This is a genomic window from Solidesulfovibrio carbinolicus (assembly GCF_004135975.1).
Classification (GTDB): domain Bacteria; phylum Desulfobacterota; class Desulfovibrionia; order Desulfovibrionales; family Desulfovibrionaceae; genus Solidesulfovibrio; species Solidesulfovibrio carbinolicus.
Genome location: NZ_CP026538.1, coordinates 285,054 through 342,724, shown reverse-complemented (window position 1 = coordinate 342,724; position 57,671 = coordinate 285,054). Strand labels below are relative to the sequence as shown.

45 protein-coding genes (1 of these 45 only partly in view) are annotated in these 57,671 nt (G+C 67.1%); 34 read left to right on the top strand and 11 right to left on the bottom strand.

Features of this window, described 5'->3' with window-relative positions; translation table 11 throughout:
* Positions 1 to 76 precede the first annotated feature (76 nt).
* The 5 genes from C3Y92_RS01460 (at position 77) to C3Y92_RS01440 (ending at position 8,790) form a co-directional block, all read left to right on the top strand.
* Positions 77 to 1,573, top strand: coding sequence for an outer membrane homotrimeric porin (locus C3Y92_RS01460; protein ID WP_129348809.1), 1,497 nt, complete (start codon positions 77 to 79; stop codon positions 1,571 to 1,573).
* Between the two features lie 310 nt (positions 1,574 to 1,883).
* Positions 1,884 to 3,503 (top strand): peptide chain release factor 3, encoded by a 1,620-nt coding sequence (locus tag C3Y92_RS01455; protein WP_129348807.1) that lies wholly within the window; start codon positions 1,884 to 1,886, stop codon positions 3,501 to 3,503.
* Positions 3,504 to 3,620: 117 nt separating this feature from the next.
* A complete protein-coding gene (gene amrB, locus C3Y92_RS01450; RefSeq protein WP_129348805.1) occupies positions 3,621 to 4,847 on the top strand; it encodes an AmmeMemoRadiSam system protein B in 1,227 nt (408 codons plus the stop codon).
* Positions 4,844 to 5,857 (top strand): SPASM domain-containing protein, encoded by a 1,014-nt coding sequence (locus C3Y92_RS01445; RefSeq protein WP_129348803.1) that lies wholly within the window; start codon positions 4,844 to 4,846, stop codon positions 5,855 to 5,857. The genes amrB and C3Y92_RS01445 overlap by 4 nt, the downstream gene beginning before the upstream one ends.
* 185 nt (positions 5,858 to 6,042) lie before the next feature.
* Complete coding sequence (locus C3Y92_RS01440; protein ID WP_235669571.1) at positions 6,043 to 8,790, top strand: CHASE4 domain-containing protein; 2,748 nt, start codon at positions 6,043 to 6,045, stop codon at positions 8,788 to 8,790.
* Between the two features lie 63 nt (positions 8,791 to 8,853).
* On the opposite strand, the gene C3Y92_RS01435 is transcribed toward C3Y92_RS01440, so the two are convergent.
* On the bottom strand, positions 8,854 to 9,234 hold the full coding sequence (locus tag C3Y92_RS01435; RefSeq protein ID WP_129348799.1) for a response regulator: 381 nt from the start codon (positions 9,232 to 9,234) through the stop codon (positions 8,854 to 8,856).
* 226 nt (positions 9,235 to 9,460) lie between these two features.
* Between C3Y92_RS01435 and C3Y92_RS01430 the strand changes: the two genes are divergently transcribed.
* The 9 genes from C3Y92_RS01430 (at position 9,461) to C3Y92_RS01390 (ending at position 17,962) form a co-directional block, all read left to right on the top strand.
* On the top strand, positions 9,461 to 9,718 hold the full coding sequence (locus C3Y92_RS01430; RefSeq protein ID WP_129348797.1) for an AbrB/MazE/SpoVT family DNA-binding domain-containing protein: 258 nt from the start codon (positions 9,461 to 9,463) through the stop codon (positions 9,716 to 9,718).
* Positions 9,718 to 10,050, top strand: a complete 333-nt coding sequence (locus C3Y92_RS01425) for a type II toxin-antitoxin system PemK/MazF family toxin (RefSeq protein ID WP_129348795.1) — start codon at positions 9,718 to 9,720, stop codon at positions 10,048 to 10,050. Before C3Y92_RS01430 ends, C3Y92_RS01425 begins: the two co-directional genes overlap by 1 nt.
* 127 nt (positions 10,051 to 10,177) lie before the next feature.
* Entirely contained in the window at positions 10,178 to 11,170 is a 993-nt protein-coding gene (locus tag C3Y92_RS01420) for a GTP pyrophosphokinase (RefSeq protein ID WP_129348793.1), read from the top strand.
* Positions 11,171 to 11,244: 74 nt separating this feature from the next.
* Entirely contained in the window at positions 11,245 to 12,177 is a 933-nt protein-coding gene (locus C3Y92_RS01415) for an ArsR/SmtB family transcription factor (RefSeq protein ID WP_129348791.1), read from the top strand.
* A 15-nt stretch (positions 12,178 to 12,192) separates the two neighbouring features.
* Positions 12,193 to 13,617: an adenosylhomocysteinase gene (ahcY, locus tag C3Y92_RS01410; RefSeq protein WP_129348789.1), complete on the top strand. Its 1,425-nt coding sequence runs from the start codon at positions 12,193 to 12,195 to the stop codon at positions 13,615 to 13,617.
* A 155-nt stretch (positions 13,618 to 13,772) separates the two neighbouring features.
* Positions 13,773 to 14,960, top strand: coding sequence for a GGDEF domain-containing protein (locus tag C3Y92_RS01405; RefSeq protein ID WP_129348787.1), 1,188 nt, complete (start codon positions 13,773 to 13,775; stop codon positions 14,958 to 14,960).
* 85 nt (positions 14,961 to 15,045) lie between these two features.
* Complete coding sequence (locus tag C3Y92_RS01400) at positions 15,046 to 15,744, top strand: GTP-binding protein (RefSeq protein ID WP_129348785.1); 699 nt, start codon at positions 15,046 to 15,048, stop codon at positions 15,742 to 15,744.
* The gene (locus tag C3Y92_RS01395; protein WP_129348783.1) at positions 15,741 to 16,739 is read left to right on the top strand and encodes an ATP-binding cassette domain-containing protein; all 999 of its coding nucleotides are present in this window, start codon (positions 15,741 to 15,743) and stop codon (positions 16,737 to 16,739) included. The genes C3Y92_RS01400 and C3Y92_RS01395 overlap by 4 nt, the downstream gene beginning before the upstream one ends.
* Before the next feature lie 2 nt (positions 16,740 to 16,741).
* Positions 16,742 to 17,962 (top strand): ABC transporter substrate-binding protein, encoded by a 1,221-nt coding sequence (locus C3Y92_RS01390; protein WP_129348781.1) that lies wholly within the window; start codon positions 16,742 to 16,744, stop codon positions 17,960 to 17,962.
* A 161-nt stretch (positions 17,963 to 18,123) separates the two neighbouring features.
* Here the strand turns inward: C3Y92_RS01390 and C3Y92_RS01385 are convergent, their stop codons facing one another.
* Genes C3Y92_RS01385 through C3Y92_RS01365 form a run of 5 tightly spaced genes read right to left on the bottom strand, consistent with a single transcriptional unit; the run spans position 18,124 to position 24,516 of the window.
* On the bottom strand, positions 18,124 to 18,645 hold the full coding sequence (locus C3Y92_RS01385) for a 4Fe-4S dicluster domain-containing protein (protein ID WP_129348779.1): 522 nt from the start codon (positions 18,643 to 18,645) through the stop codon (positions 18,124 to 18,126).
* Complete coding sequence (locus C3Y92_RS01380) at positions 18,645 to 20,060, bottom strand: [Fe-Fe] hydrogenase large subunit C-terminal domain-containing protein (RefSeq protein ID WP_129348777.1); 1,416 nt, start codon at positions 20,058 to 20,060, stop codon at positions 18,645 to 18,647. Before C3Y92_RS01380 ends, C3Y92_RS01385 begins: the two co-directional genes overlap by 1 nt.
* Entirely contained in the window at positions 20,057 to 20,626 is a 570-nt protein-coding gene (locus C3Y92_RS01375) for a 4Fe-4S dicluster domain-containing protein (RefSeq protein ID WP_235669570.1), read from the bottom strand. Before C3Y92_RS01375 ends, C3Y92_RS01380 begins: the two co-directional genes overlap by 4 nt.
* Before the next feature lie 19 nt (positions 20,627 to 20,645).
* The gene (gene fdhF / locus C3Y92_RS01370) at positions 20,646 to 22,763 is read right to left on the bottom strand and encodes a formate dehydrogenase subunit alpha (protein ID WP_129348773.1); all 2,118 of its coding nucleotides are present in this window, start codon (positions 22,761 to 22,763) and stop codon (positions 20,646 to 20,648) included.
* A gap of 40 nt (positions 22,764 to 22,803) precedes the next feature.
* Complete coding sequence (locus tag C3Y92_RS01365; RefSeq protein WP_129348771.1) at positions 22,804 to 24,516, bottom strand: hypothetical protein; 1,713 nt, start codon at positions 24,514 to 24,516, stop codon at positions 22,804 to 22,806.
* 375 nt (positions 24,517 to 24,891) lie between these two features.
* Between C3Y92_RS01365 and C3Y92_RS01360 the strand changes: the two genes are divergently transcribed.
* From C3Y92_RS01360 to C3Y92_RS01320, 9 genes are all read left to right on the top strand, one after another.
* A complete protein-coding gene (locus C3Y92_RS01360) occupies positions 24,892 to 27,285 on the top strand; it encodes a methyl-accepting chemotaxis protein (protein ID WP_129348769.1) in 2,394 nt (797 codons plus the stop codon).
* A 216-nt stretch (positions 27,286 to 27,501) separates the two neighbouring features.
* Complete coding sequence (locus C3Y92_RS01355; protein ID WP_129348767.1) at positions 27,502 to 28,668, top strand: glycosyltransferase; 1,167 nt, start codon at positions 27,502 to 27,504, stop codon at positions 28,666 to 28,668.
* 290 nt (positions 28,669 to 28,958) lie between these two features.
* On the top strand, positions 28,959 to 31,841 hold the full coding sequence (locus C3Y92_RS01350) for a hypothetical protein (RefSeq protein ID WP_129348765.1): 2,883 nt from the start codon (positions 28,959 to 28,961) through the stop codon (positions 31,839 to 31,841).
* Positions 31,834 to 34,179 carry a DUF2079 domain-containing protein gene (locus tag C3Y92_RS01345; RefSeq protein WP_129348763.1) on the top strand — a complete coding sequence of 782 codons (2,346 nt, stop codon included), beginning with the start codon at positions 31,834 to 31,836 and terminating at the stop codon, positions 34,177 to 34,179. The genes C3Y92_RS01350 and C3Y92_RS01345 overlap by 8 nt, the downstream gene beginning before the upstream one ends.
* A gap of 9 nt (positions 34,180 to 34,188) precedes the next feature.
* Complete coding sequence (locus C3Y92_RS01340) at positions 34,189 to 37,155, top strand: hypothetical protein (RefSeq protein ID WP_129348761.1); 2,967 nt, start codon at positions 34,189 to 34,191, stop codon at positions 37,153 to 37,155.
* Positions 37,152 to 38,405, top strand: coding sequence for an oligosaccharide flippase family protein (locus tag C3Y92_RS01335; RefSeq protein ID WP_129348759.1), 1,254 nt, complete (start codon positions 37,152 to 37,154; stop codon positions 38,403 to 38,405). The genes C3Y92_RS01340 and C3Y92_RS01335 overlap by 4 nt, the downstream gene beginning before the upstream one ends.
* Before the next feature lie 55 nt (positions 38,406 to 38,460).
* On the top strand, positions 38,461 to 39,534 hold the full coding sequence (gene aroC / locus C3Y92_RS01330) for a chorismate synthase (RefSeq protein WP_129348757.1): 1,074 nt from the start codon (positions 38,461 to 38,463) through the stop codon (positions 39,532 to 39,534).
* A gap of 512 nt (positions 39,535 to 40,046) precedes the next feature.
* Positions 40,047 to 40,346 (top strand): hypothetical protein, encoded by a 300-nt coding sequence (locus C3Y92_RS01325; protein ID WP_235669569.1) that lies wholly within the window; start codon positions 40,047 to 40,049, stop codon positions 40,344 to 40,346.
* A 9-nt stretch (positions 40,347 to 40,355) separates the two neighbouring features.
* Positions 40,356 to 41,357: a DUF6976 family protein gene (locus C3Y92_RS01320; RefSeq protein ID WP_129348755.1), complete on the top strand. Its 1,002-nt coding sequence runs from the start codon at positions 40,356 to 40,358 to the stop codon at positions 41,355 to 41,357.
* 368 nt (positions 41,358 to 41,725) lie between these two features.
* On the opposite strand, the gene C3Y92_RS01315 is transcribed toward C3Y92_RS01320, so the two are convergent.
* From C3Y92_RS01315 to C3Y92_RS01305, 3 genes are all read right to left on the bottom strand, one after another.
* Positions 41,726 to 42,163, bottom strand: coding sequence for a CGGC domain-containing protein (locus C3Y92_RS01315; RefSeq protein ID WP_129348753.1), 438 nt, complete (start codon positions 42,161 to 42,163; stop codon positions 41,726 to 41,728).
* 296 nt (positions 42,164 to 42,459) lie between these two features.
* Positions 42,460 to 43,068, bottom strand: coding sequence for a TetR/AcrR family transcriptional regulator (locus C3Y92_RS01310; RefSeq protein ID WP_129348751.1), 609 nt, complete (start codon positions 43,066 to 43,068; stop codon positions 42,460 to 42,462).
* A gap of 52 nt (positions 43,069 to 43,120) precedes the next feature.
* Positions 43,121 to 43,756: a MerR family transcriptional regulator gene (locus tag C3Y92_RS01305; protein WP_235669568.1), complete on the bottom strand. Its 636-nt coding sequence runs from the start codon at positions 43,754 to 43,756 to the stop codon at positions 43,121 to 43,123.
* A 181-nt stretch (positions 43,757 to 43,937) separates the two neighbouring features.
* Between C3Y92_RS01305 and C3Y92_RS01300 the strand changes: the two genes are divergently transcribed.
* A complete protein-coding gene (locus tag C3Y92_RS01300) occupies positions 43,938 to 45,797 on the top strand; it encodes a lysophospholipid acyltransferase family protein (protein ID WP_129348749.1) in 1,860 nt (619 codons plus the stop codon).
* 325 nt (positions 45,798 to 46,122) lie between these two features.
* On the opposite strand, the gene C3Y92_RS01295 is transcribed toward C3Y92_RS01300, so the two are convergent.
* A complete protein-coding gene (locus tag C3Y92_RS01295; protein ID WP_129348747.1) occupies positions 46,123 to 47,730 on the bottom strand; it encodes a bifunctional metallophosphatase/5'-nucleotidase in 1,608 nt (535 codons plus the stop codon).
* 109 nt (positions 47,731 to 47,839) lie between these two features.
* Between C3Y92_RS01295 and C3Y92_RS01290 the strand changes: the two genes are divergently transcribed.
* The 7 genes from C3Y92_RS01290 to C3Y92_RS01260 all read left to right on the top strand — a co-directional run bounded on the left by C3Y92_RS01290 (position 47,840) and on the right by C3Y92_RS01260 (position 53,513).
* On the top strand, positions 47,840 to 48,313 hold the full coding sequence (locus tag C3Y92_RS01290) for an Lrp/AsnC family transcriptional regulator (protein ID WP_006918829.1): 474 nt from the start codon (positions 47,840 to 47,842) through the stop codon (positions 48,311 to 48,313).
* Positions 48,313 to 51,327, top strand: coding sequence for a proline dehydrogenase family protein (locus tag C3Y92_RS01285; protein ID WP_129348745.1), 3,015 nt, complete (start codon positions 48,313 to 48,315; stop codon positions 51,325 to 51,327). The genes C3Y92_RS01290 and C3Y92_RS01285 overlap by 1 nt, the downstream gene beginning before the upstream one ends.
* A 126-nt stretch (positions 51,328 to 51,453) precedes the next feature.
* The gene (locus tag C3Y92_RS01280; RefSeq protein ID WP_235669567.1) at positions 51,454 to 51,756 is read left to right on the top strand and encodes a type II toxin-antitoxin system TacA family antitoxin; all 303 of its coding nucleotides are present in this window, start codon (positions 51,454 to 51,456) and stop codon (positions 51,754 to 51,756) included.
* Positions 51,753 to 52,238 carry a GNAT family N-acetyltransferase gene (locus C3Y92_RS01275; protein WP_129348743.1) on the top strand — a complete coding sequence of 162 codons (486 nt, stop codon included), beginning with the start codon at positions 51,753 to 51,755 and terminating at the stop codon, positions 52,236 to 52,238. Before C3Y92_RS01280 ends, C3Y92_RS01275 begins: the two co-directional genes overlap by 4 nt.
* A gap of 96 nt (positions 52,239 to 52,334) precedes the next feature.
* Positions 52,335 to 52,655: a hypothetical protein gene (locus tag C3Y92_RS01270; protein ID WP_129348741.1), complete on the top strand. Its 321-nt coding sequence runs from the start codon at positions 52,335 to 52,337 to the stop codon at positions 52,653 to 52,655.
* Positions 52,656 to 52,837: 182 nt separating this feature from the next.
* Positions 52,838 to 53,119, top strand: a complete 282-nt coding sequence (locus C3Y92_RS01265; RefSeq protein WP_129348739.1) for a BrnT family toxin — start codon at positions 52,838 to 52,840, stop codon at positions 53,117 to 53,119.
* Positions 53,094 to 53,513 carry a BrnA antitoxin family protein gene (locus C3Y92_RS01260; RefSeq protein ID WP_129348737.1) on the top strand — a complete coding sequence of 140 codons (420 nt, stop codon included), beginning with the start codon at positions 53,094 to 53,096 and terminating at the stop codon, positions 53,511 to 53,513. The genes C3Y92_RS01265 and C3Y92_RS01260 overlap by 26 nt, the downstream gene beginning before the upstream one ends.
* A 61-nt stretch (positions 53,514 to 53,574) precedes the next feature.
* Here the strand turns inward: C3Y92_RS01260 and C3Y92_RS01255 are convergent, their stop codons facing one another.
* Positions 53,575 to 54,450 carry a DMT family transporter gene (locus C3Y92_RS01255; protein ID WP_129348735.1) on the bottom strand — a complete coding sequence of 292 codons (876 nt, stop codon included), beginning with the start codon at positions 54,448 to 54,450 and terminating at the stop codon, positions 53,575 to 53,577.
* A 321-nt stretch (positions 54,451 to 54,771) separates the two neighbouring features.
* On the opposite strand from C3Y92_RS01255, the gene C3Y92_RS01250 reads away from it, so the two are divergent.
* From C3Y92_RS01250 to C3Y92_RS01240, 3 genes are all read left to right on the top strand, one after another.
* The gene (locus C3Y92_RS01250) at positions 54,772 to 56,262 is read left to right on the top strand and encodes a DEAD/DEAH box helicase (RefSeq protein WP_129348733.1); all 1,491 of its coding nucleotides are present in this window, start codon (positions 54,772 to 54,774) and stop codon (positions 56,260 to 56,262) included.
* Positions 56,263 to 56,396: 134 nt separating this feature from the next.
* Complete coding sequence (locus tag C3Y92_RS01245; RefSeq protein ID WP_129348731.1) at positions 56,397 to 57,086, top strand: hypothetical protein; 690 nt, start codon at positions 56,397 to 56,399, stop codon at positions 57,084 to 57,086.
* Between the two features lie 92 nt (positions 57,087 to 57,178).
* Positions 57,179 to 57,671: the 5' portion of an ABC transporter ATP-binding protein gene (locus tag C3Y92_RS01240; RefSeq protein ID WP_129348729.1), read on the top strand. It continues 431 nt past the right edge of the window; only the first 493 of its 924 coding nucleotides appear in the window; it begins with the start codon at positions 57,179 to 57,181; its stop codon lies beyond the right edge, outside the window.

Below are 57,671 nucleotides of genomic sequence, written 5' to 3'. Positions count from 1 at the left end.
ATCCGGGCCTGTCCGATATCGCGTCCGTCGGTTTCGGTTTTTGTTGTTTTTGTCACGACCTTTGGAGGAGGGAATCATGAAACGCTTACTGCTGACGATCCTGGCCGCCGTTCTGGTCACGACCGCCGCCGTCCGCGCCGAGGCAGCCACCGAAGTGCGGATGACCGGAGACGCCCTGGTCTACGGCAACTTTTTTGCCAACCGCAACTTCACCGGCTGGAACAGCGCCAAATGGATCAACGAGGCCGGCACCATCCAGCGCGCCGGCACCAGGACCGAGGACCGCTTCGAAATCTGGGAGCGCTTTCGCCTGCGCTCGGACTTCATCGCCAATGAAGCCGTCAAGTTCCGCCTGGGCATCAAGGTCGAGGACGTCTGGGGCCATGGCACCCTGACCGCCGCCAATCCCCAGGTGGCCCTTGAAGTCTATCAGGCCTATCTGTCGTTCAAATGGCCCGGCACCGACGTTGCCATCAGCGCCGGCCTGCAGCCCGCGTCCATTCCCCAAAGTTCCTTCTTCGCCGGCAGCATCATCTTCGACGAAGACGTGGCCTCGCTGATCATCAGCACGCCGCTGATTGAAGACCACCTGAGCATGATCCTGGCCTACGTGCGCACCATCGCCAGCGACCGCACCTACGCCCCCACCACCACCTCGATCTATTCCAACGAAGAAGGCTACATGCTGGCCCTGCCCATCACCGTCGAGGGCTTCAAGGCCACCCCGTGGGCCCTTTTTGGCGTCGGCGGCAAGGGCGGGCACTACCTCACCGAAGCCGGCTGGGCCGAAGGCCTCATTTCCGCCGGCCTGTTCGCCGTCTCCCCGGTGGGCTGGAAAAACAACTTCATCACCGCCCTGTGGGCCGGCACCACCCTGGAAGTCACGGCCCTTGATCCGCTGAAGTTCTACGCCGACGTCATCTGGGGCCAGCACGGCATGAACGAATACCAGAAAAACGTCCGCAACGGCTGGTTCATCGACGCCGCCGTGGAATACACTGGCCTGAACATGCTCACCCCCCAGGCCTTCGGCTTCTGGTCCACGGGCGAGGACAGCTCCACCAGAAACGGTTCCGAGCGCATGCCCAACTTCTTCCCCGGCTCCGGCCGCGGCGGCGAGCACAACGGCGGCACCCAGTCCTGGAACGCCGGCAACAGCTTCCTCTTCGACGGCGGCCAGGAACTGGTCAAAGGCTCCAACATGGGCATCTCCCCTGTGGGCGCCTGGGGCTTTGGCGCGTCGCTCAATAACGTGAGCTTCATTGAAAAGCTCACCCAGCGCCTGACCTTTGCCTACGTCCACGGCAACAACTCGTCCAAGGCCATCCGCTACGCCAACGAGGTGCTGGGTTCCAACCCCATCTTCGTCATGGGCCGCGACCTGACCGCCAGCGAATGGGTCATGGGGCTCAACTTCGACAGCAAGTACATGCTGTATGAAAACCTGGCGCTCATCATGGAAACCGGCTGGGCCCATCCCAGCGCCTTCCAGCAGAGCGTCTGGGGCCGCCGCCTGGCCAACAAGGCCGAAGACGCCTGGAAAGTCTCCTTCGGCTTCAAGTACACCTTCTAGTGTCACGTCCGCGAAAAACGCCTATGGTGTTTGTAGTCAACGAGCTAAAACCATGTATTATTCTTAAAAAATACTCTCGTATTTTTTAAGGGACGCGACACGAGGACCGCCCGCGCCGACGACGCGACCGCCGGAGCCCGACAAGGCTCCGGCGGTTTTTTGTCGCCCCGGACCAGCCGCGTCCGCCCCACCTGGCCGCAGCCGCCGCGCCGACGACGACGCCGCATGGACAGCGGCCCCGCGATGGGCTACGCCGTGGCCTGCCCAATACCACAAGGAACCACGCCAGAACGCTCAAAGCGACTTTACCATGCAAAACCAGCTCTTTCTCAAGGAACTTACCCGCGAGGCGGCCCGCCGCCGCACCTTTGCCATCATCAGCCACCCCGACGCCGGCAAGACCACCCTTACCGAAAAGCTCCTGCTTTTCGGCGGGGCCATCGCCATGGCCGGAGCCATCAAGGCCAAAAAGGCCGGTCGCCACGCCACCTCGGACTGGATGGCCATCGAACGCGAACGCGGCATTTCCGTGACCTCCTCGGTCATGAATTTCGAGTTCAACGGCCATGCCGTCAATCTTCTGGACACCCCGGGCCACCAGGACTTTTCCGAGGACACCTACCGGGTGCTCACCGCCGCCGACTCGGCGCTCATGGTCATCGACAGCGCCAAGGGCGTCGAGACCCAGACCAAAAAGCTCATGGACGTCTGCCGCCTGCGCGACACGCCCATCATCACCTTCATCAACAAGCTCGACCGCGAGGGCCGCTCGCCCCTGGAACTCCTCGACGACATCGAGCAGAGTCTGGGCATCGAGGCCGCGCCCCTGTCCTGGCCCATCGGCATGGGCAAGGGATTTCAGGGAGTCTACGATCTGCGCCAAGCCCGGCTGCGCTTTTTCGAGGCCGCCGACAAGGGCGCCCGCCCCCGGGAGGGCGTGATCGTTCAGGGTCTGGACGATCCGGCCCTGGACGAACTGCTTGGCGACGCGGGAGCCGCCGGCCTGCGCCACGACGTGGAGCTGCTCGACGGCGCGGGCTACCCTTTTTCCATGGAGCGCTATCTGACCGGCAAGCAGACGCCGGTCTTTTTCGGCAGCGCCATCAACAACTTCGGCGTTCGGGAACTGCTGGAAGCCGTGGTGGACCTCGCCCCGGGGCCGCGTCCCCGGGCGGCCGCGCCCCGGGAAATCTCCCCCCTGGAAGAGGAGTTCACCGGCCTGGTCTTCAAGGTCCAGGCCAACATGGACGCCGCCCACCGCGATCGGGTGGCCTTTGTCCGCATCTGCTCCGGCCGCTTCAACCGGGGCATGAAGCTGCGCCATCATCGCCTGGGCAAGGACATCAAGGCCTCCAACGCCATCCTTTTTATGGCCCAGGAACGCAGCGGCGTGGAAGAAGCCTGGCCCGGGGACATCATCGGCATCCCCAACCACGGCACGCTTAACGTTGGCGACTCCCTGTCCACGGGCGAGCCGCTCAAATTCCTGGGCATCCCGCATTTCGCGCCCGAGCATTTCCGCCGGGTGCTGCTCAAAAACCCGTTCAAGGCCAAGCAGCTGGACAAGGGCCTGACCCAGCTGTCCGAGGAAGGGGCCATCCAGTTCTTCCGGCCCCTAAACGGCGGCGGCATGTTGCTGGGGGCCGTGGGGGCCTTGCAGTTCGAGGTCATCGCCCAGCGTCTGGCCTCGGAATACGACGTGGACGTCGATCTGGTCGGCACGAAGTTCAACGCCGCCCGCTGGCTGTTCGCCGAGAGCAAGGAAGCCTTGGACAAGCTTGTCCATGAGGAATCCGACGCCCTGGCCACCGACGCCGGCGGCCATCGGGTCATGCTGTTTACCAGCGACTGGATGATGGAACGCACCGTGGAACGCTGGAAATCCATCCGGTTCGAGGCCACCCGGGAGTGCGCCGACGCCACGGCCTAGCGGACCGTCCCTGCAATAAGACGATCATTGTTGTTGGCCGACACGCGGCCGGGCCAGTCCTTGGCCGGCCGCGTGCCGCGTTGCCAAGGCCGGCTGCCTGGGCTACCTTGCCCGGCCATGACACACGACACTCCCCGTGCCCGGCACGACCTCGAATTCATTCCCTTTGACCACGAAGGCCAGCCCACCATCCTGGTGCGCGACCGCCTGGAAATCGTGCCCTGGGGCACCGGCATCCCCCAGGGGCTGCTGCCGGTCATGGCCCTCATGGACGGCCGGCGCAGCCTGGCCGAGGTGGCCGCCGCCGTCACCGAGGCCCAGGGCGGCCGGGAAGTGACTGCCGACGACGTAGCCGGCCTCGTCAAACAGCTCGACGCGGCCGGGCTCATGGATTCGCCCGGCTACCGGGAGCGCAAGGCGGCCATCGCCGCCGCCTTCGAGGCCGCCCCCCGGCGCGAGACGGTCTTTGCCGGCCAGGCCTACCCCGACGCCAGGGACGAGCTGGCCGCCTATCTCGACGCCGTGCTGGCCGAGGCCCCCGAGGCGAGCCACGCCCCTGGCCTCATAAAGGCCGTCATCGCGCCGCACATCGACCCCGAGGCCGGCCGGGCCGCCTACGCCGCCGCCTACGCCGCCCTGGGCGCGGCCATCAAGGCCGCCGCGCCCAAGCGCGTCATCGTCCTTGGCGTCGGCCACCAGATCATTGACGGGCTTTTCTGCCTCACGGACAAGGCCTTTGCCACGCCGCTCGGCGACGTGGCCGCCGACGCCGAGGCCGTGGCCAGGCTGCGCGCCGCCGGCGGCCGGTCCGTTGACGCCTCAAGCCTGCCCCACAAGGCCGAGCATTCCGTGGAATTTCAGGCCGTGTTCCTGCGCCACCTTCTGGGCGACGCGCCCTTTGCCATGGTCCCCATCCTGTGCGGCTCGCCGGCCGGGGTGATGGACGCGCCCACGCGGCAGGCCTTCCGCGACTGCGCCGGCCCGTTCCTCGACGCCCTGGCCGAGCTGGCATCCCAGCCCGACACGCTCATCGTGGCCGGCGTGGATTTCTGCCACATCGGCGGCAAGTTCGGCCATGCCGAGCCGGCCGAGGCCCTGGAAGCGGCGGCCCTGGCCCACGAACGGGCGCTGTTGGCCGCCCTGGGGGCCGGCGACGGGGACGCCTTCTGGGCCGAGTCGGCCCGGGTCGGCGACGCCTACAACGTCTGCGGCCTGTCCGCCCTGGCCACTCTGGCCGAGATCCTGCCGCCGTCGTCCATGACGCTGCTCTCCCACGACATCATGCGCGAAACCCCGACCCTTTCGGCCGTGAGCTTTGCCGCCGCCGCTTTTTGCCCCAAATGAGCGCGCCCATCGTCCTTGACCGGCTCATCGTCGAAGCCTCGTCCCGCAGTCGGGCCGAAATCGGGTTCACCATCCGGGCCGGCCACAAGAAACGCTGGCTGGACCATGACCTGCCGTTGGCGCTGTTCGAAAAGGCCCTGCGCGAGATCGACGCCGTCACCGAGGTCCGGTTCCACGGCTGGGGCGATCCCCTGGCCAACCCGGACATCCTGGCCATGCTGGCCGCGGCCAAGCACGCCGGGGCGCGCACGGTGCTTGTCACCGACGGCGTGCGTCTGGCCGACGAGCACGCCTCGGCCCTGACGCGCGACGACATCGACGCGGTGGTGCTGCCCCTGGCCGGACTGGTGGAGGACGCCAATTTCCGGCGGCGCGGCACGAGCCTGTACGCGGCCCTGGCCGCCATCGACCGGCTCACCGCCGTCAAGGCCGTGCACGAGTCCAAACTGCCGGAAGTCGAGGTGCGCTACGCCCTGACCCGCACCGGGCTGGAGCAGGGGGAGCTTGAGGCCCTGCCGCGCTTTCTGGCCGGGCTTGGGGTGGGCGTGGTCCATGTGCGGCCGCTGTCCTACGCCACCGGCCCGGAGACGGAGTACGACGCCCTGGTGCCGGCCGATCAGGCTGCCTTCGACGCCCTGGCCGCCCGGCTTCGGGCCGCATCCGAGGAAGCGGCCGGGCTGGGTCTGCGCCTGGACAGCCGGCTGGTGCACGGCGGACTGACCCGCTTTCGCTGCCCGGACCGGCCGGCCAGCACCCTTTTCATCGCCGCCGACGGCGCGGTCAGCCCGTGCGCCCTGCGAAACGTGCCCATCGCCGACCCGGCCAGCTACCGGTTCCACGGCGCGACCCTGCCCTTCCCCCGCGACGTGCGCGGCAATCTGCACGTCGATGCCCTGCCCGCCGTCTGGAACGCGACGGAGTACCGGGAGTTTCGCTACTGCCACGACACCGACACGCCGCCCGAGGGCTGCGCCGGCTGCTGGCGGTCGTTCTGGGTGGATGTGGCCTAGGGACGCGACACGAGAGACGCGCCGCTCGGCCCGGGAATCGGTTTCAACGACCGGAATTCCCGTCTTCTCCGCCCACGAAAGCGCCAAAAACCGATTCAATCGCGCCTCGGAATATGCGACAGTTTGTGGGCAGCGCCCGCTGCCCCGAACCGACCTGCAACCCTCGCTGCGCGCGGAGTCGCGACATGGCCGTTTCCATACGAAAATTCACCCTGATCTGGATCTGCCTGGGGTCCGCCGTCCTCATCGCCTTTTACATCCTGCTCAACAGCCTGTTGTTGACCCAGACCTTTTCCGGCTTTGCCTACGAAACCCTGGCCAACAACACCGTGCGCGTGGCCAATTTCCTGGATGAAGAGGTGCAAAAGCTCGACGACATCATCGTCGATTGGGCCGTCTGGGATGACAGCTACCAGTTCATGCAGAAAAAAGAGCCCGACTTCGTGCGCTCCAACCTCAACGACAGGACGCTTGGCTCCCTGGATTTGGCCTTCATCGCCTTCGTGGACAACGAAGGCCGGATCGCCTGGTCGGCCAGCCACAAAAAGGACGGAGGCTTTGCGCCCCAGCTCGACGAGGCCGTCCGGGATATCATCCTCCGTCAAACGACAATGCTGCGGCCCGACGACCAGGAGGGTCGTATACGCGGCATCGCCAGACTGCACGACACCTTCACCATCATCGCCAGCTGTCCCATTTCCGACAGCGAAGGCGAAGCGCCCAAGCTGGGGACCCTGGTCATGGGCCGCGCCCTGACCGAACCCATCATCGAAAAAATCGAGGAAAAGACCCGGCTGCGCTTCACCCTGGCCGACCATTTCGACAGCGCGCCCCTGGGCCGGCAGGTGCGCACGGAACATCTGCAAACCGAAGCCTCGGATCTGGCCGTTCACATCTACGACACCAACGAATCCACCTTGTCCGGCCACGTCAAGCTCAAGGACATCACCGGAGCGCAAGCGCTTGATCTGATCGTTTCCGGAGACAAGGAAATCCTCAAACTGGGGCAGAGCGCCTCGCTAAAGTCTTCCATCCTGCTCATCTGCGGCGGCATCGCGCTGATCGGTTGCATCCTGTTTCTCATCGAACGCAAAGTCCTGCGCCGCATATTAAGCATCAAGTCACAGATCACCGAGATCAACAAGACCATCAACGTCTTCGGCGCAAAAAAAGACATCACCATCTCCGGCAACGACGAGATCAGCGAGCTGGCCCGCTACATCAGCCTCTATATTTCCGAAATCACCAACTACAAACTCAATCTGGAGAACCTTGTCGAGGAACGCACCAGACGTTTGCAGGAAAAAAACGTCGAGAACGAGAAAATCCGCCAGAAGCTCGAAGAAGCCAAGGTCGTCGCGGAACAGGCCAACAAGACCAAGACGGATTTCCTGGCCAAGGTGACCCACGAAATCCGCACGCCCATGAACGCCATCAAGGGCATGAACGACTATCTTCTGAGCACATCCGTCACCGACGACCAGCGCGACTGCCTGACGGCCGTCAAGGAATCTTCCGACCACCTGTTGACCATCGTCAACGATCTGCTTGATCTGTCCAAAATCGAAGCCGGCAAGATCGTTCTGGAGAGCATCGACTTCAACCTGAGAAGCGTCATCGAATCCACCACCCGGCTCATGGCTCCCCTGGCCAACAAGAAAAACATCGAACTCGTCACGCACCTCGACGACGGCGCCGACGTCGTGGTCCGGGGCGATCCGGCCCGGCTGCGGCAAATCCTGCTCAACCTGACCAACAACGCGCTCAAATTCACCAAGCTCGGCGGCATTGCCGTCAACGCCACGACGATCAAGGACACGGCGGCCGGCGGCTACGAGGCGAGCATCACCGTCAGCGACACCGGCGTGGGCATCGAACACGCCCGCCTCGACACCATCTTCGAGCCCTTCACCCAGGGCGACAACTCGACCTCGCGCAAGTTCGGCGGCACCGGCCTGGGGTTGTCGGTCTGCAAGCAGCTCGTCAGCCTCATGCACGGCGAAATCACCGTGGCCAGCACGCCGGGCCAAGGCAGCAGCTTCACCGTGCGCCTGCCCCTGCCCCAAGGCGACTACAACGCCATTTACGCCAAACCCGACGCCGCCAAGACGCGGGAGGCCCCCCTCGACCGCCTGATGATCCTGGTCGTGGACGACAACCCCATGAACCTGCGCGTGGCCCAGAAGGTGTTTTCGCTGCTCAACCAGGAACCCATCCTGGCCCAGGGCGCTCAGGAAGCCTTGACATTTCTCAAGACCGCCCTGTTCGACATGGTCTTCCTGGACATCGAAATGCCGGAAATTAACGGCATCGAACTGTGCCGCCTGATCCGGGACGGCGTCGCCACGCCGCTCAACAAAGACGTCCCCATCACCGCCATGACGGCCTATTCCCTGGACACCATCCGGGATGAATGCCTGGCCTGCGGCATGGACGACTTCATCACCAAGCCACTGGATCCGCAGGTGCTCTATGAGAAGATTTTGCTGCTGCACCAAAACATGACCGGACTGTGCCGCTACGAACACGGCGCGTCGGGCCAGCCGGAAACGGACACGCCACAAGACGGCCAGGGCAACGCCCGGACGCTTAACAGCGAACTGGCCCTGCTCAAACTTGGCGGCGACGTCGAACTGTATCGGGAAGTCTGCGAGGGGTATCTCGAAAAATACAATGCGGAAAGGATCGACATCACCCTGGTGCAAGCGCGGCCCGAGGCGGAAACACTGGGCTTTGAAATCCACTCGCTCAAGGGGCTCGCCCAGCAGCTCGGGGCGGAAAAGCTCTGCGCCGTGGCAACGACCATGGAAAAGGCGCTCAAGAATCAGGAACCCTGCGAGGACGCCGCCTTTGTCCGCTTGCTGGACGCCGCCCGGGAAACCGAGCAGGCCGTCACGGACTATCTGGCGCGCGCACGGCCCAAGGCGGACTGACCGCGCCGACAGCGGCCGGCCGAGCCGACGTCTCGCCACGCCCCGCCCAAGCCGGGAGACCGGCTACCGCCCCAGGATGCTTTTGACGACGCCGGAGATTTTTTCGACGGAAAACGGCTTGACCACATAGGCCGTGGCGTTGTGCTGGCCGGCTTCCAGGATGCGGGCCGGATCGGCCTCGCTGCTGATGATGACCACGGGCAGGGCCTGCATGGCCGGTGTCTGGCGAATCCTGTCCAAAAGCGCCAGGCCGGACAGCCGGGGCATGCGCAGGTCGGCGAACACCAGCTCGAAGTCCTTCTCGCTTTCCAGCAGCTCCCAGGCCGCCTGCCCGTTGGCCACGGTGCGCACGTCCCGGCAGCCGATGCCGAGAAGAATCTTCTTCAGCACGTTTTGCATGACCGCGGAATCGTCCGCGACCAGAATTTTTCCGGCATTGCCCATGAAAGCGCCCTCTGCGGCTTCGCAGCCTTGGTGGAGAACGAACACTATACGACGAGGGAGCCGCCAGCGTCAAACGGCGCGGGACAGAGCGCGGACATGGCGCGCAGGCGAATAGGGACGCGGGCGCGGCCGAGCCGCAAAACCACGGCGGTCGGGCGACGGCCGGCCGCTTGCCAGGCCGGCATCGGGAGATTATACATTTGTATAACCCTTCAGGAGACCCGCCATGCACACCACCAATCTGCGCAAAGTCGGGGGATCGGTCATGCTGGCCGTGCCGCCGGCCATCCTCGAACTGCTGGCGTTGCAGGCCGGCTCCAGCGTCGGGCTGGCCGTGGCCGACGGCCGGCTGGTGATCGAGCCGATCCGGCCGCCGCGCTACACCCTGGACGAGCTGCTGGCCCAGTGCGACGCCTCGGCCGCCGTCAGCGACGAAGACCGGCAGTGGCTGGACGGCCGGCCGACCGGCAATGAGCTTTTGTAATGGAGCGCGGCGACATTTATCTCGTGTCCCTGGACCCGACGGCCGGCCATGAGCAGCAAGGCACGCGGCCGGTGCTGATCATCTCGCCCGGCGCGTTTAATCGCCTCACCGGCACGCCTGTCGTCTTGCCCATCACCACCGGCGGCAATTTCGCCCGCACGGCCGGCTTCGCCGTGTCCCTGGAAGGAGCCGGCACGCGGACCACCGGCGTGGTGCGCTGCGACCAGCCCCGCGCCCTGGATGTGGCGGCGCGCGGCGGCCGGAAGCTGGAGAGCGTGCCGCCGGGCGTCATGGCGGAGGTTTTGGGGAGGGTGGGGGTGATTGTGGGGTGAGGGGAGAGCAATCGATTAAAGAGTATAACCTCTTGACTCAGCAATAATACAAGGTTAAATATTATATCAATTTTTTCAAAACAATACCTCTATAACCTCTACATATCCCTTCACCGCCAGGAACGTTATGAACATTGACTCTCTTGAAGCTGATTATCGCGCAAACATAAGGCGAGCAGAAGAGCTTAAACAAAATACTCTAGATCAGCTTGTACGACTTTTTGAAAAACATGAGTTAACCCTTGGCGTTCCACTAGAAGGAAGAGTCAAATCATGGTCTTCAATTGTCGAAAAAATTGATCGAAAGAGCTTGGACATAGACAAAATAACCGACTTACACGATCTAGTCGGCATTAGAATCATCTTGCTTTTCATCAAAGACATTGCGACTGTCGACAACATCATTCGTAAGAATTTCAATATTAGCGGGACCGAAGACACCTCGGACAGGCTTGACGAATCTCAGTTTGGATACAAATCACAACACTACATAGTACAAATCCAAGAAGACTGGCTAAACGTTCCTACATGGAGAGACTTCAAAGGAATTAATATCGAGATACAGCTCAGAACTTTATCGCAACACATCTGGGCAACGTCATCTCATAAATTGCAATATAAAATTGAATCAAACGTTCCCAAGCAGCTTAGAAGATCTATCCACAGAATCTCTGCACTCCTCGAAATTGTCGACATGGAATTTGATAGAATCCTCATAGAGCGTGCCAAGTACAAGGAGTCCATACGCTCCGACTTAGATACATCTGAAATACTAAACGTCGACACACTTGCTAGGATATTAGACGAGTTGCTACCAAAAGGCAACAAAAGCGAATCAGAAAATTACTCAAAACTTCTTTCAAATCTAATGGAATTAAACGTTGACACACCTGAAAAACTAAAAAAACTTATCAAGGAAAACAACAAAGCAATCATTGAAAGTGAAGAAGAAAGGCTATCCTATGCAAGAAGCCACAACTATATCGGAACAAGTAAAGACAGAGTTAATAGAGGCGTTTTTTTTACTCACGTTGGCCTTGCTCGCGAAGCTCTGAGAGCCAAATTCGGAGACGCTGTCGTTACTGACATTTTGACCAAAGAACAATCTGACATCAAATAGCTGTCTAGGCATTTTGCCCCCCCCTTGACCTCCCCCCAAAAAATCACTAGACCCGCATATCAGGATATCTTGATATGCTCAAAAGCGACGCCACTCCCCTCCCCTGGTTCAAGGCCTTGGCCGACGAAACGCGTCTGCGCCTCGTCCGCGTGCTCTCGCGCCATGAACTGTCCGTGGGCGAAATCACCGCCGTCCTCGATATGGGGCAGTCCCGCGTGTCGCGACACCTCGCCATCCTTGTCGGCTGCGGGCTGCTTTGCAGCCGGCGCGAAGGGGCCTGGACCTTTTACAGCGCCGTGACCGCCGGCCCGGCCGCCGCGTTTCTCGGTTGCTTGGCCCCGTTTCTCGACGCCGCCGGCCACGACGCCGATCTGGCCGCCGTGGACGCCGTGCTGCGCGAGCGCCGGTTGGAAACGCGCCGCTTTTTCAACGACATCGCCGCCGATTGGGCTGCCCTTCGCCGCGAGGTGCTGGGCGATCTCGACCCCGCCGCCTTGGTGCGCGAGGTCATGCCCGACCGGATGGCCGCCGCCGCCGACCTGGGCTGCGGCCCGGGCGATCTGCTCCCGGTGCTGGCCGAACGCGCCGGGGCCGTCATCGGCGTGGACAGCTCGCCCTCCATGCTGGCCCTGGCCGAACGCCGCACCCACGGACTGCCGGTCAGCGTGCGCATGGGCGAACTGGAACACCTGCCCATGGCCGACGGCGAGGCCGCCTTTGCCGTCATCTGCCTGACCCTGCACCATCTGCCCGATCCGGCCGCCGCCCTGGCCGAGGCCCGGCGCGTGCTGGCCCCGGACGGACGGCTGGTGGTCATCGATTTCGCGCCCCACGAGGACGAAGCCATGCGCCGTCGCTTCGGCGACCGCTGGCTGGGCTTTTCCCGTGAAAAACTGGCCGAATGGCTGGACCGCGCCGGCTTTAGCCTGGCCGACTGGTCCGAACATCCCGTCAACAACGGGCTCGTCGCCGCCCGCGCCGTGGCGACGCCCCGCCAACCCGCTTAGACAAAGGAGCCGCCCATGAGCGTCAAACCCCTTGATCTCTCCCTGCCCTACATGGTCGCCGACATGGCCCAGGCCGATTGGGGCCGCAAGGAAATGCAGCTGTCCGAAAACGAGATGCCGGGCCTTATGGCCGTCATCGCCAAGTACGGCGACAAAAAGCCGCTCGCCGGCCTTCGCGTCACCGGCTCGCTGCACATGACCATCCAGACCGCCATGCTGATTAAGTGCCTCCACGCTCTGGGCGCGGACCTGCGCTGGGCCTCGTGCAACATCTACTCGACCCAGGACCACGCCGCCGCCGCCATCGCCGCCGACGGCCTGGCCGCCGTCTACGCCTGGAAGGGCGAGACCCTGGAAGACTACTGGTGGTGCACCGAGATGGCGCTGACCTGGCCCGACGGCACCGGCCCGGACCTCATCGTGGACGACGGCGGCGACGCGACGCTGTTTATTCACCACGGCGTCAAATGCGCCAAGGACGCCAAGGTCCTGAACGCCCCGACCGACAATAAGGAAATGGCCATCATCATGGACCGCATCAAGGCGGTTGTGGCCGCCGACGCCGGCCGGTTCGAGCGCATGGCCAAGAAGATTCGCGGCGTGTCCGAAGAGACCACCACCGGCGTGCATCGCCTCTATCAGATGATGCAGGCCGGCGAACTGCTGTTCCCGGCGATTAACGTCAACGACTCGGTCACCAAGTCGAAGTTCGACAACCTCTACGGCTGCCGCGAATCCCTGGCCGACGGCATCAAGCGGGCCACCGACGTCATGGTGGCCGGCAAGGTCGTGGTCGTGGCCGGCTACGGCGACGTGGGCAAGGGCTGCGCCCACTCCATGAAGGGCTTTGGCGCGCGCGTGTTGGTCACCGAGATCGACCCCATCTGCGCCTTGCAGGCGGCCATGGAAGGCTATGAAGTCACCACCATGGAAGACGCTTGCTCCCAGGGCGACATCTTCGTCACCGCCACCGGCTGCTGCGACGTCATCACCGGCGCGCACATGGAAAAGATGCGCGACGGGGCCATTGTCTGCAACATCGGCCATTTCGACTCCGAAATCGCCGTGGCCTACCTGGAGACCACCCCGCACTGCAAAAAGAACACGATCAAGCCCCTGGTCGACAAATGGACCATGGCTTCGGGCAATTCCATCCTCATGCTGGCCGAAGGGCGTCTGGTGAACCTCGGCTGCGCCACCGGCCACCCGAGCTTCGTCATGTCCAACTCCTTCACCAACCAGGCCCTGGCCCAGATCGAGCTGGCCACCAAGGACTACAAGATCGGCGTCTACACCCTGCCCAAGCTCCTCGACGAGGAAGTGGCCCGCCTGCACCTTGAGCGCCTCGGGGCCAAGCTCGAAACCCTGACCCCGGCCCAGGCCGCCTACCTCAACATCGACGCGGCCGGCCCCTACAAGCCCGACCACTACCGCTACTAGGCGACACGCTATCCTTTCCGAATAGGGATTGCCCTCCCGTTTCGGCCCGGGGCCGCCGCGACGCCCGTCGCGGCGGCCCCGATTTTTCGCAACGCGGGAAGCAAAAAACCGCAACAACCCTTGCGCGGGATAGGGTTTCATATTACCCACCGCCCATGCCGGTCCTGGACTTCCCCACTACCATCACGCTCTACTTCGTCACCAACCTCTGCATTGCCGTCATGCTTGCAGTGGCCTTTTCCGATTCCCGGGCCAAGGGAGCCTGGCTCTGGATTGCCGGCATGGCGGCGCAACTGACCGCAGGGCCGCTCTTCATGTTGCGAGGCCAAATTCCGAACATCGCCTCCATCCTGTTGGCCAATCTCCTCTTCACGGCCTCCTGGACCTGCTACCTCGCCTCCCTGGACGTTTTTTTCGGCAACCGGCGCAGCCGGTTGGCCTATGCCCTGCCGCTGCTTCTGGCCCTTTGCATCTTCACGGCCTGGATGGACGCCGCCCGGACCCGCACCATCTTCGCCAACGCCCTCTACACCGTGCAATGCCTCATGCTGGCCGGGGTGCTCCTGGCCCGGCGCAACCAGTACCGCCTGCGCGTCATCGTCATCTTCGCCCTGGGCTATGTCCTGGGAGCCGGAGCCTGCCTGCTGCGTGGCGCGGCTGCCTACTTAAGCGACAACCCCAGCGTCAACCCCTTTGCCTCGGGTCCCGTCCAAACCTATTCCCTGCTCATTTCCGCCCCCAGCCTCATCGCCTGCACCCTGGGCTTCGTGCTGCTGCATCGGGAACGCTCCGAAGCCGAAATCCGCCGCCTGGCCGACATCGACCACCTGACCGGCCTGGCCAACCGGCGCGGGTTCGAAGCCGCTTTCACCGACGCCCTGGCCCGGGCCGCCGCCCGAAACGACTGGACCAGCCTGGCGCTTATCGACCTCGACCATTTCAAGACCGTCAACGACCGCCTGGGCCATGCCGCCGGCGACGTGGTGCTGGTGGAGCTGGGCCGCATCCTCATCCGCGAGGTCGGAGCGTTCGGCTTCGTGGCCCGCATCGGCGGCGACGAATTCTGCGTCGTCATGGCCGGCACCCCCCCGGACCGCGCCGCCGGGCTGGCCGAAAACCTGCGCGCCGCCATCGCCTGCCACGACTGGGAAAGCTACGGCCTGCCCGAGCCGCTCACAGCCACCATCGGCGTCTCCAGCCGCCGGGGCAGCCTGGACGACTCCGGCGCGGACTTCCTGCGCCTGGCCGACATGGCCCTGCTCGCCGCCAAGGACGAGGCCCGCAACTGCGTGCGCCAGGCCGAAACCGCCATCGACTGCCCGCCCGGTTCCCGCGTCTCCTGAGCGTCCCGTCCGCCCGCGCCACGTTGACGGAGGGGGCTTTCTGGCCGATCACAAGTCGGCGAGGCAACAAGGAGCGAGATTCCCCATGCAACTTGTCACCGTGGCCGGCCCGCCGTCATCGGGCAAGACGTCCGTATTGCTCAAGCTCGCCGCCGTGCTGGGCCGCCAGGGCAAACGCCTGGGCGTGGTCAAGTTCGACTGCCTGACCGGCCGCGACAAGGACGTCTTCGACGCCGCCGGCATCCCCTGCGCCGCCGGCCAGTCCGGGGCGCTGTGCCCGGACCATTTTTTCGTGTGCAACGCATCCGATGCCCACGCCTGGGGCCTGTCCCGGGGCCTCGACGTCCTGGCCGTCGAAAGCGCCGGCCTGTGCAACCGCTGCGCCCCCCACGTCGAAGGAGCCCTGGCCGTGTGCGTCGTCGACAACCTCTCGGGCATCGACACCCCGGCCAAGATCGGCCCCATGCTGCGCCTGGCCGACGTGGTGGCCGTCACCAAGGGCGACGTGGTCTCCCAGGCCGAGCGCGAGGTCTTCGCCTTCCGCGTGCGCCGGGCCAATCCCCGGGCCACGGTGCTTTTCGTCAGCGGCCTGACCGGCCAGGGGGCCGAAGCCCTGGCCCACGTCGTCGCCGGCGCGCCGGCCACGCCGACCCTCGACGGGGCCAGCCTGCGCTTCACCATGCCCGCCGCCGTGTGCTCCTACTGCCTGGGCCAGCGCAAGATCGGCACCGACCACCAGATGGGCAACGTGCGCAAAATGGACTTTCCCCGGGAGCCGGCATGACCAGGAAGTACCCGACCTTTGCCGCCATCTGGGAGGCCCTGCCCCCGGCCCGGGATTTCTTCGCCGCCCAGGGCCTGCCCATGCCCGCCCCCGAAGCCGCCCCGGCCGACTACTTCGCCGCCCTGACCCCGGACGCCCTGGCCGAGGTCGGCACGGACGCCGCCACACTCTTCGCCCGGTTCGCGGATTTTCTCGCCGCCCTGCCGCGCCTTCGGGCCGACGCGCCGCGCGTCGCCTCCCTCACCGTGCGCGGCGGCACGGGCAAGGACGGCCGGCCCGAGCGCCTCGACCTGACCCTTGTCCCCGGCGATGTGGTTGCCCTGGTCGGTCCCACCGGCTCGGGCAAGAGCCGCTTTCTGGCCGACGTCGAATGGCTGGCCGACGGCGACACACCAACGGGCCGCCGGGTGCTCCTGGACGGCAAGACCGCCGACGCCGCCGGCCGGCTGGCCGCCTCGGGGCGGCTCGTTGCCCAGCTGTCCCAGAACATGCATTTCGTCATGGACCTGACCGTACGCGAATTTCTCATCGCCCACGCCGAAAGCCGGCTTCTGGCCGACGCTCCGGCCGCCGCCGAGGCGGTGGAGGGCCTCGCCAACGCGCTGGCCGGCGAGCCCTTCGGCCCGGACACGGCGCTCACCGCCCTTTCCGGCGGCCAGAGCCGGGCGCTCATGATCGCCGACGTGGCCCGGCTGTGCGCCTCGCCCATCGTGCTGGTGGATGAGATCGAAAACGCCGGCATCGACCGGCGAAAAGCCATTTCACTCCTTACCGGCAGCGGCAAGATCGTGCTCATGGCCACCCACGATCCGCTCCTGGCCCTGACCGCCGGCCGCCGGCTGGTCTTTGCCGCCGGAGCCGTGGCCGCCGTCATCGAAACCAGCCCCGAGGAACACGCGTCCCTGGCCGCCCTGGCCGAGGCCGACGCCAAACTCGCCGCCCTGCGCGACTCCCTGCGCCGGGGCGGTTCCCTGTGTTTTTCCCAGGAGAAATGACCATGCCCCAGCTTCCCGACCTCGCCCTGCCCGTGACCCGCTTCCTGGCCGCTCATCCCGCCGCCCGAGGCGTGCTGGCCGAACTGGGCATCACGGCCGCCACCGACGCCGAATTCCTGGCCAGCGCCGCGCCCTTTCTGTCCATGGCTTCGCTGCTGTCCGTCTCGGGCCTGTCCGCCCCGCTTTTCGCCGAGGCGCTCCACGCCGCCGCCGACCGGCCCGCGCCCGGCATGACGCCGCTATTTTGCGACGGCTGGAATCCGCTCTCCCCGGGCCTGCGCCTGTTTTTGAGCCTGCCCTGCCCGCTCAAGGCCCCCATGGGCATAGCGCTCGAAAACCTGCGCGAATCCCTGCCGCCAAGCGCCCCCTGGCCACGCATCTTCATGGACAGCTGCGGCAAGCACACCCTTAACGATCTGGCCTCGGAACTCACGCGCCCCGAAGAAGTGCCGGACATGATCGTGTCGGCCGGCCTAAACGGCTTTCTTTCCAAAAGCTTCCGCGACCGCTTCGCCGCTGGCGACCTGCTGGCCCGGCTGCCCCAGGACGTCAACCCGACCCTGGCCGAGGCCGGGCTGGCCGATCCGCGCGGCGTATGCCGCATCTACGCCGTCAATCCGCTGGTGATGGTGGCCGTGCCCTCGCGCCTGGGCAAGCTCCCCGTGCCGCGCTCCTTCGACGACCTGCTCAATCCGGCCTATGCCGGCAAGATCGGCCTGTGCGGCCCGCCCGAGACGGCCGGCGACTCCACCTTGCTGCTGCATATCCGCCTGCGCCACGGCCTGGACGCCCTGGCCGCCCTGGGACGGGCCATGGTCTGCGACACCCACCCTGCCCAGGTCTTCCGGCCGGCCCCTGGCACCGACGCGCCCCCCATCGCCGTCATGCCGGCCTTTTTCGCCAACGCCGCCCCGCGCCAAGGGGATGTGGAGATCATCTGGCCCGAGGACGGAGCCCTGGTGTCGCCGCTCTTCGTCATGGTCAAGGCCACGGCCAATAAAGCCGTCACGCCCCTGCTGGATCTGTTCCTGGGCCGGGAAGCGGCGGCCATCTGCGCCGGTGCGGCCCTGCCGCCGACGCTGCCCGCCACGGGAGGCGGCATGCCGGCCGGCAAACGCCTGCGGTTTATAGGCTGGGACGTGCTGGAAAGCCGCGACCTCGGACCGCTCATCGCCGAATCCGGCGCGGCCTTCGCCACGGCGTACTACGAGCGGCATCGGTAAGCGGGGGGGGAATGCCTCCGGCGGCCAGGAGAGGCGCTGCCTCTGCCTTACCCTCTCCGCCGGGGGCCTGAGGCCCCCGGACCCCCCAAATGGGTAAAGGGGGCTAGGGTGGAAATTGGCGTTCTGGGGGGCGGGGAATATCGTTGCTCAGGCGACCGCAGTCAGGGCGCGGACCCGGCACAGGCCAGGGCGGCCCGGCGACGCCTGGCCGCGCAGAGTTGACCAAGCGCCTGTGGGTCATGGAGAAACAGCGCTCCGGCCGGGCACACGGCCAGGCAGGCCGGACCGGCCGGCCGGCCGGCGCACAGGTCGCACTTGCCGGCAACCTTGCGCCCGGGCAGGGAGGCCAGCGGCAGCATGTCCATGGCCCCCACCGGACAGGCGGCCAGGCAGGCCTTGCAACCGGTGCAGGCGGCCGTATCGACGACCACGGCCCGGCCGTCGGAATACAGCGCCCCGGTAGGACAGGCGGCGGCGCAGGGCGCGGCCTCGCACTGGCGGCACTGGACGGGCACGGCCAGCCCACCGTCGCGCACCACGGTCAGGCGCGGGGCAAAGGCCGCGCCGGCCTCGGCCGCCCGGCCCGGGTCTTCCCCAGTGGCGGCGTGGGCCAGGGTGCAGGCGATCTCGCAGGCCCGGCAGCCGATGCAGCGCTCGGCGTCGGCCAAAACCATGGCGTGCATCAGTCGTGCCCCCCCTTGGCCGCCCCACCGTAGACCGTGTGCAGCAGCTCGTGGGAACGGTGGGACAACGGCCGCTCCAGAAAGGCGGCATAGAGTTCCGTGACGGCCGGGTTGGCGTGGGCGGCACGCACGGGCAGCGCCCGGTCGTGGTCGCAAAGCGCCTGCCGCCTGGCGGCCACGGCGGCGGCCACGTCCAGGCCGGGCAAGAGCTTGGGCGTGCCGCCGCCGGCCACGCAGCCGCCCGGGCAGCACATCACTTCCATGAACTGGAAATCGGCCGTGCCAGCGGCCACGGCTTCCAGCAGCGGCCCCACGTTGGCCAGCCCCGAAACCGTGACGGCGGCCAGCTTGCTCCCGGCCAGCTCGAACTCGGCCCGGGCGACGCCGGGACCGGCCGGGGAAAAGACGATGCCCGATTCCGGGCCGGCCGTTTCCCGCCCTTCCCCGCAAAGGGCCACGGCCGTGCGCAGGGCCGCTTCCATGACCCCGCCCGTGGCCCCGAAGATGACGCCGGCCCCGGAATAGCGGCCCAGGGGCGCGTCAAAGGGTTCGCCTGGCAGGGCGGCGAAGTCGATGCCGGCCTCCTTGAGCCAGGCGGCCAGCTCGGCCACGGTGACCACCGCGTCCACGTCGGGGAGGTCCGCCGGCCCCGAGCGCAGCTCCGGCCGGGCTGCCTCGTGCTTCTTGGCCGTGCAGGGCATGACCGAAACACTGGCCACGGCGGCCGGATCGAAACCATCCAACGAAGCGGCGTAGCTCTTGAAAAGCGCCCCGGCCATCTGTTGGGGCGACTTGCAGGACGACAGGTGGGGGGTCAATTCCGGCCAGGCCGTTTCCACATGGCGCACCCAGGCCGGGCAGCAGGAGGTGAAAAGCGGCAGCCGGCCGCCCTCGGCGATGCGGGCCAGCAGTTCGGCGCTTTCCTCCATCACCGTGACGTCGGCGGCAAAGGTGGTGTCGTAGACCACGGCAAAGCCCAGGCGGCGCAGGCCGGCGGCCAGTTTGCCCGGGGTAAGCGAGCCCGGAGCCAGCCCGAATTCCTCGGCCAGGGTCACCCGCACGGCCGGGGCGCACTGGACCATGGCCACCCGCGAGGGATCGGCGACCAAGGCCTTGGCCGCATCGAGATCGCACCGGGCATGGGCGGCGAAGACCGGGCCGGCCGCCTCGGACGCGCCGCGCTGCCGGCGGATGGCGGCCGGATCGTGGGCCGGCTCGTCAAAGGGCGCGGCAAAGGCGTAGCAGGCCTGCACGCACTGGCCGCACAGCACACAGCGCTCGGCGTCGATGGCCTGGGGCTGGCCTTGCGGCCCCGAGACGGCCCCCACAGGACACACCTCGGCGCAACGGCGGCAACCCGTGCACAGGTTCGGGTCAATGGCAATAACGGGGGCGATGCCGGGACGGGCGCTCATCTTCCTTCCTCCCGTGCCCCTGATGCGGCGGCGGCCATGGCCCGGGCGGCGGCCAAGAGCCGAACACGGCGCACCTCGCCCGGCACGACCAGGGACAGGGCCCCGACCGGACAGGCCCCCACGCAGGCCGGGCCGGCCGGCCGCTCCCGGCACAGGTCGCATTTGCTGGCCAGCCAGGCCGGTTCCTCGACAAAGCCGCCCGGCGCGGCCGGATCGGGCACGCGGCGCAGCACGGGCCGGCCGTGGTCCTGGACCTCGGCCAGGGCCATGGCCCCGACCGGGCACACGGCCAGGCAGGCCTTGCAGCCGATGCAGCGGGCGGGTTCGACCACCACCCCCGAGGCGTCGCAGCGCACAGCGGCGGTGGGGCACACGGCGGCGCAGGGCGCGGCCTCGCAGTGGCGGCAGGCCACCGGGGCCGCGGTTCCTCCCTCGCGCACGAGGTAGAGCCTGGGGACCGGGGGCCGCGTCATGCTGCCCACGGTGGCCCCGGCCGCCATATGGGCGGCGGCGCAAGCCAATTCACAAGCCCGGCAGCCAATGCAGGCCCCAGGCGTCACACTCACAAAAGGTCGTAATCCCATACTATTCACATCCAACCTCGCTTACCCCCTTCCCCCTTTCGGGGGGTCCGGGGGGATCATCCCCCCGGCCGCCGGAGGCATCTTCTCTCCCCGCAATAGCCACCGCGCAAGCCTTGAACGACGGCGTGCCGGCCACGGGGTCGGCCTCGGCCGTGGTCAGGGCGTTGGCCGGGGATTCGGTGAAATGGAAGGTCATGAAGACCAGGCCGGGCGGCACGCGGCGGGTGACGCGCGCCCGGGCCGTGGCCTCGCCCCGGCGCGAACGCAGGCGCATGAGGCCGCCGTCCGCGATGCCGTAGCGAGTGGCGTCGTCGGGGTGCACCTCGGCCAGTTCCTCGGGGGCCGCGCCGGCCAGGCCGAAGCAGCGCCGGGTCATGGTGGCGGTATGGTAGTGGGGCGACACCCGGCCGGTGGACAGGGTCAATGGATAGGCGTCATCCGGCGGCTCGGCCCGGGAGCGCGCCGTCAGCGGCACGAACCGGCCCAGGCCCCGGGCAAAGCGGCCCACGTGGAGGATGGGCGTGCCGGGATGGGTTTCGTCCGGGCAGGGCCATTGCAGGCCGCCGCGTTCCAGCCGGGCGTAGGTCATGCCGGCGTGGCTGGGGGTCAGCCGGCGCATCTCGTCAAAGACGGCCTCGGCGTCGGCGTAGCGTTCGGGCCGGCCCAGCCGGGCCAGCAGCTCGGCCAGGATCATCCAGTCCGGGCGGCTGCGGCCGATGGGAGCCACGGCCCGGCGCACCCGCTGCACCCGGCGTTCGGTGTTGGTGAACGTGCCGTCCTTTTCGGCGAAGCTCGCCCCGGGCAGCACCACGTCGGCCAGCTCGGCCGTTTCGGTCAAGAAGATGTCCTGGACCACCAGAAAATCCAGCGCCTTCAGGCAATGGGCCACATGGGCCACGTCCGGGTCGCTGCGCATGGGATTTTCGCCAAAGACGTAGATGGCGCGAAGCGTGCCGTGGTGGGCGGCGTCGAGCATTTTGGGGATGGTCATCCCGGACTCGGCCGGCAGCCGCACGCCCCAGGCGGCCTCGAAGGCGGCCCGGGCCGTCGCGTCGCCGACAGGCCTATAGCCGGTCAGGACGTTTGGCAGCGCGCCCATGTCGCAGGAGCCTTGGACGTTGTTTTGCCCGCGCAGCGGGTTCACCCCGGTCTTGGGCCGGCCCAGGTTGCCGGTGGCCAGGGCCAGGTTGGACACGGCCAGGACGTTGTCCGTGCCGGTGACGTGCTGGGTGACGCCCATGGTGTAGTAGAAGGCGGCGTTGGCGGCCTTGCCCAAAAGGCGCGCGGCCCGGCGGATGGCCTCGGCCGGCACGCCGCAGACCCCGGCCGCGTCCTCGGGAGCAAAGGCGGCTAGGCCCTGGTGGAAGGCCTCGAAGCCCTCGGTGCGGGCGGCAATGAAGTCTTCGTCAGCCAAACCTTCGTCCACGATCACCCGGGCCATGGCCGACAGCAGCGTCACGTCCGTGCCCGGGGTCAAGCGCAGCCAGACGTCGGCCCGTGTGGCCAGATCGATCTCGCGCGGGTCGATGACCACGAGTGCCGCCCCCCGGCGCTTGGCTTCGAGCATGGAAAGTCCCATGACCGGATGGCATTCGGTGGTGTTGGAGCCGATGACGCACAAGGCGTCGCCCGGCCCCATGGCGGCGATTTCGCCGATAGCGTTGGTCATGGAGCCGCTGCCCAGGGTGGTGGCCAGACCGGCCACGGTGGGGGCGTGTCAGAGCCGGGCGCAGTGGTCGATGTTGTTGCTGCCAAGCCCGGCCCGGAACAGCTTCTGGAAGAGGTAATTTTCCTCGTTGGTGCAGCGCGCGCTGCTAAAGCCGCCCACGGCCGACGGGCCGCCGGCCGCGGCGGCCTCGGCCAGCCGGCCGGCGACCAGGGCCAGGGCGTCGTCCCAGGAGGCAGGGAGCAGCCGGCCGCGCGAGCGAATGAGCGGCGCGCGCAGCCGGTCGGGATGGGTGATGAAATCGAAGCCGAAACGGCCCTTGGCGCACAGCGCCGGGCCGTTGACCGAGGGCGACGGGCCGGGTTCGGCCCGAACGACGCGGCCGTCCTCGACACAAAGCGTCAGGGAGCAGCCGACGCCGCAGTAGGGACAAATAGTGGGGATGTGTTGCATGGGCGTGCCTTGAGGCACAGGCCATGCCAGGACATGGCGGTTACGGCAAGGCCCTATCCGCCGCGCCAATCCGGGCCGGGGTGGCCTCCAGGGGGGCGACACGCCGCCGTGCTCTCGCGTGTATTGCGTGCAAGGGCACGACTTTGCCGGCTGTTTCCGAGCGCCAGACCGCCTCGAGGGCCAGGATCAGGCAGCCCGCCAGACACAGCACGTCAGCCGCCAGGAATACCGGCAGGGGAATGCGCGGCAGGGCGTGATGGCCGGCCAAGACGCGCCCGGCCTCGGCCAGCCCGGCCGCGCCCGTTTCCTGAAACGGCAGCACGCCGTAGGTGCCGTCGAGAAAGGCGACGCTAAACACCCCGACCAGCAGCAGCAGCGCCAGGCTTCCCGCCCGCCGGCCGCACAGGGCCGGCCCGGCGAGCAGTGCGGCCAAGGTCACGGGCAGGGCCAACATGCCGTACCAGCCGCCGGTGGTGGGCACGCCCCAGCGGGCGGCCGAATGCACGGCGTGGTAGCCCAGGGCGGCCACGGTGAACACCCACAAAAGCCCCAGGCAGACCGCGCCGCCGCCGAGCCGTCCGGCCTCGCGCCGTGCCCTGGACCGGACCAGGGCCACGGCCAGGGCGGCGGCGCAAAACGTCACGGCCAACTTGAAGGCGCTGCTCATCCAGTCCGGCGAACGCAGGTTGGACCAGCCGGCCACGTGGGGGATGGCATTGTACAGCACGGGGTTGCGAAAGACGCCGTAGCCCAGCTTGGCCGCCGCCGCGAGGTAACGGGCCGGGCCGAAGCCTTGTTTGGTGTTTAGCACCGCCTCCTGCATGGCCGTGGGCTGGCCGTACCTGGCAAAATTGACGGCATGATGCCAGCCGGCCACGGCGAGGTAGCCGGCGGCCAGGGCGGCGGCGCACACCAGCGCCGCCCGGCGGCTTCCGGGACGGCGGCCCTGCCAGAGGACGGACAAACCCAGAGCCGGAACCAGGGCCAGGGTGGTGGATTTGGCCAGCACAGCCAGCCCGACAACTCCGCCAAGCAGGGCGTAGCGCCATAACCAGCCGGGCGCGGCCAGCGGACGCGGCGCGATATGCAGCAGGTACAGGGCCAGGGCGGACGTGCCGAGGAAAAGGGCCAACGCGTCATTGGAAAACCGGACAAAGTTATAAAAGACGTAGGAAAAGTTGGCCATCAGCAGGACAACGCCGTCGGACAGCCAGGACAGCCGGCCGTCGCGGGGGAATACGCGGCGCAGGAGGCGATGCCACAGGACAAGCGTGGGCAACAGCAGCAGCCCGTTTATCAGGCGCACGCCGTCGGCCCAGGCCAGCAGGCTTGCCGGGTCGGAGCCGGACAAAAACGGCGCGGCCAGAAAATAGAGCAGCGGCCCGTGCTGGGCCTGGTAGCAAAACATGTCGTAACGCTTGGCCGGCTCCAGGGAACAGGCCGGATCGCTGCCGGGGTAGGACTTGGCGGCAATGCCGCGCAACATGGACAGCGACGTGGTCGGGTGGGGATGGGCCGTGATGAAGGGCACGAGCTCGCGCGGCATGGGCGTTCGGGGCGTGGGCATCGCCCCGGTCTTGTGGACGTGGTAGGCCACGGCCAGATGCGGCAACTCGTCCCAGCCGTTAAAGGGCAGCTGGATCTGGGCCACGGCAACCACGCGCACGGCGGCCAGCGCCAGGACCAAGGGGAGCAGCCATCTTCGGGGCCGGGGCAACTCGGACAACCAGGAGACGAAACGCGTACGCCACATAGCCTATCCCGACCGGGGCGGCGTGCCAGGCGCGACGCCTGGCCTCCCGTCCGCGAGGCGACCGGTCCGGGTACGCGCCGCCGTGCGACGCCCGACCCGCCGCATAGACGCCGGCTCCCACAATCCGGTTACGCGAGTTCAAAGCCGCGCCAGGCGCGGCTTACCCGATCCGTACGGCTCATCAAACGCCGCCCGGCGGCGACGCCGCGCCCTCAAAAAAGGCTCCACACGACGAATCGGTGACGCCGACCTCCCTTTCCTGCCCGCGTCGTCACGAAAACGCCGCAAAGCCTTCACCCGACCGCGCCCATCGCCACGTAGCAGTGGCGGCAATTCCAGTCAGCCCTGGACAACCCCCCGCCTCCGAGACGTACCATGAGCCTCAAATACAAACTTATCCTTTTTTGTCTGGCCATCAGCATCCTGCCCCTGGCCGTCACGGCCGTGGTCAGCATGCGCCAGGCCGGCGGCATCCTCGGCGAACAAGCTTTCGCCGGCCTGGAAGCCGCCCGGGACAGCCGCAAGCAGGCCCTGGAGGCGGCGGCCGCCACCTGGCTGCGCGAGGCCGCCATCCTGGCCAAGGTCAAGGAAGTGTATAACGGCGTGGGCATGTTGCGGGACTATTTCATGCTCGGCAAACCCGGCGCGCGGGTGGAGACGGCCACCGACGAATACAAGGATCTGCGCGACTACGTGGCCCCGCCCTTTGCCCCCTTCACCGAGGTGCTCGGGTTCGAGGACGCCCTGGTGGTGGCCGACGACGGCCGGGTCTATTTCGGCGCCAAGGGCGGCCAGGAGGTCGGCGAGGACCTCAAGGCCGGACCGCTCAAGGATTCGAGCCTGGCCGCCGCCTGGAAAGGGGCCATGGCCGGCAAGATCACTTTTGCCGATTTCGCGCCCTACGCCCCCCTGGGCGGCGAACCGGCCGCGTTCGTGGCCGCGCCCATCAAAAACCACGTCGGCACCATGATCGAGGCCGCCGCCGTGCTGCGTGTGCCGCGTGCCGAGCTGGCCCGCATCATGGGCCAGGGCGAGGCGGCCGGCATGGCCCGGGAGTTCGTGCTGGTGGGGGCCGACGGCGGCGTGCGCGTGGCCTCGACCCAAGGGATTTCCGCCATATCCGGCGTGTCCGCCGAAACCGCCCAAAAGGCCCTGGCCGGCCAGACCGGCGACGCCACCGGCCCGGGCGAGGGCGGCCAGGAGACCCTGGCCGCTTATGCGCCGGTGGTCTTTGGCGAAACGCCCTTTGCCCTGGTGGCCCGCACCCCGGCCGACGAGGCCTTTGCCGCCGCCCGGGGCCTGCGCCATGTCTCCCTGGCCGTGGCCGGGGTGACGGCCGGGTTGGTGCTCCTGGCCGTGACGCTGTTTTTACGCAAGGAAATCCTCAAGCCCCTGGCTGGTATCCTCGACTATCTGGCCGCCGTCACCCACGGCGACTTCGCGGCCGCGCCACCGGCGACCCTTCGCGGCGAAATGGAGCGCCTGCGCCAGGGCTTGCTGGCCATGGTGGCGGAGATCAAAAACAAGCTCGGCTTTTCCTCCAGCATCCTCAAAGCCATCACCCTGCCCTGCCTGGTCGCCGACATTGACGGTCGGGTGACCTTCGTCAACCCGGCCCTGCTCCACCTGCTCGGGCGCGGCGACGACTACAAGGCCGTGCTCGGCCGGCCGGCCGCCGAGGTCCTGGGCCGCAACCCGGAGCTGACCAGCCAACTCACGGGCTGCCTCACCGACCGGGCCTGCCGGCTGGGGGTCGAGACCCTGCTGTCCGACGGCACGGACGACCTGCGCCATGTGCGCGTGGACACCGCGCCGCTGTACGACCTCGACGAGGGCCTCATCGGGGCCTTTGCCCTGGTGGTGGACCTGACCGACGTCAAATCCACCGAGGCGCTCGTGGTCAGCCGCAACGAAACCCTGCGCCGGGCCGCCCTCCAGGCCGAGGACATCGCCCGCCACGTGGCCTCCCGGGCCGAGGCCCTGTCCGGCCGGGTGGTGGCCGTGTCCGACGGGGCCATGACCCAGACCGCCCAGCTCCAGGAGACCGTCGGGGCCATCGCCGGGCTCAACCAGGCCCTGGACGCCGTGGCCGCCGGAGCCGACGGCGCGGCCGGCGGGGCCGAGGCGGCCATGGGCCAGGCCAAGGCCGGCCGCGAGGCCGTGGAACAGACCGCCCGGGCCATCAGCCAGGTGCGCGAGCTGTCCGGCGAGCTGCGGGCCAGCATGGACGCCCTGGGCGACCGGGCCGCCTCCATCGGCGGCATCATTTCCGTCATCTCCGACATCGCCGACCAGACCAACCTGTTGGCCTTAAACGCCGCCATCGAGGCGGCCCGGGCCGGCGAGGCCGGGCGCGGCTTTGCCGTGGTGGCCGACGAGGTCCGCAAGCTGGCCGAAAAAACCATGCTGGCCACCCGCGAGGTTTCCAGCTCGGTCCATGCCGTGCTGGCCGCCGTGGACGACAGCGCGGCCAAGGCGGCCGGCGCGGCCGCGGCCGTGGCCCAGGCCGACGGGCTGGTGGCCGGCTCGGGCCGCACCCTGGCCGCCATTGTGGAAAGCTGCGAGGACGCCGCCCGGGCCGTGCGCGAGATCGCCGCCTCGGCCAAGACCCAGGCCACGGCCCACGACGAGATCAACCGGGCCGTCTACTCCATCGGCGAGGTGGCCGAGGAAACCGCCCGGGACATGGACGAGGCGGCCGGGGCCGTTTCCGACCTGGCCGGCCAGGCCGGCGACCTCATGCGCCTTATCGAGGAGATGCGCGGCTAAGGCCGCGTCCGTAAAAGCCTCTCCCAGGGGCCGGGCCCATCCCAACACCGCCGATTGGTGCAAAACGACGCCACAGCGTATTTCACGGGCGCGGCGAGCCGGCTCGCGCGCCCTTTTCCCGACGCCGGCTTGATTTCCGCGAGGGATGCGGCTACCTCAAGCCCCGACCGGACGCATCGGCCGGTCCCATCCACTCGTTTGCCGCGCGGGAGAACCATGCGCTTCACCAAAGCCCTGCTCATCAGCCATATCACCGATCTGGCCGGCCCTTCGGAAGCCCTGGAGAACTACCTCAAGGCCCGAAGCGACGTTTTGGGGATCATCTACCACCCCTTCCACTACTGCTCGGACCGCCGCTCCATCGCCCGAAAATACGCCGGCGGCCGACTCGTCTCGGAAAAAAAGCGTTGCGGCGCGGCCTTGCCGGGGCTGGTCACCTATTTCAAGGACGCCTTTTTCTCGGTCTTTTTCTTCCTCGGCTTTTTTTCGCGCTTCGAGACCTGCGTGGCCTGCGACCCCTTAAACGGGGTGGTGGCCATGGTGCTCAAGCGCCTGGGACTCATCCGGCGGGTGGTCTACTACACCATCGACTGGATGCCTGAGCGCTTCGCCAGCAAGATTCTCAATAAGCTCTACCACGCCCTGGACCGCTTTTGCCTGGACAACTGCGACGCGGCCTGGAACATCTCGCCGCGCATCGTGGAGATTCGCCGGGAGCAAGGGCTGCCCGACGACCGCAACGTGCTGGTGCCCGTGGGCGTGGATCTTGAAAAGATCGACCTGCCCGACAAGTCGGCCAAGACCCCGCGCGACGTCGTGCTGCTGGGAGCGCTGAGCCCGTCCAAGGGCGTGGATCTGGTCATCGAGGCCTGGCCGGCCCTGACCCAGCGCTTCCCGGGACTGACGCTGCACGTCATCGGCAAGACGCCCAACAACGCCATCGAGGACGGCGTGGTCTACGCGCCCTACGAGCCGCGCCTGACCGCCCTTGGAGAGAGCGTGGTCCTGCACGGCGTCATGAACCACGACAAGGTGCTGGAAACCCTGCCGGCCTTCGACATCAGCCTCGCGCTCTACCGCCCCACGGACAACAACCTGTCGCGCTGGGCCGATCCCAGCCGGGTCAAGGACTATCTGGCCTGCGGCCTGCCGGTGGTCATCACCGACGTGCCGGAAATCGCCAAGGACGTGGACGCCCTCGCGGCCGGGGTGGTCGCGCCCTACACCGTGGACGGGGTGGCTACGGCCATCGCCGCCATGGTCGAGGCCCCGGAGCGCTGGCGGGCCATGCGTGAGGCGGCCGTGGCCTACATGCAGCGCTACCGCTGGTCGGCCATCTTCGACGCCTCCTTCGAGGCGGCCCTGGCCCCGCCGGTCCGCTAGTGTCGCGTCCGCGAAAGCACATATGGCGCCCTGTAGTCAACGTACTAAAACCATTAATTTTTATTAAAAAATACTATCGTATTTTTTAAGGGACGCGACACGAGCGGGTCGCGGCCTCGACAAGGGCATTCTCGGGCCAGGCCGGGCGGCGCGGCCTGCGTCCGAAAAATCGCCGCCACGTGAAGACCAGCCCCCGGGCAACGCGCGCCGGCCGCCCGCCGCCCCCGGCCGAGTCCTCGTAACGGCCGCCCGCTTCCCCATCCATCGCCAAGGCAAAGGAACAAGACGTCATGCGACGAAACACGGTGTACGCGCTGGCCGCCCTGGCCGCCCTGGCCGCGCTGACCTGCGTCGCGTTCGCCGGGGTGCTGGCCCGGCCCGGCATCGTCGGCCACACCTGGGACTGGGGCATCCCCAATTTCGCCGAGCAGTTCCGGGACATGGCCCGGCATCATTTCTCCACCTGGGACGCCTATTTCGAAACAGGCCGCTACCACTATTTCAAGCTGGAGCTGCTCTATTGGCTGGCGCTTTGGCCGGTGTCGGTCCTTGGCGGCGAGGCCGTGTCCAAGTGGCTGCCGCTGTGCCTTATCTTCGCCTCGGGCACGGCGATGTGGCCCCTTGCCCGCCGTCTGGCCCTGCCGCCTTTTTTCGCCTTCCTGGCCGCCGTTTTTTACGCTTTTTCGCCCTATGCCTTAAGCCGCGTGGTGGCCGGGCACATGCCCATGCTGGTGGGCTACGCCCTGCTGCCGGTGGTCATGCTGGCCGCCTTGACCCTTCTGGACCGCATCGCGGCCGGCCGACCCGGGGTCTTTCGGGCCACGGTCGCCACCGGCTTCGTCCTCGGGCTCACCTCGCTGCATCCGGGCGTCGGCATGAGCGCGGCAGCCATGCTCTTTATCGCCTTTGCCTGCCGGTTTGTGTCCTGCCCGCGCCGCAAGGCGCTTGTCGCGGCGTTTGTCGGCCTTGGCGCGGTGGCCGTGGCCATGAACATCCATTTCATGGCCCCGTTTTTCGGCGACTATTTCGGCAAGGGGGCCATCCGCCACGGTTGGGGCCTGTCGGTCTCGGCCGACGGCGACGTGACCGTGGATTCCGAGCTGCCCCGGCGCGAGGCCTACCACGAGTCCACCAGCCAGCCGGCCGACGCCTCGTTTTTCCTGCGCCTTCGCCCGGGCATGGACACCGAATACGTCTACCCCGTGCCCCGGGGCCTGGGGATTCCCTGGAACCTGGCCGCCCTGGCCCTGACGCTGGGCGTCTTCGCCTATCCCTTCAGCCGCCGTAAAACCCCGGAGCTGAACGGCCTCTTCGTCACCGCCCTGTGCGGCGTGCTGCTCGTTGCCGGCTCGCGCACCCTGCCCGGGCTGGTCTTTTACCAGCTGGCCCTCAAAAAAACCCTGCCCATCCTTTTCGCCGCCTTTTCCAACACCACCCGCTGGCTGCCCCTGGTGATCCTGCCCTATGCCCTGCTCCTGGCCCGGGCCGGGGCGGAACTGGTCGCCGCCGCGCCGCGCCCCAGGCTTGCCGCCGGGGCATGTTCCCTGGCCGTGGCCCTTTTTGTCTCGCCCTTTTTGGCCGGCGGCCTCACGCGCCCCTTTGACACCCAGCGCGATCCCCAGCCGCTGACGCTGCACCAGACGCCCATCAACCCCGAGGTGGCCTCGGTCTACGGCTTTTTGCGCGACCGGCGCGACGCCTTTCGGGTGAGCTACCTGCCGCCCATCGGCATCACCTGGCCCGGCGACACTGACTACACCTTCGAGTGGACCTCGGCCTATTCGCCCAAGCCCTTTTTCATGGCCTTTAAGACCCATCCCCTGGCCGAGCCGGTCTTCTCGGGCTTTTATGCCGAGCGCCCCAGCACCAAGATCAGCCGGCTGCTGGGCCTGGGTTCCTGCCGGTTCCTGGTCTACCCGCGCTACGACCACGCCTACACCTACGACGATTTCCAGCCCGCCTACGTCCCCCCGGCCATGGTGGACGGCTACAAGGACTACAAGCCGGTGTTCGACGCCAACCTGGCCCGCCAGGAGGGCCTTGTCGCCATGCCCCTTTTCCGCGACGTGGCCCTGTATAAAAACGAAGACTTCCTGCCCCTGGTGCGCCCCGGCGACCGGGTGGCCGCCGTGGAGGCCGTGGGCGGAGGGTATCGCGGCAACGCCGTGGCCGCCGCCCTGGCCCAGGAGATCGAGCTGCCGGACTACGATCCGGGCACGGTCTATCTGCGGGCCGGTTCCGATCCGGTCTTTCTGGAATTCGTGGCCGCCATGCAGGGCGGCGGCCCGGCCGCCACCCGGCTGCTGGCCGACCGCACGGGCGAGAAAAAGCTCGCCGTGGTACGCCCCAAAAACCGCCTTGCCGCGCCCACGGTGGAATTTCGCCGCCTGGGGCCAACGGCCGTGCGGGTGCGCGTCCACGGGGCCACAGCCGGCTTTCCCCTGGTCTTCCAGGAAACCTTCCACACCGGCTGGAAGGCGATGCTCGTACCGCGCACCCTGGGCGAACTGACCGGCCAAGGCCGGGACATGGCCGCGCTCACCGCCGCCTACCATCCCTTCCCGGTCCAGGGCCTGGACCAGGCCGGCCAAGTCGAACTGGCCGGCTACCTGAAAAAGGGGTTGGTCTCCACCTTGGGTGACGGCGCGAATAAGGAGCGCGAGGCCTTTGTCTACGGCCCGGGCGGCAAGGTGACCGGGGAAACCGCGTCCCGGTTCGCCGTGGACTACGTCTCGCCCCTGACCGCCGGAGCCATCCAGAACGACAATCTGCCGGCGCTGGGCCTCACCGAAGCCTTTTTCCCGTCGGCCTTTGCCCCGGCCACGCCCCAGGCCGTCTCCAGGCCCCAGGACCCGGCCGGCTGGAGCGCCCCGGCCCCGGGCGGCCCGGTCGCCCTGCCCGAGGCCCTGCATGTCGAGGCGTATGGCTTCGCCAACGCCTGGTGGCTGCCGCCGGGACTGGTGCGCCTGTTGCCCGAGGCCGCTTCCGATACGCCCGGCTATTTCGCCGCCCGGGCCGACGGCGGCATCGACTACGAACTGCTGCTTTTCTTCGCGCCCCAAACCTCGTACCTCATCGGGCTTATGGGAAGTGCGACCGCCTACGTCTTCTGCCTGGCCGTCATGGCCTGTGGGCTTTTCGCCCCGCGCCGCCGGGAGGACGACCATGCTTAAGGACCACGCGCCGGCCCTTTTGCCCGAACCGCCCGCCCGCAAGGTCGGCGGCGCGGTCTTCGCCGGCCTGTTCGGCGTGCTGGCCGTGATGTCGTGCCTGAAATACCTGGCCCTGCATTCCACGGTCTTCGACCTTGGCGTCTTTCTCTCCAACCTCCACTCGCTCCATGTGGCCGGCCAGTGGTGGCGGGCGTTTCTCGGCCATGCCCAGCCGCTGTTGCCGGTCTACGCCCAGGTCTACCGGCTGGTGCCGGATCAGGCCGCGCCCCTTGTGCTTTTGGTGTCCCAGGCCTTTGTCCTGGCCCTGCCGGCCTTTTTCGCCGGCCGCCGCCACGGGACCCTGGCCGCCCTGGCCTATGTCCTGTTTTTCCCGGTCTGGACCAATGCGCTGTTTGACTTCCACCTCGACCATCTGCTCGTGCCCATCCTCTACGGCTTCCTGGCCGCCGCCACCACCGGCCGCGTCGGCTGGGCCGTGGTGCTGGGGCTGGCTCCGTCCCTGGTCAAGGAACCCTACGCCCTGACCACGATCTGCTGCGGGGCCTATCTGTGGCTGTGCGAGGGCCGGCGCGGTCCGGGGCTGTTCCTGGCCGCTTTCGGGGCGCTCTATTTTTATGTGACGACGTCTTTGATCGTGCCCTTTTGCACCGCCGACGCCGGCCTTGGCATCCAAAGCGGAGCCTTCTCCTGGCTCGGCGGCAGCCCGGGCGCGGCCCTGGTCACCCTGATCACCCAGCCCGGCAAGGTGCTTGCCGTGGTGCTCGGCGTGCCGGGCAAATGGAAATACCTCTTTTTCCTGTTTGGCTCCCTGATCTTCTTTCCGCTACTGCGGCCCAAGCTCCTGCTGCCGGCCCTGCCGACCATCGCCTTGTCCCTGCTCTCCACCAACCCCAGCTATTACGGCTGGGCCAACCACTACACCGCCGGCGCGGCCGGGGTGCTCTTTTTCGCCTTTTGCCAGGTGCTCGGGCCGGTGCGCGTCCTGGCCCGCCAGTCCGGGGCCGGGGCCGGGCGGGTGGTTTTCGCGGTCATGGGCTGGCTGGCCATCGCCCACGTCATGCTGGCCCCCTCGCCGGTGTCGCGCCTTTTCTGGACCACCGACAGCTTTGCCTTTTCCAGCGACGCCTACGAACCCACCGCCCGGGACGCCGCCATCCTGGCCGAGATCCTCAAAGTCGTGCCCCAGGACCCGCGCGTGGCCGTGGTCTCCCAAAATACGCTGAACTGGGGGGCCCTGGCCGAACGGCTGGATTACAACAGCTTTCCCCTGGGCGTGTTCGAGCCCCATCCCGTGCGCGACCTCTCCGGCGCGACCTGGGCCGATTTCTGGACCTTCGTGCGCACCCGGCAAACCCCGAACCTGCCGGTGCGGTCCTGGCAGGCCCAGTACGTGCTGCTCGATCTCACCCGACCCTGGTTCGTCCTGGACCGGGGCTGCGAGTTCATCCAGGGAGCCTGCCGGGACGAGGACGTGGCCCGGGAGTTCAACGTCTTCGTCATCCGCGCCCGCCAGGAGTTCGACACCCTCTACGACCAGGGCGGTTTCCTCATCCTGCGCCGGCCACAGCCCGCACCCCCGACGCCGGCCAGCCCGCCGGCCGAGGCGGCCGGACAACCGGCCGAGGGCGCAGCCGCCAGCCCCTCCGTGAACCAGCCGGGCTTCCCGCCGGCCGTCCAACCGGCGACGCCGGGACAGCCGCCGGCCGTCGTCGGGTCGCCGGCCACGGCCGGCCCAGGCGTTCCCGTGCCCTCCGGCCAAACGTCGGCCACGCCCAAGACCGGGCCGGCCCAGGCCACGCCGGCCGCCCCGGCCGCGCCAGGTTCCGTCCCGGCACCGGCCGGGCCGCCTCGGACCACGCCCGAGAGCGACCTGGGCACCGAGATTGAAGTGGAAGTGCTGGACCGGTTCCCGAGCCAGCGGGCCAAAAAGCTCAAGCCGACCGGCCGTGAGAGCGAAGCCGGCCCGGCTGATCAATCCGGGCCGGGCGCCGGTCAGCCGGCCCCGGCCACGACGCCGGCGCCGTCTGTGGGGCCGGCCCAGGCCGACGCACCCGCCGCCGAAGGCGAAGCGGCGACCAAGCGACGCCAGCGACGCCCCAAGCCCGAAGCCCTGGAGGCAGCCCCGTCGTCCGAGGCCGCCCCGGGCCAGCCGGCCGCCGCCACGTCGGGCCAACCCTCGGGTCCGGCGTCGGGCCAGTCGCCAAGTCTGGCCCCGGACGCCGCCCCGGCCGGCGAGGACGCCCCGCGCCCGAAGCCCCGGAGCCGCCGCCCCAAAACCGTCGAAACCATCGAAGCCGGCCAACCGGAACAGCCGCCGGCTCCGGCCACAACGCCTTAGGCCACCGCCATGACACGCTGTTTCCGCTGTTTCCAGGCCTTGGCCGCCCCTGGCGACCGGGCCGCCAGGCCAACGGCCAAGCCCGCGCGGCCGCCGCGTGCCTTTTTTTTGCCCTGGATTGCGTCCCTGGCCGTTGTGTGCTGCGCTCTCGGCCTGGCCGTGCCCGAACCCGCCTTGGCCCTGGACCTCGACCCCAGGCCCGAAGGCGCGCCGCTTCGGCTGCCGGGTGAGCTTTTCGGCCGGGACCAGGCCGTGGAAGGCCGGCTTTTCGTCAAAATCGGCCCCAAGAAAGTCAAATACTCCCGCGTGGTCGAAACCGCTCCCCTGGCCCTTGCCGCGCCCTTCCCCGATGGGCCGGCAACCGTCCAGGCCCTGACCGACGCCTCCGGCGGCGGCGACATCCCTCTCGGGCGCTTCAATGAGATCGGCCTGGACCTGCGCGACGCCGATCCGGCCAACCCCACCCTGGCCGCCCTGACCCTGCGCGCCCCGGACGGCCGCACCTTTGGCAGCGATCCATTGGAGTGCGTGGAAAACCTCGGCCAGACCTATCTCGACGGTCTGACCCCGGACAACACGGCCGAAGTCGCCACGGCCCAGTGGGCCGACAAGAACGCCCTCTACCTGGCCCGGCGCGTCCTGGATCTGCCCTTTGACGATCTCTGGCGCACCACCCAGGACGGCCCCTCGACGTTTCTCCAGCGCCGCTTCGACCGCGACGCCCTGGACCTCGGGGCCGTGGACGTCATCCTGCGCCGGCCGGCCCCGGTCCAGGTCAACCTCGTGTTGTCCCTGGACCCGGCCGATCCCAAGGCGCGCACGGTCCTGGACTGGTACGCCCTGGCCAAACGCACCTTCGAGCTGCCCGACGGCCGCACCGTGCTGCGCGTCTACGTGGGCCGCTATCTGCGCGAGCGCCATCCCGGGCTCAAGTGGGCGCGGCTTAAGGAAATAAGCCTCATGTTCTTCCGCCAGGGCCTGGCCGAGGTGGGCCGGGACCGGCTGGCCCAGCGTCTGGCCTTTGTCCCCTCGGGTTTTGATCCGGCCGCCCTGGCCCGGGACGGCCTGCCCGGCCGCCTGCCCACCCGGGTGCGCGAACCCTTTGCCGGCGCGCGCCGGGTTTTCGTCAACACGACCGCCGCCGCCAGCGCCGTGGGCCAGGGCGGCGCGGCCCGGGCCGAACTGCGCTTGACCCCCATGACCGCCTCCCAGCCCGGCGGCGGCGTAGCCGAGCGCGCCTATCTGGCCCTGTCCTCGCCCCGGCGCGAGACCCCGGCCTTCCTGGCCGCCGCCGACGAGTTGGCCACCAGTCTGGGCGCGGCCCCGGACATCGACCGGCCGGACGGCGGCGTGCCCGTGACCCCGCTGTGGAGCCTGGCCCCGCCCTTTGACCGGACCCCGCGCCGGGCCGCCGACGGCTTTGGCGGCCTTGCCCCCGAGCCGGTCTATCTGGCCGGCGCGCCCGGGCTTTTTACCGGTTCCGGGGATATCCGCTATTTCCGCGCCGCCTCGGGGCTGGTGGTGGAAGGGACCGGACCGCGCCTGGACATGGCCGTGGAGGCAGCCTTTGCCCCGGCCGCCGGCATGAACCATTTCTTCCGCCTGGACATCGGCCGCGATCCGAACCTTTCCGGCGTGGAACTGCTCGTCTACGCCCCGGGCCAGGCCGAACCGGCCCGGACCTACGCCCTGTTGCCGGGACAGCCCACGCCCCTGCCCGGGCTGCCGGACCGGGTGGCCCGGGCGGTGGCGCGCTTCACCTTTACCGGCCGGGAGTTCGCCCTGCCCGTGACCCGGGCCATGCTGGCCGCCGTGCCGGCCGGACCGGCCGCAACCGGCCTCTACGACGCCGCCCTGCCCTGGCCTGTCGCCTCCTCGGCCGTGACCCGCGCCGAGGCCGGACGCGTCAGCTACGCCCCGGGCCGCAGCCTTGGCCCCATGGCCTGGCTGGCCGCCGGGTTCGAGCTGGTGGGCGATGGGGCGGCGGTGTCCGTGGCCGGAGGCGCGCCGGCCGTGCCCGACGCCCGCGCGGGACGCCTCATGGCCCGGCTGCCGGGGAAATCCGGCCCGGCCGAACTGACCGTAACCGGCCTTGGCGGCCAGCCCGCCGGCCAGCTCGAACTGGTCAAGCCCGTGTTTTCCGGCGACGCCGCCGTGTCCTGGCGCGACGTGTTTGCCGCCGCCCCGCTCGTCTCCCTGGGCGGAGCCGATCACGCGCCGGGGCCGGTTTCCGAGGCCGCGGCGGCGCGCCTGGGCAGCGCCGACGACTGGCTGCCCCTGGGGTCGGCCGACCTCCCGGCCAAGGCCGCCATGGCCCGGTTTTTTGCCCATCCCTGGTATGGCGTCGCGGCGTTGTGTTTCGAAACCGACGCGCCCCTGCACCTGTCGCGCTTTGCCAAGCCCCCGCGCGAGGCTTCCGGCGGGGGTATGGGAACCCTGGGCCGGCTGGTCGCCGCCCTGGCCCTTGTGGGCGGGGGCTATGCCGCCTGGCGGTTGATCGGGCGGGAGCGCGTCGGCCTGGCCCTTGCCCGGCTGACGGACCGCCCCCTGGCCTGGCTGGGGGCGACCCCGTCCCCGGCCGAGGTTCGGCGCGATACGCGGACCTTCGGCGGCCTGGCCCTGGCCGGGGTGCTGTGCGCCCTCACCGTAGGCGGCGCGCCCGGCCGGCTGGCCCTGGCCCTTGCCGGGCTGGCCCTGGTTCCGGTATGGCGGGCGGGCGCGCCAAGAGCCACGGCCGCCTTGTCGCGGCGCTGGCCGGGCTTCGGGGTCTGGATTGCCGCCGGCCCGGGACGGACCTACTTTTGCGGCTTCGCCCTGGCCCTGGCCTTTGCCGCCTGTTTTGGCGGCCTTGGCCTGCCGCCCGTGGCGGAATTTTTCGCCCAGGCCGGGCTCTACGCTTTTCTGGCCGGATTGTGCCGGCTGCTGCCCACCAAAGCTCCCAACCGGGCCGACACGCCCCAGGACGCCGCTTCGTGAAACGCTTCCTCAAGCAGAACATCGTCATCCTCGTCCTGCTCAACTCCGGCAACCTCTTCAACTACCTCTTCCAACTGGTGGTCGGGCGCTCCATGAGTCCGGCGGACTTCGGCGGCTTCAACGCGCTCAATTCCACCATGGTGATCTTTTCCGCGCCCCTGGCCATCGTGCCCCTGGTCATGGCCCGGTTTACGGCCCGATTTGTCCTCACCGACATGGGGTTGGTGCGCGCCCTGCTCACCCGCGCCCTGGGCCTGGCCGCCGGTCTGGCCGTGGTGGCCTACGGCCTGGGCGCCCTGGCCCTGCCGGCCTTGCAGGCTTTCCTGCACATCGAATCCCCCACCCCCATCCTCCTCATGCTCGGGGTCATGGCCGGCTCCTTCGTCCTGCCCGTGCCCTGGGGCATGCTCCAGGGACTGCAGCGCTTCACCGGCTACGGCATCGCCGGGGCCTCCAACGCCTGTTTCCGGTTCCTGGGGGCCATCGCCTTTGTCTGGGGCCTGTCCTACGGTATAAACGGCGCGCTGGTGGCCAGCCTCACCGGCATCGCCGCCGCGCTGTGCGTCAATTTCCTGTTTCTTCGCGACGTGTTCCCAGTCACGCCTTCCCGGCTGCCCGACGGGCTTTTCAAGGAAGTGGGCAGCTATTCGGTGGGGATGCTCCTGTCGTCGATCATCGTCATGGTGCTGGGCAACCTCGACGTGGTGCTGGTGCGCCACTACTGCGACGCCGAAGGAGCCGGGCTTTACGCCACGGCGGCCATCCTCGGGCGCATCGCCTTTTATCTCCCTTCGGTGCTCATGAGCGTGCTGTTCACCGAGGCGGCCACAGCCAAGGAGTCGGGGCGCAACGACCTGTCGTCGCTGTGGATTTCCATGGGCCTGACCGCCGCTCTTGGCGGCGGCTTCGCCCTGTGTTGTCTCATTGGCTCGTCGTTTGTGGTCAAGATGCTCTTTGGCGCGCAGTACGCGGCGGCCGGCCCGCTTCTGGCCGTCATCAGCGGGGCCATGGCTCTTCTGGCCGTGGCCAACATCCTTTTCGTCTATTTCCAGGCCCGCTCGGAATTCGGCTTCGTCTGGTTCCAGGCCGCCGGAGTGGCGCTTTTTCTGGGGCTTACGCTCTTTTTCCACGACACGCCCATGACCGTGGCCTGGCTGCTGTTCGCCGGCATCGCGGTCATGCTGGCCGGCTCGCTGTGCTGGCTGCTCGGGCGGGTGCGGGCCCGGCGGGCCGAGACCTCCGGGGCCTAACGATTTTTTGCGACAAGACCGCGTGCACGCGCCGCACGCGCAGCAGGGAGGCGTCATGGCCGGCAATACCTTTGGCACCATCTTTCGGCTGACCACTTTTGGCGAATCCCACGGACCGGCCCTTGGCGGCGTCATCGACGGCTGCCCGCCGGGGGTGCCGGTCACGGAAGCGCTCATCCAGCGCGACCTGGACCGCCGCCGCCCCGGCGCGGGGGGGCTGACCGGCACGGCCCGCAAGGAGCCCGACGCCGTGCGCCTGCTCTCCGGGATCTTTGAAGGGGAATCGACCGGCACGCCCATCGCCTTTGCCATCGAGAACACCGACCAGCGTTCCCGGGATTACGAAGCGGCCAAGAATCTGCTGCGCCCGGGCCACGCCGACGGCACGTATCTGGCCAAGTACGGCCGGCGCGACTATCGCGGCGGCGGCCGGGCCTCGGCCCGGGAGACGGCCGCCCGGGTGGCCGGCGGGGCCGTGGCCGCCTCGCTGTTGTCCGGCCGCGGCATCGACGTTTTCGCCTACACCGTGGAATTCGGTGGCCTGCCGGCCACGGTCATCGATGCGGCCGGCGCGGCCGACCGGCCCTTTTGCGCCCCGGACCCGGCCGTCATCCCGGCCTGGGAGGCCAGGGCCAAGCAGGCCATGGGCAGCGGCGACAGCCTGGGCGGCATCGTCGAGGTGACGGCCACCGGCGTGCCGGCCGGCCTGGGCGAACCGGTCTTCGACAAGCTCGACGCCAGGCTGGCCTATGCCCTCATGGGCATCGGCGCGGTCAAGGGCGTGGAGATCGGGGTGGGTTTCGCCGCCGCGCGCCTGACCGGGTCCACCAACAACGATCCTATCGTCAACCCGCCCGAGAGCAACAACGCCGGCGGCATCCTGGGCGGCATCTCCAACGGCCAGCCCGTCACGGTCCGGGCGGCCATCAAGCCCATCCCGTCCATCGCCGTGCCCCAGCGCACCACGGACATCGCCGGGAACCCGGCCGAAATCGTGGTGGGCGGCCGCCACGACCGCAGTGCCATCCCGCGCGTGGTCCCGGTCATCCGGGCCATGGTCCTGCTGGTTGTGGCCGATTTCCTGCTGGCCCAGCAGGCCGTGCGGCCCGTGGGCGCGCCCTGGGTCTAGGGCCGCATCCACGCCAAGGGCGCGCGGCATTTCGCGGACAGTCGGTCAAAAACATTCACTTCGTTATAATTATTGACGTATTCATGGATTGCGGAGCGAGAGTCGGGAGGGTGATCTGACCGTCGCGGGCCAAGGTTCACGCAACACACTGTCTTTCTATACGGTTTTCCCTGCCCCATCGGGCCTTGGGAGGCGTGTCCGCCCAGCCTTGTTGCTTTTTGACTCAAATGGATGACTTCTTGCCCCAATTTTACCTTTCAAGCTAACCACACGAATTATCAGCACAAAAATCTTTTATATCCCTCTCCCGGACCATTCGACCAATCGCGTTTGCGCGGAATTTGTCTTGAATCGTCTCCCCTTTTCTCGTATTATGATTTTAACCATACGGCATTGCGTATTTTTTTGGCGTGGTTCGATCCTTGCTTTCCTGCTCTCACCGTTTCGGACGCACCATGCCCCAACGGCCCGATTCCGGGCCGCCTCCGATGACGCGCGCACACGGAGGCGGCATGGGACAACCGGGCTTGCCGCCGGAGATGCAACATCGCGCTGCCGCACAACGTAAGGAGGCGAATATGGATGTACCCAGCAAGAGCAACAAAGCGTGGGTCGACATTGTGACCGGGAAGAAAACTTTTCAACTGAAGTTCCTGGCTGCCAAAATCCTGCTTGGTCGATTGACGCGGTCCGTCAAGGAAGATCCTTCGCCGGAGAACGTCAGCTCCAGCATTGATCAGATCTATGCCATTTTCGCCAATAACGTAAATATGCCCAGCGTTCAGGACGACCTGAAAACCATCTTCGGCTAGGAGGGCGTTATGCAACAGACCATTTCCACCGTCGCGGACATCAAGCAGAAGATCGAGGCCGGCCGCAAACTCCTCCTCGCCGGCGACGAAGAAGCCCTCCGTGCCTTGCCCAAAGGAGATTGGATCGCCGGAACCATCCCCTACTTCATCGCCGCCGACAAAGGCGGCATGGTCAGCCGGGAGATGATCTGCGCCACGGACATCACCGACTACACCGCCGGCATCGAAATCGCCGTGTATGACGCCAACGGCCTGGCCCGCATCTACACCGAAGGCCCCAAGCACGGGTTCAGCTTCATCATCCTGCCGGCGGCCAGCAAGACGCACCTGTCCTTTGCCTTAAACGCCCCCAACTACAAAGACTTCGGCGTCCGCCCGCTGATCGGCTGGGTGGCCGGCGTCCACTTGAGCGACCTTGGCAAGAAAACCCCCAAGGTGGTCAACGGCCAGACCGGCGAAGTCCTTGAAGACGCCGCCCTGGTGCTCCAGGCCCAGCTGCCCCCGGGCAAGGTCGCCGAAATCGGCATCATCAACCTGTTCGAGCAGGGCGACGGCGACATCCTGAGCTTCGGCTCCGACGGCTTTTCCGCCAAGGACGTCCTGGTCAACGGCGAGAAACGCAATTTCGCCGCCTATATCATGAAAAACAAGCTGGACACCAAGCTGCCGCTGGTGGCCGACTACTACGGGGCCATGGTCAACATCAGCTTCCAGGACGTTGACGAAGTGGAAGGCCAGGTCAAATTCTACGCCCCGGTCTTCACCGGCATCCGCTACAAGCACGCCCGGCCGGTTGCGGACTACGTCAAGGTCTTCAACGACCGCCTGGGCCGTGAAGGGGCCATCGACTCCTCGCGCGTGGCCTTCTCCTGCAACTGCATCCTCAACTACCTGTATTCCGAGCTGGAAGGCAAAAAGACCGATCCCTTCGTCGGACCGGTCACCTTTGGCGAAATCGCCTACCAGCTGCTGAACCAGACCCTGGTGTATCTCGAAATCATGGACGTTTAGGGGGGGAAGGCGCAGGGGACGCAGCAAGCTTCTTGCACCAGGGCCGGCCGGCCGCCCGCCGGAAGGGCGGACCGGCGTAACCGCGACGTCGGGGCCGCGCCCTGGACCCAGCGACAGTCCTCGAAGAAGGGGAGGTCGGTTTCCCGGTTGCACGACCGGAAGGCCGGCCTCCCCGTTTTTTGTTCCCACGCGCGCTGAAATCGCCGCACCCGTTTTTGCCGGCGGGGCGTCCTCGAAAGGCGCTGCGGCCTTTGGCAGTAGCGCCTCGCCGTGTTGACGCGTTCTCCACTGCCCACGGCCGCTGTTCTTGGCGGATGCCGGCCGTTGGCGGAGGCGGCCTTCCCCGCTTGGGCTCAACGCGTCCGGGATCAGCCCCCGGCCCGCAGGGCCGCCGCGATCTCCGGCACGCTTTGGCGCGGCGCGGCCATGGCGGCGTCCAGGCGCGCCAAGAACGCCTCGGACGGCCGGGCATGGCTGCCCCGCACCACCGACAGCTCGGGATAGGCTTCCCGGATCACGCTTTCATAGCGCGCCAGAAACGGACAGCCGTCCACCATGCAGGTGGCGAAGTGGATGGCCTTGGCCCCGGACGCGGCCAAGGCGCCCACCCGGCGCAGGATCTTTTCATGGCTGCGCTTGCCGGCGCAGCCGGCGCAACTGATGACCCCCGCCACCCGAACCCCGTCCGGGTACTCGACGGACGAAAACGGCGCATGGCCTTCGCCAGCTGCCTGCAAGCAGCCGAACATGCTGCAGCCCACGTCCTGGGTCGTGTTGGAACAGGTCAAAATGCCGATGTCGGTCATGGTTTTCTCCTGGTTTGCCGGTCAAAGTAGACCGGTCGTCTAGTTTGCGGTTCGAAAAAAAACGCTCGCGCGTTTTCGCTTCGTCGTGTGTTGCACCCGACAGCTCAGCCCCCCCTGGGCGGTGTTGGGGGCTTTGGTCGCCAGCCAGACCAGGACGGCCAGGGGCTCTCCTGGCGTCACGGTCCGCGTATCCCCGCCGACGGGCCTCGCGTCGTGACCGAGTCGAAGACTGGCCCCAACCGGCCTGCGTGTCCTTCGACCTTCCCAGCGACGCGCCGCCGCCAGACTTCTCCCCTTTAAGGGGCGGTTTGCCCAACGCCAGACGAGGCCCCGAAAAGCAGGCGTGCGGCAAACGTCTCAAAGGTCGCCAGCGGGCCGTCGTCGCGGGCCGCCTTCATGCGCATGAGCGCCCCTTGCCAGGCTCCGGCCAAAAAGCCGGCCGCCTCGGCCGCGTCAAGGCTCGCCTCGATCTCCCCAGACGCCTGCCCGGCCTCGATTAACCGCGTCAAAAACCGCGTCAGCCCCTCCAGGGACACGGCCAGCCGCTGGCCCAACACTTCCGACTGGCCGGCCAGCTCCAGCACCAGGTTGCCGATGGGACAGCCGCGCCGAAAACCGCCTTCGGCCTGGGATTCCCGGTAGCGGGCCACAAAAAGCGCCAGCCGCTCCCGGCAGGTCAAGCCCTCGGCGGCCAGGGCCGGCCGGCCGATCTCCCGGAGCATGGCCTCGTAGTGCTCGATGACCGCCAGGGCAAAGGCTTCCTTGCTCGGGAAATAGTGGTAGAATGACCCCTTGGGCGCGCCGGCCGCGTCCAGGATCTCCTTGAGGCCCGTTGCGGCATACCCCTGACCATGCATGATGGCCGCCCCGACCCGGATGATGCGCTCCCGCGCGGTCTCGTTCATGAAGAGACGACTAGACCGGTCGGTCTAGTCGGTCAAGCAAAAAAAACCGGCCTCAGCCGTTGCCGCGTTCCTCGCCCAAAGCCTTGATCTTGCCCAGCAGGTGGTTTTCCAGTTCGCGTCGGTCTTTTCGCAGCCGCACCAGTTCGGACTCCAGCACCCGCATCTTGTCGGCCAGGGCGGCGTTTTCGGCCCGGGCCTCGGCCAGCTCGCCCTGGATGGCCGCCGCCGTGGTTTCGGGCAGGGCGGCCGGCCCGCCGGACAGCCCCCGCCCAAGCTGTTCGGCCAGGGTCCGGGCGATCTCCGCGCCAATGGCCGAGGCCATGGCCAGCATGGTCTGGGCGTCCACGCCCCCGCCCGTCCCGCCGCCGACCGTCATCGTCTGGGGCGCGGCCGGGCCTTTCGCCTCGCCGCTGCCTACGTTGACCGGGTAGCGCCGGGCAAGCTCGCTCCGCACGTCGCCGGCCGACAGCCCCTGGGCCAGCAGGGCCCCGATGTCGCGAAAAATTGCCACCGCCTCGGCCCGGTAGCGCTTGCCGCGCCCGGTCCCGAAGCTTGGCAGCACGTCGTCGAAACGATTTTTCCAATAGTGCAGGGTCGATTCCGGCATATCCAGAATCTTGGCCATGGTGGCGATGGAATACAGGCGGTTGTCGGCCACGTCGGCCTCCCGGAAAAACGTCGTGCCCAAGCCTTGAACCGCCGCCCCCCGCCCTGTCAAGTCGCTTCCCGCCCGGCCGGAAAACCGCCGCAAAGCGCCGCGCAATCGTCAAGCAAGCGCCCGGAAACGCCACATCGCCGCCACATCGGCCGGCCAGGATGCCCCAACATGCACCGTGGGCCGAAAACCGGCCGACAGGAGAGGTGACGCCATGACCACCACCAGCCACCGCGACATCTTCGACCTCACGCCACACGTCAGGGGCGCGTTTGCCCGCCGGGCCGCCAACTTCCTGCGGCCGGCGTTTTTCAAGCTTCTTGGCCTGGACAAGCTCGAAGCCATCCATGGCCGGCTGCCCGTCCAGGCCGACGCCGCCGGCTACATCGACTCCTTGCTCACCGAGTTGGGCGTGTCCATCCGGGTAAGCCCCGAGGAACTGGAGCGCATCCCCAAAACCGGGCCGGTGGTCGTGGTCGCCAACCACCCCTTCGGCTGCCTGGAAGGGCTGGTGCTGGCCAAGATGCTCCTGGCCGTGCGGCCCGACGCCAAGATCATGGCCAATTTCCTGCTCTCGCGCCTGCCCCAGGTGCGCGAGCTGTTCGTGTTCGTCGATCCCTTCGGCGGAGCCGACGCCACCACCCGCAACGTGCGTCCGCTCAAGGAATGCCTGTCCGTGCTGCGCGGCGGCGGGCTGCTCGGCATGTTCCCGGCCGGGGCCGTGGCCCATCCCCGCCTGATAAACGGCCGTCTGGACGTGGCCGACCCGCAGTGGAATCCCTCGGTGGCGCGGCTGGTGCGCAAGACCGGGGCCACGGTGGTGCCCATCCGCTTCTCCGGCAAAAACAGCCTCCTGTTCCAGACCTTAGGCCTCGTCCACCCGATGCTTCGCACGCTCATGCTCCCCCGCGAGCTGGCCAACAAGCAGGGGGCCACCGTCGAAGCCCGCATCGGTTCGCCCGTGCCGGCCGACCGTCTGGAGCGCCTGGCCAGCCGCAACGCCGACCCCGACGCCTGCATCACCCGCCATCTGCGCCTGCGCGTGGCCTTGCTGCGCGACCGGCCGCACAAGCCCCGCCTGCTGCCGCCGCTGTTTCCGCCCCGGACCGGCGGCCGGCAGGACGCCCTCATCCCGGCCGTGAACCCGGAACTTTTGGCTGACGAGATCGGCCGGCTGCCCGAGAGCGCCGTCCTGCACCGCAGCGGCGAATTCGCCGTCATCGAAGCCAGGGCCGAGGCCATTCCCCTGGCCCTGCGAGAGATCGGGCGGCTGCGGGAATACACCTTCCGCCGGGTGGGCGAGGGCACGGGCAAGGCCTGCGACCTCGACGAGTTCGATCCCCACTACCGCCACCTGTTCCTCTGGAACATCGAGAAAAAGGAAATCGCCGGAGCCTACCGCATCGGCCGCACCGACGAACTGCTGGCCGCCAAGGGCAAGCATGGCCTGTACACCAGCACGCTGTTTGTGCTCAAAACCAAGTTCTTCGCCAACATCGACCCGGCCCTGGAGATGGGGCGGTCGTTTGTGCGGCCGGAATACCAGAAAAGCTACGCCCCGCTGCTGCTGCTCTGGAAGGGTCTGGCCCAGATGGTCGTGCGCGAGCCGCGCTACCGCATCCTTTTCGGCCCGGTCAGCATCACCAGCGAATACAAGCACGCCTCGCGCCGGCTCATGGCCGGTTATCTGGAAGGCCACGTCTCCCACCCGGTCCTGGCCCGCCACGTCAAACCCAAGACGCCGCTTCGCGGCCAGACCTGGCTGGCACGGGCGGCCAAGACCCTGGTGGCCGACCTCGACGACCTGCTGACGCTCATTGACGACATCGAAGCCGACCGCAAGGGCATTCCAGTGCTGCTGCGCCAATACCTCAAGCTTGGCGGCAAGCTGTTGGCCTTCAACGTGGACAAGGCCTTTGGCGACTGCCTCGACGGCCTTATCGTGGTGGATCTGCTCCAGGCCGAGCGCCGTCAGCTCGAACGCTACATGGGCAAGGAGGGGCTTGCCGCTTTCGTGGCTCACCACGAACAGGCCGCCCAGGCCGAAGCGGCCACGCTGGAGCGCTGCGCCTAACCCACGCCATTCTTCTCCAACAACGCGAACGGGGCGGATTTTGGCGCGAGGCTTTGATCGCGCCAAAATCCGCCCCTTTCGCTGGCGAGGTGGGAGCTGGAATTTCCGGGTTGCCGTCCGGGCGGCTTCCGCCTGGGCGGCAACCCGAAAATTCCAGCTCCCGTCTTTTCTCATGCCGTACCACCTTACGCCGCCCACCGCCCCGCCCACCCGACCCAAAACCAGACCGGGGGTCCGGGGGCCTAAGGCCCCCGGCGGGTTCGGGCAGCGCCCGATTCGTCTTTCTCTCCTTCCTTATCTCCCTCTCCCTGCTCCATGCTCCCCCTTACGGCGTCGTCGTGATGCGCCCGTCCAGTTCCAGCTTCACCGGGTCGTGGCGGCGCAGCCAGTCAGCCACGATGTCGGCCACGGGCGTGCCGTCCTGTTCCACGTCGCGGCCGGCCTTGGCAAAAAGCGTGTAGCCGTCGCCGCCCCGGTAGAGGAAATCGGCCATGGCGACGCGGTAGTCGGCTTCGGGTTTTAGCGGCGTGAACCGACCGGCGGCGTCGGCGGCCTCGACGCGGCTGACGCGTGAGCCGGCGGGCTTGGCCGGATCGTAGGCGTAGCGCAGCCCGGCGACTTGCAGGAACCGGCCGGTGCCGTCGGTGAGGCCGACGTTGCCCACGCCATGCTCCAGGGCGGCCTTGATGTCGGCTCCGGTGAGCGTGACGACGGTGAGGGTGTTGGGGAAGGGGAAGGCGGTCAGCACGTCGCCCAGGGTGATGTTGCCCGGGGCCAGGCCGGCTCGGATGCCGCCGCCGTTGGCGACGGCCAGGGTGGCGTTGTAGCGGCGGCCGGCGGCCAGGAGCGCTTCGGCCATGAGGTCGCCGGCGGCGCATTCCTCCTGGCGGCACATGGCCGCGCCCAGGGGCTTGTCCGTATGGCCGACCACGGTTTCGCGGAAGGCGGCCAGGGGCTTGGCGTAGCGTTCGACCTCGGCCCGGGTGGCCGAGTCCTCGGGCACGGCCCCGTCGAGGCGGATGGGGTTGCCGCCGTAGGCGGCGACGCGGCCGGCGACGTCGAAGGTGGCGCGCAGATCGCCCAGGTAGCGGCCCCAGTAGCCGGCGGTGACGATGAGGGTCTTGCCGCCGCCGGGGTGTTCCACCACGTACGGGCTGGGGCCGACAGCTTCGGAAACGCCGTTGGCCAGCAGCACATGACTGTGGCCGCCGACGATGACGTCGAGGTCCGGGACTTTTTCGGCCAGCTTCTTGTCGCCGCTTAAGCCCGCGTGGCTGAGCGCAATGAGGATGTCCACGCCCTGGCCGCGCAGCTTGGCCGCGACTTTTTTGACGGCCTCCCCGGGCGCGGAAAAGCTGACGCCCGGGCCTGGGCTGGACATTTGCGGCGTCTTGACCTGGGCCACGCCGATGATTCCCACCTTCCTGCCGTCTATTTCCCGAACGATGTACGGCACAACCAGACCATGCAGCGCCGAGGAGGCTTCGGCTTCGAAATTTGCCGCTGTCATCGGGAACTTGAGCGCCCGAATAAAATTCGCCAAAGTGGCTTGCCCATCGTCGAATTCATGATTGCCCAGGGTGGTGGCGTCGTAGCCCAGGCGGTTCATGAAAAAGGCCAGGGCCTCGCCCTTGTATTTGGTGAAAAACAGCGTTCCCTGGAACTGGTCCCCGGCGTCGAGGAGCAGGATGTTGCCGCCCTTGGCCCGCTCCCGGCCGATGGCCGTGGCCAGCCGGGCCACGCCGCCCTGGCATTTGCCGGCCGCGTCCTTTTCCTGGTCGCAAAACGCGCCGAAGTCGTCAAAGGCGGCCAGGTGGGCGTGGATGTCGTTGGTGTGGAGGATGGTGAGCTGCAAATCGTTCCCGGCCAGGGCCGGCAGGGCGGACAGGAGCAGCAGGCCAAGGGCATAGATAACCTGTTTGCATCGCGGCATTTTTCGAACCTCCGAAGGTTGTTCGGCACGAGAGGGAATCAAACCGAAGAAACCACTTGACAAGCAAGGCCAAATCGAATTTTTAACTCGACATCAGGAGAAATCAAGAATGATCGACGAAATCGACCGCCGGATTCTGATGATCCTTCAGGACAACGCCCGTACTTCCAACGCCGACATTGCCCGGGCCGTGTCCATGGCCCCGTCGGCGGTTTTGGAGCGCGTGCGCAAGCTTGAGCGCAAGGGCGTCATCACCGGCTACGAGGCCCGCATCGATCCGTCCAAGGTCGACCTGGACCTGACCGCCTTCACCTTCGTCAAGACCGACGAGCCCGTGGGGGCCATCGACACCGGCCAGCAGCTCGCCGCCGTGCCGGGCGTCCAGGAAGTCCACTATGTGGCCGGCACGGCCGCCTACCTCATCAAGGTACGCGCCCCGGACACCAGGTCGCTGGCCGACCTGCTCAAGGTCATCGGCCGGCTCTCCACCGTGCGCGACACCAATACCACGGTGGTGCTGCAAACCGTCAAGGAAACCGGCGCGCTCCCCCTGGGATCGCTGCCCCAGCCCGGAGAGGAATGATGCAACACTCGCTCGACGACGCCATCCGCCAGCGCGGCAAAGCCTTCTTCGCCAGCATCCGCGGCGAATCGCCCTCGATTTTCAACAAGGGCTTCTGGACCGGCAAGGTCATGGACTGGGCCATGCAGAACGAGGCCTTCAAGGTCCAGCTGTTCCGGTTCGTGGACGTTTTGCCCTACCTCACCACCTCCGACAACCTGTCGCGCCACATCGAGGAATATTTCTCGGGCGGCGACGCCGGGGAGATTCCGTCGGTGCTCAAGTGGGGCGCGGAAAAGTCGGGCATGTTCGGGGGCGTGGCGGCCAAGCTCATGGGCAAGGCCATCCGTTCCAACATCGAAGGCATGGCGCGGCAGTTCATCGTCGGCGAGAAAACCAAAGAAGCGGTGAAAAACATCGCCAAGATCCGCAAGGACGGCTTTGCCTTCACCGTGGATCTGCTGGGCGAGGCCACGGTCTCCGAGGAAGAATCCGACGCCTACCGCAACGGCTATCTGGAAGTCCTGGACGCCATCGCCGCCGAGCAGGGTTCCTGGAAGGCCTTTGGCGGAGCCGGCGACGGCCTGGACTGGGGCAGCGCACCGCGCGTCAACGCCTCCATCAAGCCCTCGGCCCTGTTTTCCCAGGCCAAGCCCATGGACTTCGAAGGCTCCGTGGAAGGCATCCTGGCCCGGATGCGGCCCATCTACCGCAAGATCAAAGCCCTGGGCGGGGCGCTGTGCATCGACATGGAACAGCTCAAGTACAAGGACATCACCATTGAGCTGTTCAAGCGTCTGCGCAGCGAGCCGGAGTTTAGGGACTACCCCTACCTCTCCATCGTGCTCCAGGCCTATCTGCGCGACACCGGACACGACCTGAACCAACTCATCGAATGGGGCCGGGCCCAGGGCCTGCCCTTTGGCATCCGGCTGGTCAAGGGCGCGTACTGGGACTACGAAACCGTGGTGGCCAAGCAGATGGGCTGGCCGGTGCCGGTCTGGACCAAAAAGCCCGAGTCGGACATCGCCTACGAAAAGCTCTCCCGCACCATCCTGGAAAACAGCGACCTCATCTATTTCCAGTGCGCCTCCCACAACATCCGCACCATCGCCTGCGTCATGGAGACGGCGTCCGAACTGGGCGTTGCCGACAACCGCTACGAGTTCCAGGCGCTCTACGGCATGGCCGAACCGGTGCGCAAAGGCCTGCTCAAGGTGGCCGGCCGGGTGCGCCTCTACTGCCCCTACGGCGAACTGCTGCCGGGCATGGCCTATCTGGTGCGCCGGCTGCTGGAAAATACCGCCAACGAATCCTTCCTGCGCCTGAGCTTCGCCGACGGCGAGGCCGAAGACGTGCTGTTGGAGAATCCCGAAAAGACCCTGGAGCGCGAGATCGCCCAGAAGCCGGCCCGGGAGGCGGCCGCGCCAGCCGCCATCGACGGGCTGACCGCGTTTCGTGGCGAACCCCTGGCCGATTTCACCATCGCCGACATGCGCGCCGCCTTCCCGGCCGCCATCGCCGCCGTCCACGCCCAGGCCGGCCGGGTGATTCCGCTCTCCATCGGCGGCAAGACCATCGAGACCGCCGACCGCATCCCCACCGTCAACCCGGCCAATCCCGACGAGGTGCTGGCCAATGTCTGCCAGGCCGGCATTGCCGAAGTGGACGCGGCCATCGCCGCCGCCAAGGCCGCCTTCGGTCCCTGGCGCGACAAGACCCCGCGCGAACGGGCCGATGTTCTGCTGAAAGCCGCCGCCATCGCCCGCCGCGAGATCGTGGCCCTGTCCGCCGTGCAGGTGCTGGAAGTCGGCAAGCAGTGGGATCAAGCCTACAACGACGTGGGCGAGGCCATCGACTTCCTGGAATACTACGCCCGCGAGGCCGTGCGCATCGGCACGCCGCGCCGCATGGGCCGCGAGCCGGGCGAGAAGAACCACCTCTTCTACGAAGGCAAGGGCGTGGCCGCCGTCATCGCGCCCTGGAACTTCCCCCTGGCCATTTCGCTCGGCATGGCTTCGGCCGCTATCGTCACCGGCAACACGGTGGTCTTCAAACCCTCCAGCCTGGCTTCGCTTATCGGCCACGGCCTGGTCGACATCTTCAAGGAAGCCGGCCTGCCGGACGGCGTCTTCAACTTCTGCCCCGGCCGCGGCTCGGTCATGGGCGATTATCTGGTCGAGCATCCGGCCATTTCCACCATCGCCTTCACCGGCTCCATGGACGTGGGCCTGCGCATCATCGAAAAGGCGGCCAAGGTGCATCCCGGCCAGGACTACTGCAAGCGGGTCATCGCCGAGATGGGCGGCAAGAACGCCATCATCGTGGACGACGACGCCGACCTCGACGAAGCGGTGCTGGGCGTGGCCTACTCGGCCTTCGGGTTCCAGGGCCAGAAGTGCTCGGCCTGCTCGCGGGTCATCGTGGTCGATTCCATCTACGAGCGCTTCACGGCGCGGCTCAAGGAAGCCTGCGAGAGCATGAAGATCGGGCCGGCCGAAGACCCGACCAACGCCATGGGACCGGTGGTCGACGCCTCCCAGCAGGCCAAGGTGCGCGAATACGCCGCACTCGCCCGCCAGGAAGGCAAGATACTGGTCGAGCGTGGCCTGGACGCCAAGGGCTATTTCGCGCCCATGGTGGTGGTCGAAGGCATCCGCCCCGAGCACCGTCTGGCCCAGGAAGAGATCTTCGGGCCGGTGCTGTCGGTCATGCGGGCATCGAGCTTCGACGAAGCCATCGCCTGGGCCATGTCCACCCGCTACGCGCTCACCGGCGCGGTCTACAGCCGCAGCCCCCGCCACCTGGAAAAGGCGCGCAAGGAATTCCGCGTGGGCAACCTCTATCTCAACCGCAACAGCGTCGGGGCCATGGTGGCGCGCCAGCCCTTTGGCGGCTCCAAGATGTCGGGCGTAGGTTCCAAGGCCGGCGGCCCGGACTACCTGCTCCAGTTCGTCGACCCCCGCGTGGTGACGGAAAACACCATCCGTCGCGGCTTCACGCCCATCGACGAGGACGACGAGTGGGTTGATTAGGCTGTAGATAGTGTAGAGAAGAGAGAAGCAAGAGAAGAGACAAGCGAAGCGATGAGAGCCGGGGGCGGGGGACCGCTCCCGGCTTTTTGCCTATGCAGCGGACAGAACTCTTGACGGTACGGCAAAATGCCGTATCTGTGTTTCATGAAACCCGCAACGCCTACCGCCCGGTTGGAAGCCCGGCTCCCGCACGAAGTGCATGCCATGCTCAAGCGAGCCGCCGAACTGCAAGGGCGGACCTTGACGGATTTTGTTGTGGCGGCCGCCAGCGAAGCCGCAAGAAAGACCATTGAAGACATGGAGATCATACGACTTTCCGTTGAAGACCAAATCCGGGTGGCCGAAGCGATACTCAACCCGCCCGAGCCGGCCCCCGCCCTTGTCCGGGCCTTTGAACGCCACCGTCGCATGGTCGCGCCGGAAGAATGATCCGCGTTCTCCCCCTTGATTCAGCCCTTGACCGCGCAGCGTTCACCTGCGGCGTCCCGGCCCTGGACCAGTATTTCCACATCCAGGCGACCCAGGACGCCAAACGGCTTATAGCCCGATGCTTCGTCGCCCTGCGTGAGGACAGGCTCCTCGGCTACTACACACTCTCCAGCGCCAGCGTTCCCTTCAGTGACGTGCCCCCATCCCTGAGCCGACGCCTGCCGCGTTATCCGGCCTTGCCGGCCATACGAATCGGCCGTCTGGCGGTGGACATCCGCCATCAAGGCCAAGGCCTCGGCGGCGTCCTGCTCGCCGACGCCATACAGCGGGCGCTTCGCGCCGAAGCGCCAGGCTTCTCCATCGTGGTGGACGCCAAGGACGCCCAGGCGGCGGCATTCTATAGGCACCACGGATTCCTGGAGCTGCCCAGCCGCCCCCTTTGCCTGCTCCTGCCCTTGGGGACGATCCGAAAACTTCCTTAGCTTTTGGGCTGTCATCGGAAACAAGCCGGGGGCGGACTTCCCTCCCGGCTTCTCCCTCATTGACTTTCGCGGGGACCACGGCGCAATTCTGCACTTATGAAACACCTCGCCGCCGCCGTCGCCCTGTCCTGTCTCGCGCTTTTGGCCGCCTGCTCCCTTGGCGGGCCTTCGGACGCCGAGGTGGAGCTGGCTTTCCGCTCCGCCATCCAGCGCAACGACATCCTCGGCCTGCTCAGCAACACCATGACCATCGAGCGTTTCGTGGTCGACAAGAAAGAGCGCAAGGCCGATGGCGTCTACGAAGCCACGGTCACCATCGTGTCCTCGGCCGCCCTGGGGCCGCTGTCCGTGGGCGGGGCACGACAGACGACCCTGCGCCTCAAAAAGATCGACGATCGGTGGGTGGTCTTGCAGTAAGGGCAGCCGGCGTAGCCATGGGCCGGTCCTTGACCCGAGGAGGCTATGGCCGAAGCGGCCTACCTGAGAACAGCCTCAGCCCCGGGAGCCAAGACAACATTAACGACGCTCAACGGGACGATTCCGAGGATTTGTCTTTCAACACCCTTGACGCATATCCAATTTGTATATACAAATAAGACATGAAAATCGAGTACGACCCCAACAAGCGCGACGCGACGTTGAAAACGCGGGGGTTGGACTTCGAGGACATACGGCACATATTGGACGGCGAGACGCTACTTGTGCAACAGGATACGCGCTGTCCCTACCCCGAAGCGCGCTTTAACGCTCTGGGGATGCTGCAAAAACAATTAGTACATTTCACCTTCTGCCTGCGCGGCGAGGCTATACGCATAATATCCATGCGCCCAGCCAATCGCAAGGAGAGGATCTCTTATGAAAAAGAAAGCGCAAATCGTTAGCAAGGACCTTGACTCGTTAGCCAGCGAGCCGGTCAAGTCCGACTTGGAACGGGCAAGCCGTTTTACCGATGCAGAAATTGAGGCCATGGCTCGGGAAGATGGCACTGAGGAATTCGATTTTGCAAAAGCAAAGTTTGCCAACATCGATGATATTGCGGCGCTCATGAAGCAGAAACAGCCCAAACAGGCCATCAGCATTCGCCTCGATGCCGAAGTCTTGAATTGGTACAGAAGTCACGGCAAAGGCTACCAGACGCTCATAGGCGAATTGCTCACGGCATACATGCAAAGCCAGGTAGGGAACCCACCCAAGGCCAAGAAGACCTCGCCGACCAAGGCCCAAGCCGTGCATGCCCGTAAAAGCCGCATAACCAAGGCTGCTTGCTCAAAGTAAATCACAAAGGCCCCGGTCCCTCGCCGGGGTCTTGTTCCTCGGCCGTTGCTCCAATCCTGGCTCACCCCCGCCCCCGCTGCACCCCCAGCCCCGCCAAAATAAGCCCCAGCCCGACCACCGTGGACGGCAAAATCGCCTCGCCCACGAAGAAGTGGATCAAGAGCAGCGACAGAAACGGCGACAGAAATATCAGGTTCGCCACCTTGGCGGCGTTCTCGGCGCATTTAAGCGCCGTGAGCCAGGTCACGAAGGCCAGCCCCATCTCGAACACGCCCACATAGGCCGCGCCGGCGTAGCCTTGCCAGTCGGCCGGCGGCAGGCCCGGCCCCAGGACCATGGCCAGCCCGCAAAGCGGCAGGGCGCACAGGAAATTGGCCAAAAGCCCGGCCACGGGGTCGCGGTCGTCCTTGGCTCCCCAGATCCAATACAGCGCCCAGATGATCGTCGAGGCCAGGGCCAGCCCCACGCCCAGGGGGCTGGCGAAGCGCATCCCGAGGATGTCGCCGTGGGTGGAGATGACCACCACGCCGGAATAGCTCACCAAAATAGCGAGCAGATCGCGGCGGCGCAGCTTCTGGCCGAGCATGGGCACGGCCAGAAGCGAGAGCGTCACGGCCCAGGTGTAGTTGAGCGGCTGGGCCTCCTGGGCCGGCAAGAGGTCGTAGGCGGCGAAGAGAATCGCATAGTAGCAAAAGGGATTGAGCGCGCCGAGAAAGGCCGAGCGCCGCCACTGGGCCGGGGTGAAGGCGGCCAGCCGCGACCAGCCGCCGGTGGCGGCCAGCGCCACGGCCAGGGTCAGGCACGAGGCCAGGCTGGCCAGGAAAAGCAGCTGCAGCGGCGCGAGATGTGCCAGCGACAGCTTGAAGGCCGAGGCCACGGTGGACCACATGGCCACGGTGGCCAAGCCGTAGCGGGTGGCCCTTTTTTGATCCTGCATCCAAAACCCCCGGGTTTCCGATGGCCTACCTGCTTCCCGCAAAAAAACCAAGGCGGTTTCCGATTCGGCTAGTTGACAATCCCGCGCAAATCCGTATTCTGACGTCTTGGCATGACATCGGCCCCTGGGCTCCGTTCCCGCGACGCGGTCTCGCTGCAAACCCGTCGCCCCCACCCGGAACGCTTAACGCCCCCCGATGGCCAAAGGCCCCGATCTTCCGATCCTGACGCGGCCCGCAGCTTCCGTTTCTCGCATCGCCCGATCGCCCCCGCGCGCGAAACCGTTTGTTGCGCGGACTCACTTCTGCCAAAGGATATCCTTTTGAGCTTCGACTCTTTTTGCCTGCATGATTCCCTGATCGCCAACATCAAGCGCGCCGGATACGAAACCCCCACGCCCATCCAGGCCGAGGCCGTGCCCCATGTCATGGAAGGCCGCGACCTCATGGGCCTGGCCCAGACCGGCACCGGCAAGACCGCCGCCTTCCTGTTGCCGATCCTGCATCGCCTCATCACCAACCCGGCCCGCACCCGGTCGCCCCGTACGCTCATCCTGGCCCCCACCCGCGAGCTGGCCGAACAGATTTTCCGCTCCACCCTGGACTTCATGCGCGGCACCCGCCTGCGCGCCACGGTCATCTACGGCGGCGTGGGCATGTTCCCCCAAGTGCGCGCCCTGCGCCAGGGCGTGGACGTCATCGTGGCCTGCCCGGGCCGGCTGCTGGATCATTTGAACCAGGGTAACGTCCGTTTCGACGGCCTGGAGACGCTGGTCCTCGACGAAGCCGACCACATGTTCGACATGGGCTTTTTGCCGGACATCAAGCGCATCCTGGCCGCCCTGCCGGCCAAGCGCCAGACGCTGCTGTTCTCGGCCACCATGCCCCCGGCCATCTCCGGTCTGGCCGGCGAGACGCTCACCGACCCGGTCACCGTGCGCATCGGCCATCTGGCCCCGCTGTCCACCGTGGAGCACGCCATCTACCCGGTCTCCCATAACCAGAAGGCCCCCCTGCTGCTGCACCTGCTCGGCGAAGCCGGCAAGGAATCGGTGATCGTTTTCACCCGCACCAAGCACCGGGCCAAGAATCTGGCCCTGCAGCTGTGCCGCTCCGGCCACAAGGCCACCTGCCTGCAGGGCAACCTGTCCCAGCGCCAGCGCCAGATCGCCATGGACGGCTTCCGCCGCGGCTCCTTCCAGGTGCTGGTGGCCACGGACATCGCCGCCCGGGGCATCGACGTCTCCCAGGTCGCCCACGTGGTCAACTTCGACATCCCGGACACCGCCGAGGCCTACACCCACCGCATCGGCCGCACCGGCCGGGCCGAACGCGACGGCCAGGCCCACACCTTCGTCACCGGCGAAGACATGGGCATGGTCCGGGCCATCGAGTCCCACATGAAAAAGCCCCTGCCCCGCCGCAACGTCGAAGGCTTCGAGCCCGAGCCCGGCGAATTCCGCCGCTCCGCTCCGGCCCCGCGCAATGCTGCCCGGCCCCGCCAGGGCTACGGCGCGCCCCGCCAGGGCGGCTACGGTGACCGTCAGCGCCAGGGCGACCGCCCCTACGGCGACCGTCCCCGCGGCCCCCGGCCCGAAGGCGCGCGCGCCGACAGCGCCCGCGACGACCGTCCCCGCTCCGACCGGCCGCGCAGCGACCGCCCGGCGGCCGACCGTCCCCGGTCCGACCGCCCGCGCACCGAGCGCCAGCCCTCCGACGAGCGCCGCTCCACCTTCGGCCTTGGCGGCGCCGACAACCGCTCGGGCAACCAGCGCCCCCGCCGCGCCTACAACGACGGCGCTTCCGCCGCCTAGGGCCGCATAAACACGCATTGACAAGCCGCTCCGGTTCGCCGGGGCGGCTTTTTTGTTGGTGGTAGACAAAGGACGCGGTCATACGGCACACCCGAAAACCCCGGGCGTGCGCCTCCCGCCCCACAAGGACCGCCATGAGCAGCCACAAGCAATACCGCCTCAATCTCGACCGCATCGAAGCCTCGCTGCGCGAGGTGCAGGCCAATTTCGACCGCATCAGCGAAAAGCTCCTCATGCGCCGCGAGCCGCTTACCGACCAGATCATCGCCAATCTGCTCGAAGGCTACGCCTACGTGGACCAGCTGTTGGAAGACGGGGTGGAAGTCTTCTCGCCCTCGGGCCTCGACCATATCCTGGAGCTCAACCACATCGTGCTGTGCGGCGTAAACGACAGCCTGCGCCTGGAATACGGCTCCCATCTGCTGGAAACGCGCCGTCGCTTCGCCAACGGCATCGGGGCCATCGCCGATTATTGCGAGGCCAAGCGCCACAAGGCCGCCCCGCGCCGGGCAGCCGGGGTTTACGTGCTCTCGGTCAGCCAGCCCCAGCTGTTTTTGGAAGGCAACCACCGCACCGGCGCCTTGGTTGCCAGCTACATCCTCGTGCAAGAGGGCCTGCCGCCCTTTGTCCTTACCCCCAAAAACGCCGTGGCCTACTTCAACCCTTCCACCCTCATCAAATGGCGCGACAAGCACAAGTTCCTGGACCGCCAGTATTACCTGAAAAAATACCGCCGGGTGCTCCAGGACTTCTTCGAGGAGACCCTGGACAAGCGCTTCCGCCGCTCCCTGCGCCTGGACAAGGACGTAACGGCCAAGGACTGACCAGGGTGCAAACGCCCCCAACGCCCTGCCGGGACATGGCAAAGCGTCATGGAGCACTGGCGTGAACCTCCGACCTGGGGTACCATGCCGCCATGCAGACGCCATCCGCTGAACCGGTTCTGGAACTGACCGACGTGCGCAAAGCCTACGGCGACTTCGAGGCCGTGCGCGGGGTGAGCTTTGCCGTGTCCCGGGGCGAATGCTTCGGACTTTTAGGCCCCAACGGCGCAGGCAAGACCACCACCATCCGCATGATCTACGGTTTCTCGCCCCGGTCCTCCGGCGAGATCCGGCTGTTCGGCCAGGACATCGCCACGGCCTTTCGCCGCATCAAATCCCGCCTGGGCGTCTGCCAGCAGGGCAACACCCTGGACCCGGATTTGAGCGTGCTCGAAAACCTCCTCGTCTTTGCCGGCTATTTCGGCATCCCCCGGGCCGAGGCCAAGGCCCGGGCCGAGGAACTGCTGGCCTTTTTCGCCCTGGAAGGCAAAAAACGCTTCCAGTACGAGGAACTCTCCGGCGGCATGGCCCGCCGGCTCATGCTCGCCCGGGCCATCGTCAACCGGCCGGAACTGCTCATCCTCG

Coding starts and splice junctions, on each gene's coding strand:
- C3Y92_RS01460 (WP_129348809.1), top strand. CDS start 77: ATGAAACGCTTACTGCTGACGATCCTGGCCGCCGTTCTGGTCACGACC.
- C3Y92_RS01455 (WP_129348807.1), top strand. CDS start 1,884: ATGCAAAACCAGCTCTTTCTCAAGGAACTTACCCGCGAGGCGGCCCGC.
- amrB (WP_129348805.1), top strand. CDS start 3,621: ATGACACACGACACTCCCCGTGCCCGGCACGACCTCGAATTCATTCCC.
- C3Y92_RS01445 (WP_129348803.1), top strand. CDS start 4,844: ATGAGCGCGCCCATCGTCCTTGACCGGCTCATCGTCGAAGCCTCGTCC.
- C3Y92_RS01440 (WP_235669571.1), top strand. CDS start 6,043: ATGGCCGTTTCCATACGAAAATTCACCCTGATCTGGATCTGCCTGGGG.
- C3Y92_RS01435 (WP_129348799.1), bottom strand. CDS start 9,234: ATGGGCAATGCCGGAAAAATTCTGGTCGCGGACGATTCCGCGGTCATG.
- C3Y92_RS01430 (WP_129348797.1), top strand. CDS start 9,461: ATGCACACCACCAATCTGCGCAAAGTCGGGGGATCGGTCATGCTGGCC.
- C3Y92_RS01425 (WP_129348795.1), top strand. CDS start 9,718: ATGGAGCGCGGCGACATTTATCTCGTGTCCCTGGACCCGACGGCCGGC.
- C3Y92_RS01420 (WP_129348793.1), top strand. CDS start 10,178: ATGAACATTGACTCTCTTGAAGCTGATTATCGCGCAAACATAAGGCGA.
- C3Y92_RS01415 (WP_129348791.1), top strand. CDS start 11,245: ATGCTCAAAAGCGACGCCACTCCCCTCCCCTGGTTCAAGGCCTTGGCC.
- ahcY (WP_129348789.1), top strand. CDS start 12,193: ATGAGCGTCAAACCCCTTGATCTCTCCCTGCCCTACATGGTCGCCGAC.
- C3Y92_RS01405 (WP_129348787.1), top strand. CDS start 13,773: ATGCCGGTCCTGGACTTCCCCACTACCATCACGCTCTACTTCGTCACC.
- C3Y92_RS01400 (WP_129348785.1), top strand. CDS start 15,046: ATGCAACTTGTCACCGTGGCCGGCCCGCCGTCATCGGGCAAGACGTCC.
- C3Y92_RS01395 (WP_129348783.1), top strand. CDS start 15,741: ATGACCAGGAAGTACCCGACCTTTGCCGCCATCTGGGAGGCCCTGCCC.
- C3Y92_RS01390 (WP_129348781.1), top strand. CDS start 16,742: ATGCCCCAGCTTCCCGACCTCGCCCTGCCCGTGACCCGCTTCCTGGCC.
- C3Y92_RS01385 (WP_129348779.1), bottom strand. CDS start 18,645: ATGCACGCCATGGTTTTGGCCGACGCCGAGCGCTGCATCGGCTGCCGG.
- C3Y92_RS01380 (WP_129348777.1), bottom strand. CDS start 20,060: ATGAGCGCCCGTCCCGGCATCGCCCCCGTTATTGCCATTGACCCGAAC.
- C3Y92_RS01365 (WP_129348771.1), bottom strand. CDS start 24,516: ATGTGGCGTACGCGTTTCGTCTCCTGGTTGTCCGAGTTGCCCCGGCCC.
- C3Y92_RS01360 (WP_129348769.1), top strand. CDS start 24,892: ATGAGCCTCAAATACAAACTTATCCTTTTTTGTCTGGCCATCAGCATC.
- C3Y92_RS01355 (WP_129348767.1), top strand. CDS start 27,502: ATGCGCTTCACCAAAGCCCTGCTCATCAGCCATATCACCGATCTGGCC.
- C3Y92_RS01350 (WP_129348765.1), top strand. CDS start 28,959: ATGCGACGAAACACGGTGTACGCGCTGGCCGCCCTGGCCGCCCTGGCC.
- C3Y92_RS01345 (WP_129348763.1), top strand. CDS start 31,834: ATGCTTAAGGACCACGCGCCGGCCCTTTTGCCCGAACCGCCCGCCCGC.
- C3Y92_RS01340 (WP_129348761.1), top strand. CDS start 34,189: ATGACACGCTGTTTCCGCTGTTTCCAGGCCTTGGCCGCCCCTGGCGAC.
- aroC (WP_129348757.1), top strand. CDS start 38,461: ATGGCCGGCAATACCTTTGGCACCATCTTTCGGCTGACCACTTTTGGC.
- C3Y92_RS01325 (WP_235669569.1), top strand. CDS start 40,047: ATGGGACAACCGGGCTTGCCGCCGGAGATGCAACATCGCGCTGCCGCA.
- C3Y92_RS01320 (WP_129348755.1), top strand. CDS start 40,356: ATGCAACAGACCATTTCCACCGTCGCGGACATCAAGCAGAAGATCGAG.
- C3Y92_RS01315 (WP_129348753.1), bottom strand. CDS start 42,163: ATGACCGACATCGGCATTTTGACCTGTTCCAACACGACCCAGGACGTG.
- C3Y92_RS01310 (WP_129348751.1), bottom strand. CDS start 43,068: ATGAACGAGACCGCGCGGGAGCGCATCATCCGGGTCGGGGCGGCCATC.
- C3Y92_RS01300 (WP_129348749.1), top strand. CDS start 43,938: ATGACCACCACCAGCCACCGCGACATCTTCGACCTCACGCCACACGTC.
- C3Y92_RS01295 (WP_129348747.1), bottom strand. CDS start 47,730: ATGCCGCGATGCAAACAGGTTATCTATGCCCTTGGCCTGCTGCTCCTG.
- C3Y92_RS01290 (WP_006918829.1), top strand. CDS start 47,840: ATGATCGACGAAATCGACCGCCGGATTCTGATGATCCTTCAGGACAAC.
- C3Y92_RS01285 (WP_129348745.1), top strand. CDS start 48,313: ATGCAACACTCGCTCGACGACGCCATCCGCCAGCGCGGCAAAGCCTTC.
- C3Y92_RS01280 (WP_235669567.1), top strand. CDS start 51,454: ATGCCGTATCTGTGTTTCATGAAACCCGCAACGCCTACCGCCCGGTTG.
- C3Y92_RS01275 (WP_129348743.1), top strand. CDS start 51,753: ATGATCCGCGTTCTCCCCCTTGATTCAGCCCTTGACCGCGCAGCGTTC.
- C3Y92_RS01270 (WP_129348741.1), top strand. CDS start 52,335: ATGAAACACCTCGCCGCCGCCGTCGCCCTGTCCTGTCTCGCGCTTTTG.
- C3Y92_RS01265 (WP_129348739.1), top strand. CDS start 52,838: ATGAAAATCGAGTACGACCCCAACAAGCGCGACGCGACGTTGAAAACG.
- C3Y92_RS01260 (WP_129348737.1), top strand. CDS start 53,094: ATGAAAAAGAAAGCGCAAATCGTTAGCAAGGACCTTGACTCGTTAGCC.
- C3Y92_RS01255 (WP_129348735.1), bottom strand. CDS start 54,450: ATGCAGGATCAAAAAAGGGCCACCCGCTACGGCTTGGCCACCGTGGCC.
- C3Y92_RS01245 (WP_129348731.1), top strand. CDS start 56,397: ATGAGCAGCCACAAGCAATACCGCCTCAATCTCGACCGCATCGAAGCC.